This window comes from Acinetobacter sp. Ac8, assembly GCF_055392545.1.
In genome coordinates this window covers 980,417-1,033,941 of record NZ_AP043689.1, presented here as the reverse complement: position 1 = coordinate 1,033,941, position 53,525 = coordinate 980,417, and the positions used below count along the sequence as shown (strand labels likewise).

74 protein-coding genes (2 of these 74 running past the window's edge) are annotated in these 53,525 nt (G+C 37.7%); 22 read left to right on the top strand and 52 right to left on the bottom strand.

Translation table 11 applies throughout. The features are described 5' to 3' along the window. The 19 genes from ACZ5QH_RS04965 to ACZ5QH_RS04875 all read right to left on the bottom strand — a co-directional run. Positions 1-2,931 carry the 5' portion of a tape measure protein gene (locus tag ACZ5QH_RS04965; protein ID WP_303577895.1) on the bottom strand. Its footprint begins 1,347 nt before the window's first position, so 2,931 of the gene's 4,278 nt are visible here — the first part of the coding sequence; it begins with the start codon at positions 2,929-2,931; its stop codon lies off the left edge, out of view. A gap of 66 nt (positions 2,932-2,997) precedes the next feature. Continuing rightward, on the bottom strand, positions 2,998-3,441 hold the full coding sequence (locus tag ACZ5QH_RS04960; protein ID WP_180644721.1) for a hypothetical protein: 444 nt from the start codon (positions 3,439-3,441) through the stop codon (positions 2,998-3,000). Then, positions 3,438-3,974: a hypothetical protein gene (locus tag ACZ5QH_RS04955; protein ID WP_303577894.1), complete on the bottom strand. Its 537-nt coding sequence runs from the start codon at positions 3,972-3,974 to the stop codon at positions 3,438-3,440. The genes ACZ5QH_RS04960 and ACZ5QH_RS04955 overlap by 4 nt, the downstream gene beginning before the upstream one ends. 77 nt (positions 3,975-4,051) lie before the next feature. Next, positions 4,052-4,372, bottom strand: a complete 321-nt coding sequence (locus ACZ5QH_RS04950; protein ID WP_373996374.1) for a hypothetical protein — start codon at positions 4,370-4,372, stop codon at positions 4,052-4,054. Continuing rightward, on the bottom strand, positions 4,303-4,719 hold the full coding sequence (locus tag ACZ5QH_RS04945; RefSeq protein WP_180644723.1) for a hypothetical protein: 417 nt from the start codon (positions 4,717-4,719) through the stop codon (positions 4,303-4,305). Before ACZ5QH_RS04945 ends, ACZ5QH_RS04950 begins: the two co-directional genes overlap by 70 nt. Then, entirely contained in the window at positions 4,719-5,192 is a 474-nt protein-coding gene (locus ACZ5QH_RS04940; protein WP_180644724.1) for a phage tail tube protein, read from the bottom strand. Before ACZ5QH_RS04940 ends, ACZ5QH_RS04945 begins: the two co-directional genes overlap by 1 nt. A 76-nt stretch (positions 5,193-5,268) precedes the next feature. Continuing rightward, the gene (locus ACZ5QH_RS04935; protein ID WP_303577893.1) at positions 5,269-5,592 is read right to left on the bottom strand and encodes a hypothetical protein; all 324 of its coding nucleotides are present in this window, start codon (positions 5,590-5,592) and stop codon (positions 5,269-5,271) included. Between the two features lie 4 nt (positions 5,593-5,596). Continuing rightward, the gene (locus tag ACZ5QH_RS04930; RefSeq protein WP_180645086.1) at positions 5,597-6,154 is read right to left on the bottom strand and encodes a phage antirepressor N-terminal domain-containing protein; all 558 of its coding nucleotides are present in this window, start codon (positions 6,152-6,154) and stop codon (positions 5,597-5,599) included. 175 nt (positions 6,155-6,329) lie between these two features. Next, entirely contained in the window at positions 6,330-6,692 is a 363-nt protein-coding gene (locus tag ACZ5QH_RS04925; RefSeq protein WP_303577892.1) for a DUF3168 domain-containing protein, read from the bottom strand. Further along, complete coding sequence (locus ACZ5QH_RS04920) at positions 6,689-7,153, bottom strand: HK97-gp10 family putative phage morphogenesis protein (protein WP_303577891.1); 465 nt, start codon at positions 7,151-7,153, stop codon at positions 6,689-6,691. Before ACZ5QH_RS04920 ends, ACZ5QH_RS04925 begins: the two co-directional genes overlap by 4 nt. Before the next feature lie 2 nt (positions 7,154-7,155). Continuing rightward, positions 7,156-7,488 carry a phage head closure protein gene (locus tag ACZ5QH_RS04915; RefSeq protein ID WP_275059601.1) on the bottom strand — a complete coding sequence of 111 codons (333 nt, stop codon included), beginning with the start codon at positions 7,486-7,488 and terminating at the stop codon, positions 7,156-7,158. 209 nt (positions 7,489-7,697) lie between these two features. Next, positions 7,698-7,988 carry a head-tail connector protein gene (locus tag ACZ5QH_RS04910; protein ID WP_234622632.1) on the bottom strand — a complete coding sequence of 97 codons (291 nt, stop codon included), beginning with the start codon at positions 7,986-7,988 and terminating at the stop codon, positions 7,698-7,700. Continuing rightward, positions 7,985-9,415: a phage portal protein gene (locus ACZ5QH_RS04905; protein ID WP_303577890.1), complete on the bottom strand. Its 1,431-nt coding sequence runs from the start codon at positions 9,413-9,415 to the stop codon at positions 7,985-7,987. The genes ACZ5QH_RS04910 and ACZ5QH_RS04905 overlap by 4 nt, the downstream gene beginning before the upstream one ends. Before the next feature lie 11 nt (positions 9,416-9,426). Next, a complete protein-coding gene (locus ACZ5QH_RS04900; RefSeq protein WP_303577889.1) occupies positions 9,427-9,591 on the bottom strand; it encodes a hypothetical protein in 165 nt (54 codons plus the stop codon). An 85-nt stretch (positions 9,592-9,676) separates the two neighbouring features. Further along, positions 9,677-11,008, bottom strand: coding sequence for a phage major capsid protein (locus tag ACZ5QH_RS04895; RefSeq protein ID WP_234622629.1), 1,332 nt, complete (start codon positions 11,006-11,008; stop codon positions 9,677-9,679). Continuing rightward, positions 11,005-11,601: an HK97 family phage prohead protease gene (locus ACZ5QH_RS04890; protein WP_234622628.1), complete on the bottom strand. Its 597-nt coding sequence runs from the start codon at positions 11,599-11,601 to the stop codon at positions 11,005-11,007. The genes ACZ5QH_RS04895 and ACZ5QH_RS04890 overlap by 4 nt, the downstream gene beginning before the upstream one ends. 57 nt (positions 11,602-11,658) lie before the next feature. Then, complete coding sequence (locus ACZ5QH_RS04885) at positions 11,659-13,320, bottom strand: terminase large subunit (protein ID WP_303577888.1); 1,662 nt, start codon at positions 13,318-13,320, stop codon at positions 11,659-11,661. A gap of 7 nt (positions 13,321-13,327) precedes the next feature. Then, a complete protein-coding gene (locus ACZ5QH_RS04880) occupies positions 13,328-13,867 on the bottom strand; it encodes a terminase small subunit (RefSeq protein ID WP_303577887.1) in 540 nt (179 codons plus the stop codon). A gap of 149 nt (positions 13,868-14,016) precedes the next feature. After that, entirely contained in the window at positions 14,017-14,190 is a 174-nt protein-coding gene (locus ACZ5QH_RS04875; protein ID WP_303577914.1) for an HNH endonuclease, read from the bottom strand. A 90-nt stretch (positions 14,191-14,280) separates the two neighbouring features. Between ACZ5QH_RS04875 and ACZ5QH_RS04870 the strand changes: the two genes are divergently transcribed. Then, positions 14,281-15,446 (top strand): IS3-like element ISAba21 family transposase gene (locus ACZ5QH_RS04870; RefSeq protein WP_085947552.1). Its coding sequence is split into 2 segments (ribosomal slippage): positions 14,281-14,539 and positions 14,539-15,446, totalling 1,167 coding nucleotides; the frame shifts between segments, so codons are not numbered across the junction. Between the two features lie 109 nt (positions 15,447-15,555). Here ACZ5QH_RS04870 and ACZ5QH_RS04865 read toward each other — a convergent pair. The 23 genes from ACZ5QH_RS04865 to ACZ5QH_RS04755 all read right to left on the bottom strand — a co-directional run bounded on the left by ACZ5QH_RS04865 (position 15,556) and on the right by ACZ5QH_RS04755 (position 25,452). Beyond that, on the bottom strand, positions 15,556-15,828 hold the full coding sequence (locus ACZ5QH_RS04865) for a hypothetical protein (protein ID WP_303577144.1): 273 nt from the start codon (positions 15,826-15,828) through the stop codon (positions 15,556-15,558). 2 nt (positions 15,829-15,830) lie between these two features. After that, entirely contained in the window at positions 15,831-15,986 is a 156-nt protein-coding gene (locus ACZ5QH_RS04860) for a hypothetical protein (protein ID WP_303577143.1), read from the bottom strand. Between the two features lie 3 nt (positions 15,987-15,989). Then, entirely contained in the window at positions 15,990-16,145 is a 156-nt protein-coding gene (locus ACZ5QH_RS04855) for a hypothetical protein (RefSeq protein ID WP_464016777.1), read from the bottom strand. Positions 16,146-16,299: 154 nt separating this feature from the next. Next, entirely contained in the window at positions 16,300-16,524 is a 225-nt protein-coding gene (locus ACZ5QH_RS04850) for a hypothetical protein (RefSeq protein WP_004824747.1), read from the bottom strand. 55 nt (positions 16,525-16,579) lie between these two features. Next, on the bottom strand, positions 16,580-16,750 hold the full coding sequence (locus tag ACZ5QH_RS04845; RefSeq protein ID WP_303577141.1) for a hypothetical protein: 171 nt from the start codon (positions 16,748-16,750) through the stop codon (positions 16,580-16,582). Position 16,751: 1 nt separating this feature from the next. After that, positions 16,752-16,919 (bottom strand): hypothetical protein, encoded by a 168-nt coding sequence (locus ACZ5QH_RS04840; RefSeq protein ID WP_303577140.1) that lies wholly within the window; start codon positions 16,917-16,919, stop codon positions 16,752-16,754. Between the two features lie 61 nt (positions 16,920-16,980). Then, the gene (locus ACZ5QH_RS04835; RefSeq protein ID WP_303577139.1) at positions 16,981-17,196 is read right to left on the bottom strand and encodes a hypothetical protein; all 216 of its coding nucleotides are present in this window, start codon (positions 17,194-17,196) and stop codon (positions 16,981-16,983) included. A 60-nt stretch (positions 17,197-17,256) separates the two neighbouring features. Continuing rightward, positions 17,257-17,454 carry a hypothetical protein gene (locus ACZ5QH_RS04830; RefSeq protein ID WP_303577138.1) on the bottom strand — a complete coding sequence of 66 codons (198 nt, stop codon included), beginning with the start codon at positions 17,452-17,454 and terminating at the stop codon, positions 17,257-17,259. 174 nt (positions 17,455-17,628) lie between these two features. Next, positions 17,629-18,327, bottom strand: a complete 699-nt coding sequence (locus ACZ5QH_RS04825; RefSeq protein WP_303577137.1) for a hypothetical protein — start codon at positions 18,325-18,327, stop codon at positions 17,629-17,631. A 106-nt stretch (positions 18,328-18,433) separates the two neighbouring features. Continuing rightward, the gene (locus tag ACZ5QH_RS04820; RefSeq protein WP_303577136.1) at positions 18,434-18,766 is read right to left on the bottom strand and encodes a hypothetical protein; all 333 of its coding nucleotides are present in this window, start codon (positions 18,764-18,766) and stop codon (positions 18,434-18,436) included. Positions 18,767-18,876: 110 nt separating this feature from the next. Then, complete coding sequence (locus ACZ5QH_RS04815) at positions 18,877-19,311, bottom strand: hypothetical protein (protein ID WP_303577135.1); 435 nt, start codon at positions 19,309-19,311, stop codon at positions 18,877-18,879. A gap of 9 nt (positions 19,312-19,320) precedes the next feature. Continuing rightward, positions 19,321-19,716, bottom strand: a complete 396-nt coding sequence (locus ACZ5QH_RS04810; protein WP_010117779.1) for a hypothetical protein — start codon at positions 19,714-19,716, stop codon at positions 19,321-19,323. Further along, a complete protein-coding gene (locus ACZ5QH_RS04805) occupies positions 19,703-20,242 on the bottom strand; it encodes a hypothetical protein (protein WP_303577134.1) in 540 nt (179 codons plus the stop codon). Before ACZ5QH_RS04805 ends, ACZ5QH_RS04810 begins: the two co-directional genes overlap by 14 nt. Further along, on the bottom strand, positions 20,235-20,522 hold the full coding sequence (locus ACZ5QH_RS04800; protein ID WP_419361893.1) for a hypothetical protein: 288 nt from the start codon (positions 20,520-20,522) through the stop codon (positions 20,235-20,237). The genes ACZ5QH_RS04805 and ACZ5QH_RS04800 overlap by 8 nt, the downstream gene beginning before the upstream one ends. After that, positions 20,519-20,749: a hypothetical protein gene (locus ACZ5QH_RS04795; RefSeq protein ID WP_303577132.1), complete on the bottom strand. Its 231-nt coding sequence runs from the start codon at positions 20,747-20,749 to the stop codon at positions 20,519-20,521. The genes ACZ5QH_RS04800 and ACZ5QH_RS04795 overlap by 4 nt, the downstream gene beginning before the upstream one ends. 104 nt (positions 20,750-20,853) lie before the next feature. Beyond that, positions 20,854-21,528, bottom strand: a complete 675-nt coding sequence (locus tag ACZ5QH_RS04790; RefSeq protein WP_303577131.1) for a hypothetical protein — start codon at positions 21,526-21,528, stop codon at positions 20,854-20,856. After that, positions 21,525-22,271 carry a DNA-methyltransferase gene (locus tag ACZ5QH_RS04785; RefSeq protein ID WP_303577148.1) on the bottom strand — a complete coding sequence of 249 codons (747 nt, stop codon included), beginning with the start codon at positions 22,269-22,271 and terminating at the stop codon, positions 21,525-21,527. Before ACZ5QH_RS04785 ends, ACZ5QH_RS04790 begins: the two co-directional genes overlap by 4 nt. A 14-nt stretch (positions 22,272-22,285) precedes the next feature. Beyond that, positions 22,286-22,603 carry a hypothetical protein gene (locus ACZ5QH_RS04780; protein ID WP_303577130.1) on the bottom strand — a complete coding sequence of 106 codons (318 nt, stop codon included), beginning with the start codon at positions 22,601-22,603 and terminating at the stop codon, positions 22,286-22,288. After that, positions 22,600-23,964, bottom strand: coding sequence for a replicative DNA helicase (locus ACZ5QH_RS04775; RefSeq protein ID WP_303577129.1), 1,365 nt, complete (start codon positions 23,962-23,964; stop codon positions 22,600-22,602). Before ACZ5QH_RS04775 ends, ACZ5QH_RS04780 begins: the two co-directional genes overlap by 4 nt. Further along, complete coding sequence (locus ACZ5QH_RS04770) at positions 23,961-24,776, bottom strand: helix-turn-helix domain-containing protein (RefSeq protein ID WP_303577128.1); 816 nt, start codon at positions 24,774-24,776, stop codon at positions 23,961-23,963. The genes ACZ5QH_RS04775 and ACZ5QH_RS04770 overlap by 4 nt, the downstream gene beginning before the upstream one ends. Beyond that, entirely contained in the window at positions 24,773-24,931 is a 159-nt protein-coding gene (locus tag ACZ5QH_RS04765) for a hypothetical protein (protein WP_171478360.1), read from the bottom strand. Before ACZ5QH_RS04765 ends, ACZ5QH_RS04770 begins: the two co-directional genes overlap by 4 nt. A 46-nt stretch (positions 24,932-24,977) precedes the next feature. Next, positions 24,978-25,253: a hypothetical protein gene (locus ACZ5QH_RS04760; RefSeq protein ID WP_004817486.1), complete on the bottom strand. Its 276-nt coding sequence runs from the start codon at positions 25,251-25,253 to the stop codon at positions 24,978-24,980. 10 nt (positions 25,254-25,263) lie between these two features. Then, positions 25,264-25,452 carry a hypothetical protein gene (locus ACZ5QH_RS04755; RefSeq protein WP_151959295.1) on the bottom strand — a complete coding sequence of 63 codons (189 nt, stop codon included), beginning with the start codon at positions 25,450-25,452 and terminating at the stop codon, positions 25,264-25,266. Positions 25,453-25,559: 107 nt separating this feature from the next. On the opposite strand from ACZ5QH_RS04755, the gene ACZ5QH_RS04750 reads away from it, so the two are divergent. From ACZ5QH_RS04750 to ACZ5QH_RS04685, 14 genes are all read left to right on the top strand, one after another. After that, complete coding sequence (locus tag ACZ5QH_RS04750; RefSeq protein ID WP_303577127.1) at positions 25,560-26,279, top strand: LexA family transcriptional regulator; 720 nt, start codon at positions 25,560-25,562, stop codon at positions 26,277-26,279. A gap of 172 nt (positions 26,280-26,451) precedes the next feature. Then, positions 26,452-26,664, top strand: coding sequence for a hypothetical protein (locus tag ACZ5QH_RS04745; RefSeq protein WP_303577126.1), 213 nt, complete (start codon positions 26,452-26,454; stop codon positions 26,662-26,664). 64 nt (positions 26,665-26,728) lie between these two features. After that, complete coding sequence (locus tag ACZ5QH_RS04740; RefSeq protein WP_303577125.1) at positions 26,729-27,109, top strand: hypothetical protein; 381 nt, start codon at positions 26,729-26,731, stop codon at positions 27,107-27,109. A gap of 161 nt (positions 27,110-27,270) precedes the next feature. Then, positions 27,271-28,200, top strand: coding sequence for a hypothetical protein (locus tag ACZ5QH_RS04735; RefSeq protein WP_303577124.1), 930 nt, complete (start codon positions 27,271-27,273; stop codon positions 28,198-28,200). Next, positions 28,197-28,856, top strand: coding sequence for a hypothetical protein (locus ACZ5QH_RS04730; protein ID WP_303577123.1), 660 nt, complete (start codon positions 28,197-28,199; stop codon positions 28,854-28,856). The genes ACZ5QH_RS04735 and ACZ5QH_RS04730 overlap by 4 nt, the downstream gene beginning before the upstream one ends. A 49-nt stretch (positions 28,857-28,905) precedes the next feature. After that, on the top strand, positions 28,906-29,352 hold the full coding sequence (locus ACZ5QH_RS04725) for a hypothetical protein (RefSeq protein ID WP_303577122.1): 447 nt from the start codon (positions 28,906-28,908) through the stop codon (positions 29,350-29,352). After that, positions 29,352-29,621 (top strand): hypothetical protein, encoded by a 270-nt coding sequence (locus ACZ5QH_RS04720; RefSeq protein ID WP_303577121.1) that lies wholly within the window; start codon positions 29,352-29,354, stop codon positions 29,619-29,621. Before ACZ5QH_RS04725 ends, ACZ5QH_RS04720 begins: the two co-directional genes overlap by 1 nt. Then, entirely contained in the window at positions 29,621-29,947 is a 327-nt protein-coding gene (locus ACZ5QH_RS04715) for a hypothetical protein (protein ID WP_303577120.1), read from the top strand. The genes ACZ5QH_RS04720 and ACZ5QH_RS04715 overlap by 1 nt, the downstream gene beginning before the upstream one ends. Beyond that, a complete protein-coding gene (locus ACZ5QH_RS04710; RefSeq protein WP_303577119.1) occupies positions 29,947-30,258 on the top strand; it encodes a hypothetical protein in 312 nt (103 codons plus the stop codon). Before ACZ5QH_RS04715 ends, ACZ5QH_RS04710 begins: the two co-directional genes overlap by 1 nt. Beyond that, the gene (locus ACZ5QH_RS04705) at positions 30,251-30,547 is read left to right on the top strand and encodes a hypothetical protein (RefSeq protein WP_303577118.1); all 297 of its coding nucleotides are present in this window, start codon (positions 30,251-30,253) and stop codon (positions 30,545-30,547) included. The genes ACZ5QH_RS04710 and ACZ5QH_RS04705 overlap by 8 nt, the downstream gene beginning before the upstream one ends. Then, the gene (locus tag ACZ5QH_RS04700; protein ID WP_303577117.1) at positions 30,544-30,855 is read left to right on the top strand and encodes a DUF551 domain-containing protein; all 312 of its coding nucleotides are present in this window, start codon (positions 30,544-30,546) and stop codon (positions 30,853-30,855) included. Before ACZ5QH_RS04705 ends, ACZ5QH_RS04700 begins: the two co-directional genes overlap by 4 nt. Continuing rightward, a complete protein-coding gene (locus ACZ5QH_RS04695; protein WP_105713195.1) occupies positions 30,856-31,041 on the top strand; it encodes a helix-turn-helix transcriptional regulator in 186 nt (61 codons plus the stop codon). It begins immediately after the preceding gene. Between the two features lie 442 nt (positions 31,042-31,483). After that, entirely contained in the window at positions 31,484-32,602 is a 1,119-nt protein-coding gene (locus tag ACZ5QH_RS04690; RefSeq protein ID WP_303577116.1) for a Fic family protein, read from the top strand. Between the two features lie 521 nt (positions 32,603-33,123). Then, on the top strand, positions 33,124-34,632 hold the full coding sequence (locus ACZ5QH_RS04685) for a long-chain fatty acid transporter (protein ID WP_209826718.1): 1,509 nt from the start codon (positions 33,124-33,126) through the stop codon (positions 34,630-34,632). Between the two features lie 63 nt (positions 34,633-34,695). Here ACZ5QH_RS04685 and ACZ5QH_RS04680 read toward each other — a convergent pair whose 3' ends face one another. Then, positions 34,696-35,310, bottom strand: coding sequence for a carbonic anhydrase (locus ACZ5QH_RS04680; RefSeq protein WP_004722639.1), 615 nt, complete (start codon positions 35,308-35,310; stop codon positions 34,696-34,698). A 323-nt stretch (positions 35,311-35,633) separates the two neighbouring features. Here ACZ5QH_RS04680 and ACZ5QH_RS04675 point away from each other — a divergent pair, with 323 nt between their 5' ends. Further along, positions 35,634-36,683 carry an alpha/beta fold hydrolase gene (locus ACZ5QH_RS04675; RefSeq protein ID WP_303577115.1) on the top strand — a complete coding sequence of 350 codons (1,050 nt, stop codon included), beginning with the start codon at positions 35,634-35,636 and terminating at the stop codon, positions 36,681-36,683. Continuing rightward, positions 36,680-37,690, top strand: coding sequence for a hypothetical protein (locus ACZ5QH_RS04670; protein ID WP_303577114.1), 1,011 nt, complete (start codon positions 36,680-36,682; stop codon positions 37,688-37,690). Before ACZ5QH_RS04675 ends, ACZ5QH_RS04670 begins: the two co-directional genes overlap by 4 nt. Before the next feature lie 47 nt (positions 37,691-37,737). Here the strand turns inward: ACZ5QH_RS04670 and ACZ5QH_RS04665 are convergent, their stop codons facing one another. Continuing rightward, positions 37,738-39,771 (bottom strand): ligand-gated channel protein, encoded by a 2,034-nt coding sequence (locus ACZ5QH_RS04665; RefSeq protein ID WP_303577113.1) that lies wholly within the window; start codon positions 39,769-39,771, stop codon positions 37,738-37,740. A 298-nt stretch (positions 39,772-40,069) separates the two neighbouring features. Continuing rightward, positions 40,070-40,708: a Fe-S biogenesis protein NfuA gene (gene nfuA, locus ACZ5QH_RS04660; protein ID WP_004819478.1), complete on the bottom strand. Its 639-nt coding sequence runs from the start codon at positions 40,706-40,708 to the stop codon at positions 40,070-40,072. A gap of 408 nt (positions 40,709-41,116) precedes the next feature. Here nfuA and ACZ5QH_RS04655 point away from each other — a divergent pair, with 408 nt between their 5' ends. The 5 genes from ACZ5QH_RS04655 to ACZ5QH_RS04635 all read left to right on the top strand — a co-directional run bounded on the left by ACZ5QH_RS04655 (position 41,117) and on the right by ACZ5QH_RS04635 (position 45,995). After that, on the top strand, positions 41,117-42,667 hold the full coding sequence (locus ACZ5QH_RS04655) for a hypothetical protein (RefSeq protein WP_303577112.1): 1,551 nt from the start codon (positions 41,117-41,119) through the stop codon (positions 42,665-42,667). Between the two features lie 269 nt (positions 42,668-42,936). Next, complete coding sequence (locus tag ACZ5QH_RS04650; RefSeq protein WP_270382714.1) at positions 42,937-43,725, top strand: crotonase/enoyl-CoA hydratase family protein; 789 nt, start codon at positions 42,937-42,939, stop codon at positions 43,723-43,725. Between the two features lie 49 nt (positions 43,726-43,774). Further along, the gene (locus ACZ5QH_RS04645) at positions 43,775-44,683 is read left to right on the top strand and encodes an alpha/beta hydrolase family protein (protein ID WP_303577111.1); all 909 of its coding nucleotides are present in this window, start codon (positions 43,775-43,777) and stop codon (positions 44,681-44,683) included. Between the two features lie 29 nt (positions 44,684-44,712). Next, positions 44,713-45,273, top strand: coding sequence for a TetR/AcrR family transcriptional regulator (locus ACZ5QH_RS04640; protein ID WP_303577110.1), 561 nt, complete (start codon positions 44,713-44,715; stop codon positions 45,271-45,273). Between the two features lie 479 nt (positions 45,274-45,752). After that, a complete protein-coding gene (locus ACZ5QH_RS04635) occupies positions 45,753-45,995 on the top strand; it encodes a lysozyme inhibitor LprI family protein (protein WP_216076340.1) in 243 nt (80 codons plus the stop codon). Here the strand turns inward: ACZ5QH_RS04635 and ACZ5QH_RS04630 are convergent. The 7 genes from ACZ5QH_RS04630 to pgaB all read right to left on the bottom strand — a co-directional run. Further along, entirely contained in the window at positions 45,989-46,573 is a 585-nt protein-coding gene (locus ACZ5QH_RS04630; RefSeq protein WP_303577109.1) for a CBS domain-containing protein, read from the bottom strand. The two genes, ACZ5QH_RS04635 and ACZ5QH_RS04630, sit on opposite strands and share 7 nt — an antisense overlap. A 178-nt stretch (positions 46,574-46,751) precedes the next feature. Beyond that, entirely contained in the window at positions 46,752-47,378 is a 627-nt protein-coding gene (locus ACZ5QH_RS04625) for a hypothetical protein (RefSeq protein ID WP_303577108.1), read from the bottom strand. Between the two features lie 258 nt (positions 47,379-47,636). Further along, positions 47,637-48,554, bottom strand: coding sequence for an HARLDQ motif MBL-fold protein (locus ACZ5QH_RS04620; protein ID WP_303577107.1), 918 nt, complete (start codon positions 48,552-48,554; stop codon positions 47,637-47,639). 140 nt (positions 48,555-48,694) lie between these two features. Beyond that, positions 48,695-49,822 (bottom strand): acyltransferase family protein, encoded by a 1,128-nt coding sequence (locus ACZ5QH_RS04615; protein ID WP_303577106.1) that lies wholly within the window; start codon positions 49,820-49,822, stop codon positions 48,695-48,697. Between the two features lie 58 nt (positions 49,823-49,880). Continuing rightward, entirely contained in the window at positions 49,881-50,294 is a 414-nt protein-coding gene (gene pgaD / locus ACZ5QH_RS04610; protein ID WP_004819458.1) for a poly-beta-1,6-N-acetyl-D-glucosamine biosynthesis protein PgaD, read from the bottom strand. Positions 50,295-50,327: 33 nt separating this feature from the next. After that, entirely contained in the window at positions 50,328-51,593 is a 1,266-nt protein-coding gene (pgaC, locus tag ACZ5QH_RS04605) for a poly-beta-1,6-N-acetyl-D-glucosamine synthase (RefSeq protein ID WP_303577105.1), read from the bottom strand. A gap of 8 nt (positions 51,594-51,601) precedes the next feature. Then, positions 51,602-53,525: the 3' portion of a poly-beta-1,6-N-acetyl-D-glucosamine N-deacetylase PgaB gene (pgaB, locus tag ACZ5QH_RS04600; protein ID WP_004819455.1), read on the bottom strand. It continues 110 nt past the right edge of the window; 1,924 of the gene's 2,034 nt are visible here — the last part of the coding sequence; its start codon lies off the right edge, out of view; the stop codon is at positions 51,602-51,604.

Genomic DNA, 53,525 nt, shown 5'->3' with positions numbered 1-53,525 from the left:
ATTCCCAGCCTTACCATCGTAATAAGACTTACCAGTCACAGGACTGGCAACAGAAGCAAATTCTTTCGCTAAATCTAGATTTGCAGCATAAAGATTATCACTCTTACTCTTAATGTAATCTTCAATACTTCCACGGTCTTTCTTGGCAGTAAGCAGATACTGCTGAACTATACGCTCTTGAACATTTGCATTAAATTTTTCAGCAACAGATACAATACCAGCATCAATAGCACCTTGAAGTGTAGAGGGTATATTTTGATATTTTCCAGCTGCGAATATAGAACCATTTTTTTGCAATGCTCTAATTTGCCCAACAGTCATATCAACTAGATTTAATTTTGATCCAACGCTGTCGCCTGCCTTGCCCTTGTTGAAAGAGTTATAGTTCCCCTCTCCACGAGCAATCACAGAATCAATTGTTTTGGAGTTAATGGTTTTTTTGCGTAGTTCATTTTGCTTTTCAAGCTCTTTATTTTGAGCTTTAATCGCATCAGCTTTGGCATCCTCTGTATCTTTCATTTTTGCAGATATATCTGCAATCTTCTTCATCTCAATGCCAGTTTTGGAGTGTGCAAGGGTTGGATCAAAATTAAGTGCTTTTAGAACTGCCATTCGTTCTGCAATTTTATTTTCACTAAACCCCATTTTCTGCATTTGTGCTCTAGCAGCCATTTCCTTAATGTTCGATAAGGCGGTTTTACTATATTCAGCATAAGCCTTTTTAGTTCCTTCAATGGCGCTCTTTTCTCGCTCATGTGCTGCCGTTCGCTCATCTGTAGATTTCACTGAGTTTCCAGTTAATCCATTTAGTTCCTTAACCTTACCAGCAAGAAGATTCACTTCTACTTTAGACTTGTCTGTTTTGGTAGCATAGTTTTGCAAACTGCTCAGAATACTGTTTGGTAATTCAGCTATACCATTAAACCGCTTAACAGCATTTGTTGCTGAAATTTGGTTTAGTGAATAATCTTTAATTACTTTATTTAGGTTAGTAATTTGCTGTTCACTGCCACCATTTAATCTTACATATTCAACTTGAGCTTCAAGAGAATCAACAAGACCGTTTTTTAAGTCTAGAAAGTCTTTAGTTGCGATTTTAGTTAATTCAGATTGAGTTGCTATTTGTTGGTTTAACTTTTCATTAACAACAGTGTGAGCACCTGATGTCTGAGACAGTAAATCTAAAGCTGTTTTATTTTGATTGATATTTTTTCTTGCATCAGCTACAGCACCCGAATACTCAACAAGTTTATCAATCTGATCTTGAGAAAACCTCCCTGAAATTACCATTTTTTGCAAAATAGCACTTGCATCACCAGCACCAGTTTTAATGGATTCAATAGCCTGCTTATATTGAACATAATCATTACCAGAGATTTTAAAAAGTTCTTTTTGAAGATAAGCAAATCTAGTCATTGAGCTTGCTGCGTCATCAATTGAATCATTTTGACTATCAATCTCTTTGCGCAAACGAACACTTTCAACCTGAGCTTGTACAGAATTTAACTCTAGATATTTCTTGGTTAAATTTTCAACTGAGTCAGATTGAGTTGCTAAGGACTCTTTGACCTCTTCTGCACTACTGCTCAAATAATAAAAAGCCGCAGCAGTAGCGGCTATAGCAATACCCATTGGACTAAATAAGGCCATTAGTGCAGCTTTACCTAACGCTAATCTACTTGTAACTGCTGCTTGAGCTGTAAGTGCGGCAGATAATCTGGCAGAAGATGCCGTTTGTGCTGTTTCGGCAGCAGCGATTTCTAGCGCAACCTGTGCTTGTAATTGTCCAAGTTGAGCCATACGAGTCATGGTTGCCATGCGACCCTGATTCGTAATCTGCTGTGATAATCTAACTTTTTCAAGTTCGATTTCAGCCATGATTTGCGTATGCGTTGCCTTGGCGTTTATTAATGTGATTTCAGTGCTTCGAGCCTCTGCAGTTGCAGATGCTACTTCTGCCTGAGTTGCAGCAATGTTTGCTTGTCTTTCTGAAAGAGTCGCATCAATTTTCGCAAACAACGAGTATGTTGCATTAGTTGCGGACACTGTCGCGCCTACCATTGCTTTTGCTAAAACCCCAACTGCAATAGCCGCACCTGTGTTGGCAATCGGCTCAATATTATCAGCAACCATTTTTATAGATGATGCTAAAGTTTTTGCCGCCCCTGAGCCTGAACCAGCCTCACCAACAAATTTAGTGACAGAATCATTTAACTGTGTAAATGATTGAGCAATTGTAAAATCTGTTTTAGAAAATAGATTGTCTACAGATGTTTTGGCATTATTAAGGGCTTTGATTACAACATCACCAGTTAATTGGCCTTCGCCTGCCATTTTACGCAGTTCGCCAATGTTTACCCCTAAGCCTGTTGCGATTGCTTTTAATAATGCTGGGGCTTGTTCTGCGATACTGTTAAATTCTTCCCCACGCAATACACCTGAAGCTAAAGCCTGTCCGAACTGCATCAACGCTGCTTCTGCACTCGCTGCGCTCGCACCTGAAATTGAAATGGCTTTTGAAACCGTATCAGTCAATGAAGCTGTTTGCTGCATGGTGATACCAAGACGTGAAGAGTTTTCAGCAAAACGTTGATAAACTTGCGCAACCGAACCCCAAGATTGCGCTGTGGCTTGAGCGATATTAAAGGTATCTTGTGTTGCAGTACTTAACTCTTGCTGAGAATTAGTAACAAGCTTTAATCTGTTTTGTAAGTTTGTATAGCTATCTGTATAAGCAATAACTTGATGAATTGAGAATGATCCTAATGCTGCAACTGCTAACCCTTTTATTGCTTTAGTTGCGCCATTTGTGCTTTGCTCAATACGTCCTAATTCTCGACTAGCTGTATTGGAAGCGTCACGCATACCCTGAGTAAAATTGCCTGTACGACAAATCAAATCAAGTGTTAATGATCCTAGTTTTGTTGCCATTTACTTTTCCTCAGGCAATAAAAAACCACCTTTCGGTGGTTTTGGTTTATTTAAAATTAAATGGTATTAATATTTAAGCTTTAGCTTCACTTGATCTACATTTATCAACTTTAGGCAAATTGATTCTTTGTCAGCAACTTTTCTATTAATCCATTGATTATCAAACTTTAATTCTTTAAATGTTTTTTTTGAGAGTAGCTCACCAGTTGCATTTATAGTGTTTTGAAGAGTGGTTGCATATGCAATTTTATCCAACTTTATTAATGATGAATCTGAGCACGTTATTTTCTCATAATTTGTTTTTGGCGTTTTGCAGTTAGTTGGGGATTTTAATTTCCAAGCAGAATCATCATAAAAATAATCCCAATCCTTCGAACTATCCTTAGCTATTGTTTTGTCTAAAATTAAATTTTTATCAGCTTCTTTTAATAATGGCAAACACTCATTATCAAACGCAAAGGCAGTGCCACTTAACCCCACCAACAAACCTAAAAGAAGAATCTTTTTCATATCAAATCACTCACATTTTTAATAGCCAGTTTAACACCATATTGACCTTCATCAATATCATCATCCCAACCACCATTAATGACAGCATCTACAGTTCTATTTATTCTTTTTCCTGCAAGTTTTTGCGCATCACCACGAGATAAGTAACCAACTAACAAACCATTGATTTCCACTTTTACAGCATTCTTATCAAATTTATTGGTAGGTTCAGATGTTATTCTTGCAGTACATTCATGAAATTTTGATATTTCTTCTTTTGGTCCAGCAATTTTTTTTAAATTTTGCTGATAAGACCCTTCACCCACAATGTTAAAATTATAGGTTGTTGTTGATCTTGATTTTATTTTCGGACTATTAACCCTATTAATTACATTATCAGGCAGACGACTACCTGAGAATGCATCATCACCATCTATTTTTGTTAAGTCAGTAATACGAGAAGTGTCAAATTTTATTGGTTTAACTTTAGCTCCGTTAAAACCAATAAAAACCAAAACTGCAATAATAAAAACTACAAGAATGATTACCAACATACCCCACCCTAAATTAAAAATTTAGACCAAGATACTAATTATTGGGTTAAAAAGAAACCTCCCGAAGGAGGTTAGATTTACTCTGCACAAAGGCTTTCCATGTAATCCTCAAGCGTGACTTCATCTTTTTGCATTTTACTTTCTTCGTGAGGCATGAAATCAAAGGCATTAATACTAGTACCTTCTTTCACTTTAAATCTTGTGTAATGCGCTATCCAGTTGCCAAACGCTTGCTCAATCCGACGACCAAAAAATAGAGATCCATACTTTTTACGGTAGGATCTCCATAACATCAATTCAGGGTTTGAGATATTGGCTTTGGCTTCAGCTATTGTTCTTCCGCCGATGCCGTTGATGACAAGCTCACACCAGAATTCTTCTCCTTGGTTGAGATCCAATTCTTTCCCGAGAAGTTCACCACCGAATCAGCTGCTTCATACAAGGCGTCAATCACTTCTGATGAAACTAAACCTGTATCAGTAATTTTTGGGAAAAATTTAGTTTTTTCATCTTCATAAATGATTTGATGGAGTAAAGCTTTACGGTACTGATCAACAGTTAGCCCAGTACTATTTTTCACCTTCCACACATCGGTTGCAGTGGCCACTTCATCATGGGTGAGAATCTTTACAAGTACTTCCCCTGTAAATTCTTTGCCCTCTAAATCAAGAAATTTAATGGTTTTCTCAACAAAAGTACCAATGCCTACAGCCTTTTGAGTGGCTTGTAATGTCAACTTAGCCATTATGGTGTCACCTCACGACGAGTCATAGTTACTTTTGAAGTACGAACAATGGTGAAGTCATAGTTAATGACTGCATCAACTTCAATATCGTTTGGTGCAGTATCATTCATATAACCTTTAAATGACCACCAGTTACGATCTTCAGGGAGATTAATTCCACTTCCAACCGTGTAAGTTGGTGGTGTTTTTGAATGGCTTGAGCCAACATACCAGTCTTTAACTTCACCTGATTCAGCAATTTTCAACAATTCGATGTGACTTGCATTTTCATCATCTAAATTGATACCAATACCTGCCTCACCCGGATCACGAATCCCACGGACATATTGCTTACTTTCTGCATCAAGACAAGTAACATCAATCTTCCCGAAAGAATCTTGACCAAATTTAAAGTTTTTAGGGCAGACAAAACGAACAATCGCCCCGTTGACTACAGTGAATACTTGCGTACCCTGCGTTTTAGTTTCTGCCATGAGTAGATCTCCTCTTTAGGCATAAAAAAACCACCTTTCGGTGGCGGATAAAATAAAACCCTGACAATGCAGGGTTTTAAGATTGAATATATGTAAAAATCAGGGTGAACATAATTAAAAATAAGAGAAGATAGAATGATCTTTTCCAGTAAAGAGTTTTCGCAATAACCAAAGCAACATCATCTTCCCATTTTTGAATTTGATCTGCTGTATCATTTATAAATTTACGACTATCTTGCACTTCTTGTCGTAATTCTTTATTTTCATGCCAATTATCAACTAGCATTTGTCGCTGAGACTCAATCCGACTGATTACTTCCTTAACAAGTTCAGAGTGAGTCATAGCCTCAAGCTCTTGGCGAATATCAAAATATTCATCATCTTGATCAATATCGGGCATAGAATTAACCCCCTAAATCCAAAACACCGACATTCGCTCTCAGCCAATCATTCCGTCTTTTATCATTAATTTTCTTTTCTCGTTTTCTGGTATGCATACCCAAGCTAGAAATAGTACCCTTTGCCATGGATAACTTGTCATCAAATTCTATTTTATTGAATTCGTCGAATGCTCTTTGTCTTGCACTTTGTTTTCCAGTCCAGTAGTTCCAAAGAACATCGTCACACTCTTCTTGGTATTTGATGATAGTTTCTTTTAATTCGGGTTTTACTTTGTTCGGTTCAACAGAGTAAAGCCATGCGGGTAATTTTCTAAGTGGAAGCATAATAACTTCACGACTTTGGCTATCACCAAATAGCTGAATGGTCATTTTGACCATGCAGCTTTTAAACTTGTTGGTAATTTTACGATACTGACTCTTCCAGTCTAACCCCATACCTTCAACAATTGGCTTCATTGGGATATATGGCTGACCGTTATGTTCAATCATTGTGAGATTAGCATTGTTAAATGGCACAATCATTTGACTATGATCTTTATTGAAATTCGATTTTGCATTCATTGATACGCTCCGACCACTCATAAAGAAAAGAAAGCCAACAAGAAGATGCAATGAGTAGTCGAAACGACCATCTTCCTTTCAGGAGCTACCCTAGTCGGCTTGGATGCCATATTTCAGGCATTAAAAAACCCTGATCTAATTAAAGGTCAGGGTTAATTAATCTTTGTTGTGTGTTTTACCGATCAAACCACCAGTTCGCATCAAATCCACGACCAAAAATGTTGGTATCAGCAACACGTTCGACATGGTTTGGATGCAAGTTGGTGATTGTGCAAAGTGGGTCTAAAACAACACTGATTGCTTTTCTAATTTCAGATGCTCGTGCTCTCTCGATGTCATAAACAACAAGCTGATAAGTTAGATGATCAATCTTAGGTGGGCAATCCAAATTATGATTAGGTACACCGCCTACCAATGACCAGATAACATAAGGAAATTTTGTTCCATTTGGCGCAATATCTTCATAGATTCGATTGTTAACTAATGCAACAACATCAGGTGACGCTTGTAGTGTTTTGAAGATTGGTAAAATGTTCATGTAGGACTCGCTAAAGCTTTGTTGATTTCGTCATTCAACATTTGAACAAACTTATCTGTGACAGGCTGAATATTGTTGGCAAGTGCTGGGCGCATGAATGGTACGGCTGGATTATTTACAGATCCAAATTCAACCCAACGCCAATGCCTCGTATCACCACCACTTAAATTAGGTGGGTTTGGATTGGAGAATGACGCACCACCTCTCACACCTACTCGAATTTTAATATCACTTGGATTTCTTGTCTTTCCACCTTGAACAGAAATATTTTTCCAAATCTTCTCACGTGTTTCGGGATCATCAATTAGCTTTGCATTATTACGCGCTGCATCACGAACAATATTCGCTGCCTGTCTTAATGCCTTGCGAACCATTGATTTTACTTTACGCGGATTATTTAGGCGTTCAAGTTTGGATTGAAGTTGATCTAGTCCTTGGATATCGAATTGAATATCAGCCATATCTACCCCAATAATTTCAGCTCAAACGTCACATAAATTTCAGCGTTTTCGTTGTCAGGTTTTGGCGGTGAAACGATCTGAAAAGTTTGATCTTTCCATAACACGCGCATTTCCGTTGTGATATCGGTACGTTTGCGAATCTTTAAGCGCGCATTGGTTTCTGATCCAACTGCTTTGGCAGTTAAAGTATCTTTTACAGATAGAAACTCAACTTTAGACCAAAGTTTTTTGTATTCAGACCAAATTGGCTCAAGTTCATTGTTATATTCATCAGTTGGCGTGATTTTGTGTTGAATGGTTACTCGGTGGAGTAGTTCGCCTGCTCTTTGTCCCATACATCACCCATTTTTAAAATTACTAATAACAAAAATTAGAAACGTAAATATCAAAGCAACAACAACACGCCAAAATATTTTAAATACAAATCCCGTATACGCTGAATCACTTGGCCCTTCGATGATTATTGAAGGCGGTGCAACATACTTTGGAGCTGAACTATTTTTAACTCTACAGTTATCACAATGGTTGCAACACATAGATCACCTCAAATCGCTGTAGGTTTTCGATAATGGAACAATAAAGACTGCACAGGCATCGGAAGATAATTGCCATTCACTGGTGTTTCACTCTCAGCGTTACGGTGCTTATCCCAAAATCCACACAACAATAAAATGGCTTGATGAATTGCTTTTGGATATTCAGATTCAAACTCATCCGTGATGTAGTTTTTAACAACAGAATCCGCTGCGTCCAAATAACCCTGTAACATCAAGTCATTGTCATCATCGTCATAGCGCAAATGCTCTTTTAGGGTTTCTAAGCTAACAATACTCATTCATCACCCCATTTCTTTTGAGCCAATTTGAAGTTTTCATGATTAAATTCGCCTGAATGGGCCTTTTCACAATGCCAGAGTGAGCCATTCTTAGTGACGAAATCACCCACCTCATAACTTGATTTTTGACTAAAAACACCTTTATACAGAGATTTTGGTTCTGCTACTGGCTGATTTGAAGTGTTGGTTTTACTAAATGGATCATCTTTAGCATCTCGTTTGGATAATGCTTCCAGTGAGAAGTTTTGCTGCTGAATCATTGGTGAATCTCCACCAGTCACAGGCAAGTATCCTAATTTCTGTCTCGCTTCATTTGGCGAGAAAATACCAGCACTTATGCCATCTTTGAAATATGCAATCTTACTGGTTGAATCCATTCGAATAAGAACATCAAGATCAAGGAACGCTTCAACTTTATAGTCTTGCAGATTCAAACCCTCATCGAGTAGATTTTCCCGTGCTTCAATATATGACTGTAAGCAATCTGAATAGTAGATTTCATTCAAATCTGAAACTTTAGTTGCGCCCTGCACATCTGTTACACCAATCTTGAAAGGTGGAACATTGAAGGCGGTACAAACAATTCGAGCAGACATATTTAGCTGTTCAATAAGTTGGCTATCTGTTGCCTTCATGCCAATGCTGACATACTTGGCACCATCTGATAAAAGGCCAGTTTTACCAACATTAGCGCCACCGTAATTTGCATCCCATTTAGTCTTAACCTCTAAAGCTTTTGAAGCATCCAATGGTCCAGGTACTTCAATAACTCCTCCCGGTCTTGAGCCATTTGCAAAGAAATTTTTCGAGTTTCTGAGAATTGAAATACCCTGCTCAGATGCCAATGCACAAGCCATGATTGGGGTTAATCCAACTAATGGATGATAAAGCGCATTAATGCGGTCATGAATTATTTCAGATGCCGGAATAATCACATTGTCAGTCTGAGTTAGTCGATCATTACTGAGTTGATAATAAATCTCTCCATTATCATCGACCAGTGTAGTCACAAGATCTGGATTTAGAATAACTAACCGATACAGTTCACCAAAGGCATCGCGCACTTTAAAAACATAAGTGTTTCCACGTAATAATAAGCTTTGTGTCCATTGCTCATTGAACTGTTGCCAATTCTGATAATGATTTGGCTTTCTAAAAACACGAACTAACTCTTTTGGTGTTAAGGCATCAACTAAAACACCATCTTTTTTCTTTTTTAACAGTACTGGCATCTTGCCAATATCTTTAGAAATAAGACTGATACACGCAAATACAGCATAAAAGGCTGTCATATCTTCACGTGTAATTTCTTTATTTTCCTGCCATGCGCCTGAAAATGGCTCTTGAACAAAAAGACTATTCCAAGTGCCAGCATTACGGGCAGTTTGATAGCTCTTTTTGCCTCTAAACCAGTCAAAAATACCCATAATTAATGCCTTTATTCTTCGGTTTTAGATGGTTTTGCCTTTGGTGCTGGCTTCTTTTGCTCTTGATAAATCTCAGCAAAATTCAATTTAATAAGGACATTTGCTTGATGATCTTGAATTTCTTTCACATCACCCACTTTTGAGTCATGTGTATCTTTTAAATATTTAATTTTCATAGACTGTTCCCATAGCTAAACATTTTGATTGCTTAGATATGAAAACAGCCCCAATTAAGGAGCTGTTTTGTTTAATCATTATCGATTAAGGCGTGTAATCGATATAGGCTGCCGCAATTGCACGACGTTTAGCCCACGTGATGAACTTCTCTACACGAATGGCAAATTTGTTTTCTTGCCATAAGTTGTGAGTCGTAGATCCATCAACCAATGTTGCTTGATCACTGTAAGCCACATCAACACCGCCATCTTGAGCAACAAGCAATTCACTCATTTTCACAAGAATAACTTTGTCACCAATAGACTGTGAGGTGATGACTGGAATACCAAGAAGTGAACGTGCAGCACCAGCAAAGGTCATTCCGTTAAAATATGTATTCCCTAAAGGATCACGAAGCAAAGCATACTGCATTGCACGTGTTTCACTCATAAGGAAATATGCATTATCGGTGGTAAGATTCGCAGCAACGAACGTGGTGATAAGTTTTAGCAAATCAGCTTCAATTTGAGCGCCACTTGTGCCTGATGGTTCAATTGCAGTCACCCCATTCAAGATGCCTGCAGGTGTAACATCTGTTTGAGCTTGTGCACCAAGGAAAGTTGTATCAATTAGAACTTTGCTCGCTTCAATCAAATCATTTAACACAAGTTGGTCAATTGCAGGATCTGCACGACGAAGAAGCTCTTGCGTGTACACAGTGATTGCAGCAAGTTTATGCTCTTTGATTTCAATACTGCCAAATGTTGGATTGGTTAAAGGTTTTTTCTGACCTTCACCCACCCAAGATGCGGTGCCACCCGTTAATTGGCCATTAATTTTCACATTGAATGGAACAGAGCGAAAACCTTTCAATTTATCGAAAATTGTTGCATTGCGAAGCAATTCAAGGAAATCACCCTTATATGTATCTTGTTGGACTAAAGGCGCTGCAAATCCAGCATCAGTCGTTGTACCAAGTGTTGCTTTTTCAATGTACTGAATCGTGTCTTGGCTATAACCAAGTTGTTTGGCGGCTTCCACAACTGTAAGAATGTTGCCTTGCTTTTGTTCATGGCATGCAAGCATTTTTGCTCGGGCAAATTGAGCGAACGGAACGCCTTTTGGAAGATTTGACGAAACTTCAATTACAGCTTTTTTAGGATTTGGATTTCCGCCAGCAGAATTTGCTGCTTCTTCAGGATTGGCACCTGCCACTGGTGTAGCGGTTTGAGCAGCTTGTTCGGATTGCTTGATCATATCTTTTACACGATCAATGTTTTTCTGAATAGTCGCAATTTCAGCGTCTATCGCTTCAATTTGCTTTTCATCTTCTTCACCTGGTGTTGAACCACCATCCAACGCTTTAGTGACAATGTTCTGCTTTTCAAGATTCTTAGCAGCCAAAGCATCAAGAAGTTGTTTTAAATATTTATTCATACTAATTTTACTCCACCCTTTGTTGGGCTATTAAGTTTTACAATTACGTGTTTTTGCTCAGATGAATCGCCATCTGAAACGGTTTTCTGAGGTTGTTCGCCCAACGCGGCTTTGTATTCCTCGAAAGCTTTTGAATAATCTGTTGCACTCTCGCGATTGCATGGGATAGTCACAAGTGAAAGCTCGTACCACTCCCAATCGTTGAATTGGATGCCACCACCTTTGATGAATTCGGCTTGTTCCCAATCAGCCAAGAAGCCAACAGATAAACCTTTGACTAATCCATATTTAAGGCTTTGATAGGCTTCATCGACTCGGGCTTTTAAGTTGCCTTCTTCAGCAATTTCAGGAAGATGAATTTCAACTTCAATGCCTTTATCTGTGACTTTGGCATCAATTACCTGACCAATTGGTGCACTATGTTCATGATGAAAAAGTAATGGCAGTGGCAATTCAAACTTGGCACCACTTGGAACCATGATGTCTTTTGCTCGATCTGAATTAGGTGTGCTTGCTATACCTTTGAAGGTTCGCTTTTCATCATTTGTGCTTTTGATTTCAAAAGAGCCAAATGATTTTTTTAGAGCTGGCATCTGGCTCTCCTTAAAATGAAAAACCGCCAATTAAGGCGGTTATTGAGTTGGATTTATTTAAAAGAAAAAAACGTTATATTCTTTTTGGACTGGTTCAGGATTCATACTCATCAAAGCCACAGCATTAAATGTCGCAATCAAAGGGTCTATCTTTCCTACACCTGATTCTTGCTTTGTTATACGCATACCGTTTCCAATCATAACAACTCTAGCATTACCTACCGCCCAAGTCATAAGATCCTGTCCAGCGTGCCACAAATACCCCTCTGCAAGCTTTCTTTCGGTTGTGTGTATATACCCCATTAATCTATACCCTTGCGGCACAGCAACAAGATAATCTTCTGGTATTCCAGCTTCTAATAAGCCATCAACCAACCCACCCATACCCTCTTTGTCCAAGCCCATCTTGTAAAGTTTTCCACTATCGAAAACTTTTTTAGCAATCATGCCAAGTTGATCAATATCATCACCAATCTTGTCAACAATGGTTAAGCTGCCTTCATCCTCAAAATCTCTGTACTTTGGATTAATGCTTTTTCTTCGATCTAACGCGACTGTATTCGCCCATGCATGATTTCGTAACCACCAAATACGTGGATTGGATTTTAAGCGACCCAGCACAGCATAGCCCAATAAATCATCCAATCCACCGCCATCTACTCCGATGGTAATAACATCGGATTGATCTATAAGCTCATCTAAAGTGAATTTTTTAGATTGCTGTAACCAAAACTCAGCGCCTGCCCACCGATTTGCACGAAGGCTCATGCCTATTTCGACATTTAAACGCTTGGCTAGAAAATCTCGGAAATTTTCCTCATCTGAATCTTTAGATTGTTCAAAGTCATCTTTTAGCTGTTCTGGATCTACAGAAGAACCATAGTTCGGATTGGGAATATGAAAGTTTTCAGGATTTAGATGTTCTTCATCCTCAATCATTTTCTTTGGAAACTCATAAATCAAAGGTAGAAATTTTCTGTTCTCTTTGATTCCATCTCTTATATCACGCGCATAATCCAATTTTTGTTTGAATACACCACAAGGCACTTCACTTGATTGTGTTGTTAAGTAAATCACACAACCTTCAGGACGACTCGCTAAACCACCTGTTGCTTCACGAAACATAGCAGCAGCGCCTGAATTCTTTTGGAACAAATGAAGCTCATCAATTAGAATCCATGACGCCTTTTTACCACCAACTGTATTAGATTCAGCAGCTACGACTTTCAAGGTGGCATTGGTATTCCTGTGTGTAATTGTTTTTGTAAATTCTGAAATATTTAAGAGTGATTTTAATTCAGGATCAGCATTAATCGCTTCACGAATTGGCACATAACTATTGTCTGCAACTTCTTTGGTCGGTGCCAAAATAATGAGTTCTGCGGCTTGACGATCATTCATAATCAAGGCCGTAAGCATGATGAATGCTGCCAACGTTGATTTAGAGTTCTTCTTAGGGATAAGTAGGAAAAACTCAGTGATCAGTCTACGACTTTCATCCTCACTATAAGCACCAAAGATTGCAGATACGAATTCAAATACCCAAGGTCTTGTAATTTCACCCATTGTGGGCTGACCCATAACATCAGTGACAATCAAGCTTTTAAAAACATCTAAAGCCATTTCGGCTTCATCTTCAAACAGCGGCTTACATGGAATTAAGGATTGACCTTTGACAATCTTCTTTTCCCAATCTTTGCAAGAAGTTGTCCATTCCATAAATCACCTAACTATATCGTTTTCGTGCCGCCCTAGTTGCAAACTTACCTGCACCGCCAGCAATATCTCTTGCTTCATCTTTTTGAGATTCTTTTTTACCCTTGGTACCAACTTTTCCGTGCACATAAGGCATAGCCGCTTGCGCTGCTTTAAGTCTTAAATCTGGATCTTCATTTTTATCTGTCCAGATTGTTTTTAAGTACTCAAGCGGATCATCAATACCACCTATGGCAATATCATCTCGCCCAACAAATTGACCATTCGCCTGTTCAACTTCGGGTTCAATGCGCTCAACACTCACAACTTCAACAAAGTTTTCAGCTTTAACTTTTTCTTTCTCAGCTTTAACTTTTTGAGTGTCAGAAGTTAACTTTTTGTCAGCCTTTAACTTTTCGATATAGCTGATAATGTCGGGGTTTTTAGCAAGTTTTGCCCCTGCTTGTGCTGCTGTTTTTTCTGCATAACCTGCTGTAATTGCAGAATCTTTATTGCTTAGACCACTAACTACAGCCTGAGCAAATTTTCTCATTTTTGCAGTTAATGACATAATTCACCTTTAACTTTTGAGTTAACTTTTTGATTAACTTTTTTTGAAAACAGAATTTTTTTTGTAAATGAGATGGTGGGTGGTCTAGAAATTTTTAAACATTTCAAGATTTTACCTCCCCCCACAACATGAGAACACTTCTTATTAGGTTATTGATTTTCCTCAGATTGTTTCACTGAGCTGTGGCATGATGCACATAAGCTTTGATGGTTCGTGGTATCCCAAAACAATTGCTTATCACCCTTATGTGGCTTGATATGGTCCACTACAGTCGCTTCTGTAACCTGTCCAAGTCTTTCACAATAAATACAGAGAGGATTCAACTGTAAAAACTTCAAGCGATACTTTGATGTGTGCTGAGAAAACAGGAGGTTTTAACTTGGTAAACTATAGACACTCATCAGGAGTTTACCATGAGCAAGAAACAGAAGACTTACACCGCAGAATTTAAAGTTGAAGCAATAAAATTGATTGAAGCCAATCAAGGCAATGTATCGGAAACAGCCAGACAACTTGGCATTTCAATGCAAACTCTTTCAAATTGGAATAATAAAGCAAAGACTGGCACCTTAGCAGGCACTAAACAATATTCACCTGATCTAAATGCCTTACTCGAAGAAAATAAAAAGCTCAAACAACAGCTCAAAACAGCTGAAATGGAACGTGAATTTCTAAAAAAGGCAGCAGCGTACTTTGCGAAAGAAAGTCAGTAAGGTACGCCTATATGAAACAGCAAAGATATTTATTCCCGATTAGCTTTATGGCTAGATTACTTCACGTTTCAGTGTCACGATTTTATGATTGGCTAAAACGAGGCATGAATAAAAGATTGGTTCAGCGAAATCAACAGACAATTTTGGTCAAAATAGCTCATGAGGAAACTAAACAAAGCTATGGCTATATTCGATTAACTAAGCATTTACAAGCGCAAGGTATCAAAATCAGTACGTATGCTGTACGTCAAATAAAAAAGCTCAACCAGCTGTATTGTAAGCGTCATAAGCGTTTCAAAAGAACTACGAAGAGTGATCATAATCGAGCGATCTACGCAAATTTACTAGAGCAACAGTTTTCAATGACTAAGCCCAATCTTGCATGGTCAAGCGATATTACATACATTTGGACTGCTGAAGGTTGGTTATACTTGGCAGCAGTAAAAGACCTGTACACGAAACAAGTGGTTGGCTATAGCTTAAATGAGCGTATGACCGCACAACTTGTTTGCAATGCACTGACTATGGCGATTCGTAATCAAAAACCAACGAAAGGCTTAATTATTCATTCGGACAGAGGCAGCCAATATTGCAGCCATGAATATCGAAAGATACTGGAAAAATGTGATTTTCAAGGTTCAATGAGCAAACGTGGGGACTGTTACGATAATGCACCGATTGAAAGTTTCTGGGGCATACTCAAGAATGAATTAGTGCATCATTGCAACTATAAAACCAGAGATGAAGCTAAAGCAGATATTACAAAATACATTGTGTTATTTTATAATCAGCGAAGAATTCAAAAGAGTTTGGATTTTAAAACGCCAAATCAAATAGCAGAGAACTTTTATCGGTTAGCTGCCTAGCATATCCCAAGTGAAAGTCTCCTGCTAATTCAGCACATATCACTTTTGCCACTTATAACCATAGCCACGTTGAGTAGATGATTTACCATCACGCCATGAAGTTCTTAATTCATTCTTTAGTTTGGAATTGATTGTCTGTAGCTTGGTTTGGAGTCGTTGAAGCTTCATTATCACCAGCCAATTCAATTGTGATTTCACAGCGACCTTCATAACTATTGCCTGTTGAATGAAGATTACTGGTTATAAAAGTTCTATGTTTATATTCAGCATCACCAATATCGTGTTGCCTTAACACATACTCTAAGATTGCCTGCTTTGTTTCAGCATCACTTAGATGTGCATTGATTTGCTTTTGATGTACCTCTTTAACATGAATAGCCATAGTCACCCATCCAAATACTTACCAACCAAATCATCAATATTCGAAGCACGTTCTTTCAGTGCCTCTTTAGTGTCATATGGAATTCGTGGATCCAATCCCATACCGCGCATGAAATTAGCAACTGATTCAAGCGCCTCTAATAATTCATCGTTATTCATCTCTCACCCATCCAAATACCCAGAACTCTCACTCTCACCTTCCAAATCCAAATGCTCAAGCAAGTGATTAATCTGTGCTGCCTGTTCGTTGTTGATCTGAATGAGTTGATTGTTCTGTTCGATTAGTTTGTTGCTTTGTTGCATCACTTGATTGTTCATCTCTACCAGCTTGACCAGTAAGGCGCTGCAAGCACAACCGCATTCGTTCTTTTGCTCGTTCACTTTGCTTCCTTATCCATTCTCGACGTTGTTCACAGCCTTGGCATGTCATAATCTGCACCCAATAAAAAACCTCCCGAAGGAGGTTTAGTTATTAACCAACTAACTGCTTACGAAAGGATTTATGGATCATCTCTTTTATGTCATCTTCTAAGTTGGCTTCAAATATAAGAATAATACTTGCAGATTCAAATTCATAAGACGACTTATCATATTCTTGACCAGATAGATAAAGTTCTAGATTCCCGCTATTACTTATATCTGAGAATCCAAATTTATCTCCACAAATATTTAATAAGATATATTGTTTTGATTTCATTATTATCTCTATAATTAATTTAGAAACAATAAATTATCAACTTATCCAAGTAAGATCAATCACTCAACATACCTCTAATAGCTTTTGATCTATCTTTTAACTGACTAATCTTTCGATCGATAACAATCATTTCATCACGAGTCATAAGGCCACGAGATAAGCTTTGATATTTACTGATCTCTGATTCATATCGCTTGAGATTGCTTAGAGCTTCGGTTTTGTCCATTCTAGTAATCCTCCACAACCCAAGCCAAGGCACCACAAACATCAGCAAATAAAAAGCCACAAATAAGCATCTTTGCCACATCATAAGATTGAAGATGAATCATTCCTGCAATAATCAATGTCTGAATGATCAGTGTGATAAATACTAATGTTGATCTTTTAAAATTCATCCCACTTTCTCCAAGACAAAATAAAACCCCTTTCGGGGCAAAGGAAACGTAGCTAAAGGTCTTAATTTAATCGTTCAAATGGTTGATATGCTTCAATTTGATCTAACTCAAAAACTTGACCAATATCATCATTAGCAAGAACAAATGTATTGTCACCTTCCACACCAGATACATTAAAAATAGCTGTGTGATAATCGATAGATTCTTCATCTACACGAATTGCAATTACTGCCCAAGAATTTGGCACAGGTTTAATTGATTTGTCTTTGATCCACATCTACACTTTCCTCTAGGCATTAAAAAACCCCAACAGTGTGGGGCTTAATTACATAACTTATTAAACTTTTGCAGCTATTGCTAATTCTCTTAGTGTCACACCCTGATAAGCATCTTTCATCTTCGCTTCCCAGTATCTTTGTGTGAACCATTTATCTAATTCAAAACAGTAAACGTCATCAATGCCAATAGCCTTTTGAGTGGCTTCAATAACCTTATCTCTACCGCCAAATCTAGAAACAATATCTTGATTATCCATAGTTCTAACCAGTTTTTTATTTGATCTGATTATACCACATCAACCACCTTCCCACACTTCCGACACTCTCTCACTGTAAAGAAATCTGAATATTCCCAAACGTGACGGCAGAAGATTTGTTTTATTCGGAGCATAGATTCCTCCAATAAAAACCACCATTGAAGTAGTTGGTATTTAATCACTTGTAATTAAATCTATATAAAAATCAAGATATAATCCAGTTCTCTCATAGATTGTTTGTGGTTTAAGACTTCCACTGTAATCATTTACCATCTCTTTAGGCTTAGTGCTAACAAATCCAATTTTTTGAAATATATAACTTTTTGGCGCACCTATGGATATAAACTGTGCAATACTTGCTTGACTATCCATAGTTGGCAATCCATAAAGCCCATAAGTTTGGTTCACTTTGTATAATTCTAGATCATTTTCAATCTCAAAAATTATATGGCTATCTAATTGCTTAATCAGATGGAAATATTCATTTAATTTAAGTTCATTAATTTTCTCTTTTACATACAATTTAAATGCTTTGGCAATATATACTGCTTGCTTTTCTTGTATAGTTGATTCAAGTATTTTGAAAACTTCAAGACCTAAACGCATATTGTTTGGATTTTTATTTAGGAAGTCATTAACTTCATCGCTATCTAAATCTGCAGTTTCCAGAAATGTTTTTATTTGAAAATAATATAATGCATCTTGAGCTTGTTTAGCTTGCTCTTTAATTTCTGAGTAAGTATTCAATATGCCACTAGCAATATTTCCTACAGCTAATGATCCTCCTGAGATCATAAAATCAGTAGTTATACTATCAGCGACAGTTTTGGTTGCATTTGTTGTAATAATCTTCAATAGATCAATTTTTTTCATTTTTTAGGGTAGATGTAAAATTTATTGTATTTTTAAAAAATTAAATGCATAAATGCAAGAATTTATTTAAAAAAAGACGCCTAAGCGCCTTTAATTTTTGAGTTAATTACGGGTGTTCAGCCAAACATGTTGCTAATATTGTCGCATAGCCATATGTCATGTTAGATGTGTACCCAGAAATATCCTGATCTTTGATTTTAAAGTAATCATTATTATAGGTATCTTCAACCATTTCAGTAAATTCTTTGGTTTGGTTTTTCCCCGACTCTAAATCTGAATATAAGACTTCTAACCCTTTAACTCTTTCTAATGCAACTTCTTTAGGAATACCATCAATTTTCCAAAATGCCGAAAGCACATGAAATTGAGCAATATTTTCACAATAATTTGCATGAGCAAAAGCAGGGATAAGCATTAAAAGGAAGATTATTATTTTCATATTCTTTTTACTCAAAACAAAACCCCGCAATGCGAGGTTTATCTAGTGGATTACCATAACTTCGTCCACTATAACAGAAATATGCCATATTGCGGTCGACCAGTCAATATCTATCCAATCTTCATGCGGTTATCACGAGAATGAATGGAAAACTTCGCACAGCTGATCATTGTGTGAGTCATTTGTTTAGATTGATTGGTAATCTCGGCCACTGCACTTAGACTACGATTCTCAACCTTGTGCTTGATTAAGCACATCACTGCATACTTAACCTGATAATCCACTGAATCACTCTTAAAAATACCTCTCAGCAACGCCTGTACCTGCTCTGCCTCATAGTCACTAATTTCACAACGGATATAACACTTCGAGTTACGTGGCGTTTTATCAGCTTCACGAATCAACCAATAGATCTGGTTGACATGTAGACCATCAGGCAATTCACCACCTTTCAAACGAGCGGTTTCACACCAAGCGCCAAATTGCTCAAGCCATCCATCAATTGTGTATTTAGACCAATCCATAATTCTCACCGCTGCGTTCATAATTGCCCCTTAAACTTTTAACTTCTTAATCGCTTCTTCGATCCAACCAACTACAATCCCTTTCTTGACTTGCTCTGTAGTACCTCGAATCACTACCCAACCAAGAATTGCCGCTGCACTGTATTTCTCACAATCTGCTGAATATCCTTTACCACGAGTATGACGACCACCTGAGAACACGCCTCCCTCTACTTCAACTAAGATCGGATAGCCCTCAATGCGAAAATCAGCTTTCCACTTCCGCTCAGGATGAAATTTAAACTCTTGCACATATTCGATTTTTAAAGCGTCTAGGTGACGACATAAGAGCCGTTCACCTAGTGATGGTTCATGTTTTTGTCTAGGCTTGAGGACTGACCTAGCCACTGGCTTGCTCTGCGTTTGCCACCCTTTAGGAATTTGCATTGTTGTCACCTAAATCAATTTGATGATTAGTAAGTCGAGCGCCTTTATTTATTTGTTGTTCTGCTTTAGTTCGATGTTCTGTATATTGATCTTTACCACGTAGGGCTTCCCATACATCATCAACCAAATCCCATACTTCTGGATTATCTAGCGATCTTTTATGTATTTCATTTAGAAGAGCTACTGCCTTTCTAATCCGCCCTTTTTTCTCTTCAAGCTGTTCACTCAAGAATTTATTCGTAACATCGGAATCTTCAAGGAATTTAGATTTTATGCTCAGTGTTTTAGTGAGTTGATCAACCTTATCTTTCAAAGGTTTTGCCGCTTCTTGAAAATATGCACCTAACTTAATGGCTTCTAACCATTCCTTTGTGCGTTCGTCTAGAACCTCGTTGAGGCGATCTAGCTCAGCTTGTTGGGATTGTTGACCTGCTTCATAAGAAATTTTGCAACAATTCGCATGACGCAATCCTTCAAAGCCTTGAAGTGAAGAATGCCATTCGTTATATGATTTTGGCTTATCCATGACGTTCTGCCTCCAAAATGGCTTCAGGTATATTTTGTTTTAATTCATAGGTCCCTAAATACTCACCTTCACCAAGCGATCTCTGAGCCATTGCATGTTCAGGCGAAACACCTTCAACTTCATAAAATTCAATCTCACCGCGATCTTTATTTGAATCATCTTCGATCAAGAAGTAAGTGACAGTTCTTTGATTAATTACTTTCATAAACCCACCATCTTTGTTTTCCTTTAAAGGCGCTAGAAGCGCTAGAGCGTAATTAGCAGCACTAGCATCCATCATCCTTTCACCTCCGCTGTCCAATCCTCACCACCTGCTAAATCCCAAACAACTGTTCGTGGCGAGATGTGATTACGAATGTCTGTGACGTGGTCTGTGGTGTCATGCTCTGCAATGGCGGTGCGGAGTTCATTAACTGAAACCGTTTTGAACTCAAACTGACCTAAATTTGTTTCTTCGAGCAACTTCCACTCACCATCTACAAAGTAGCGATTTGCATAGCCAGTCATTATCCATACGCCATTTGTTATGTTGTAATGCATAGGCATATCCGTATCAGGCGCACCCTCTACAATCTCTCTCATCTGCTCAATAGTCAGGTTGTTTATAGTTGTCATAGTGCCACCACTCCACAATACTTTTCTGTTATCTGTTTAAGCTTGGCTCTCTGAACCTTTTGCCATTCAGCCCTATAAGCTTTTCGATATGCTTTTTGATCCAATTCATTGATTTCTTTCTTCAATCTTCCTTTGATTGCGCTTTCATTGATTGAATAATCAAAACTCAGCAAATGCTTTTTAACTCCATCCCATCGATCTTTTTTCATCACAGTTTCACCATACATGGTTGACTTCAATGTGGTTGCTGAAACACCTGTCAACCTTGCAAGCAATGCGATATCGCCATGTGATGCCTTGGAATGAAACTCTTTGAATATTGATATTTGCTCTGCGCTTAAATCAGCTTTAGCCTTTCTTTTTGCAGCCTGTGATTGAGCGTCTTTGATTCGTTTACGCTCCTTATCACTCTGTCTTTTTGCTTCAATCTCAGCTTCAGTTTTAGTTCGCTTAGGTTTTAATTCTTTCTTGGATTTAGCCTCTGCGATTGCTGCGCCCATTATTTGTTTCATATGCGTTTGAGCATTTGATTTATTGAACTCTTGCTTAACCTCATTTGAAATACCATAAGGCACATGTTCGATCTGACCACCACTGCTTAAGAATTCTGACAAATCCCAAGCTGAACGATCTTTGATGTAAAGTGATTCGCTGTTGGTTCCTGTTCTCATACCGCCACCTCGAATAAGTCAGGCTGTCTTTCTTTCTCAATTCCAGCCGATGCAATACGCTCTTTAGCAATTTCGAAATACTTTTCTTCTTTCTCAATTCCAATAAAGTGACGACCAGTATTTACGCAAGCTACGCCAGTGGTACCGCTCCCCATTGTGTTGTCTAAAACAGTCTCACCGTCATTTGTGTATGTGCGAATTAAGAATTCACAAAGGGCAACTGGCTTTTGTGTTGGATGAAAGTTTGATTTCTGCTTATTACTGCTAAAAACTTGTACTGAACGTGGGTACCGCTCAGTAGAATCATATGATTTGATATTTAATTGCTTACCATAATGTTCTGAACCAATATCCTTTCTTTTTGCTGTTTTTCGCTCATGACCATAAGTTTTTTGAGCGTTATACGTTGGTTGTGATTTATAAAAAACCAATGCATTTTCATGCGCTCGAAGTGGTTGCAACTTAGCATTCAAGAAACCTGTCGCAGCTGGCTTTTCCCAAATCCATTCATACTTAAACAATTTAAGATTTGAGCAAGCAAGTACTGCTGTGAATGGTTGAGCGCCAAATAGAACAATTGCCCCATTCGGTTTGATTACTCTCTCATATTCAGCCCACAGCGGTTCAAATGGGATAACAGCATCCCAACTGCAGCACGTTGTTCCGTATGGCAAGTCACATAGAATCATGTCTACAGTACCACTCTCGATTTCTTTCATTCGCTCGAGACAATCACCAAGCATTAGATTGAAGTCTTTCACACCCCACCCCCTACGCTTTCCACGTCACGAATGGCTTGTTTCAATCTATCTGATTCCTTTTCCATTGAGCTGCGCCATGGAACTTGATTGATTGCCTCACACATATCATTAGATTTTTTTATTGCAGCCTTTAAGCCACCGCAACTCTCAACAATTCTTATGCTTTCAATAAGAAAAATAAGTTCTGATTTCTCAAAATTATAAGTTTTTCCAAGCTCGTTATCAGGAATCTCAACTACGCTGGTTGGAATCAACTCAAGCACGAGTTTTGCATTTTCCCAACCCTGATCTTTCACAAACTCAACCGCATTCATACCAACTCCCCTTGCATCATTGCGTAATATTCAGGACTTAAATCTGCAAATGTTGAGCGAGCTAAGTCAGTTGCTAATTTCACCGTTCCAGTTGACCCGTTACGTGCTTTACCAATGATGATTTCAGCTGTTCCAACTTCTTTAGATTCCTTGTTGTAAACCTCATCTCGGTAGATAAACATGATGATGTCCGCATCCTGCTCTAAATCACCTGACTCTTTTAAATCAGCGTTTACGGGACGTTTATTTGGTCTGTTTTCAAGGTTTCGATTTAATTGAGCCAAAGCAAATACTGGACATTCAAAATCACGAGCAATCTTTTTCAATTCCCCTGAAATCTCGCCAATATCTTTGTCAGAGCGACCATAATTATTTTTAGTGAGTGGAGTTACACGCTGGATATAATCAACAAATATCGCACCAACTTTCCCATATTCAGCTTGTACTTTTCGTGCTGATCTACGGATCGTTGAAGTCGTTGAACGAGCATTATCATCAATCATCAAAGGTGCTTTTTCTAAGATCATTGCAGCAGTATTAATCTTTCCACAGTCCTCAATTTGAGCCTTACCACTTAAAACTTTCCGCAATTCAATCTGACCAATTCCACTAATCATCCGCTGTGCAATCTGCTTGCCTGACATCTCGATTGAAACAAACAAAACTGGTAAACCTTGATTGACCATCATGTCAGCTGCAAAGTTCTGAGCGAGTGTGGTTTTACCCATGCTTGGGCGTGCACCGATGATGACTAAATCACCTTTGCCAACTTCACCGAGCTTGTTATCAAGCTCAAAAAATCCAGTACGAATACCGCCATCAAATGCCGTGTTGTTATGCAAAGCTGTATGTCGCTCTAAAAACTCCTTAATTGCGTCCTTAGAGAACTCATGAGCATGTTTGAGGCGATTGTCTACCGAACCTGTTTCTAAGCCACTGACGAGAGCCTGTGCGCGATTTAAAGCGGTTTCTGATGTGTACGAAACCATATCCAACGCCAAAGTGCCGATTTGCTTACTTACATCCTGAATTTTTCTGCGTGTCGCAAAATCTTTAAGTTTTTTAAGGTGCGTTGGTAAAAGCGAATGAGGACAGTAACACCCCATCAGATTGAGTATGAATTTCTCATCAACCGCTTTGACTTCAATCGCATTAGCACGAATCAACTCCCAAATCATCACCTGGTCATACGCTTCACCTTTCACGAACTGCGATTTCACATGAGACCAAATAATTTGGTGTTGAGCTGCGTAGAAATCACTTGAATCAATTTGCTCGATGTATTCGTCCATGCCTTGCTCAGTACCAATCACTGTAGACAAAATCGCTTGTTCAACAGGAATAGAAAATAATTCAATCATTGGTCCATCCCCTTGAATGATTTGCGTACACCTTTGAAGTCTGTAGGAATTGTTTGTGCTGGCTGTTCAGGTTGAGAAACTTCGATGTACTCAGGATGTAATTTCACGTGACGTTCAAACTTGTCAGAAATCCAATTTGCAAACTTGTAGAGTTTTTTTGCATCAGACAAAACTTGACCATCGAAATGAGCATTGAATGCTCCAAGCTCAAATTCAAAACTTGGTAATCCAAAAATGAATTTTAAATTTTGACCATGGCCCTTTTGCTGAAGAACTCCGATCAATTGATTTTGATTTGGAATCCACTCGTGTTGACAAGAGAGATTCATTGGGAGATTCCCTGAGAGATTCTGTGTACCGTTTTTGGTACTGCAAAATGGGAAATTTGGTACTGGTTGTTGGGAAATTTGGTACTGGTTACCCTCTTCACCTATCCCGTTTTTGGTACTGGTTGGTTGGTCTGGTGTACCGTTTTTGGCACTGTTAGAATCATCTTCACCTATCCCGTTTTTGGTATCGCTTGGGATGTTTTGCGGTTCATCATGACGACCATAAACACCGACCAATTGATAAACTTTTACACCTTTTCCACGCACTTCACCTGTGTGAAAAATGAATCCTAGTTTTTGTAAATCATCCAAAGCCTTCATCACGGTTTTGCGATCAAGACAGGTATCTTTAGATAATCTTGAGATGCTCGGGAAGCACTTATGATCATCCCCAGCACGATCAGCAAGGCTTAGCAGAACAACACGACGAGGAGAAGTTTTAACATCAGCACGCCATGCCCAATTCGTTGCATCAATGCTCATGCGCTTGCCCCTTGTATAAATGCCCATAGTTCAGCCTTTGCAACTGCCACAGACTGAGCAGTCGGAAGTGAGCGCTTTTCAGCGTGTTCTTCGACTGCCTTTTGAAATAAATAAATCTTTCGCTGTAGCTCAATGTCTGTTAGAATTTTATGCATATTCATTTCCATCTCGTTTTGAATATATGAAGCCTGACCTAAACCATCAGGCTTTTTTAATGTCTAAATCCCCATGAATCCCTTCGGATCCCTCTCGAAATTCGACCTCTGTACTTAAATCCCTTAACAAAGCTGATACTCCCAAGCGCTCGAACGATTTAGCTTGTAAATTAAGTACATGCCACTCACCTGCAATTTCTTTTTCAAGCAGGTAGGCCATATATTGAGCAAGGTCTTTACCTTTAATTTCAGCTAAAACCTTTGCTCGTTCGTGATTCTCAGGAGATAAGCGCACATGCGTAGATTTTTTTTCAAGGCTCATTGGTTTATCCCTATGCAGCAGTGTTTTGTTGAATATTTAGGTTTAAGAAAAGATGTGGATATTGGAGTTTCACTTTTGATGGAATCCCTCTTTTCATCCAGTTTTGAACCCTTTGTTTGTCTTTATAACCAAGCAGCTCAGCCACTCTGGTTGATCCACCAAGCTTCAAAAGGATTTCTTTGTCAGCTTCGATTGACATAGTCGCCTCTTAATAAACATTTGTTTAGTTGATAGTAAACGGTGTGTTTACTATTGTCAATTCATTTGTTTAACACAAAATGTTTACTTTTAGAGATAATGAGAAAAATGGAAAATTTGGTTTTAGAGATGAAGCAAGAGACAGGCACACATCCTTCTGTAGTAAGGCTTTTAGAGGCTAGTGGGCTCAATCAAGAAGAAACAGCTAAGTTGCTTGATGAATCACCGCAAACAATAACTAATTGGAAAAAGCGTGGTATTTCTAAGGCTGGTGCTTTAAAAGCAGCAGGTAAATTTAACGTTTCTGCTAATTGGATTTTAAAGGGTGAAGGCACTAAATCTGACTACTCAATTAGTAAAGTTGAAGAGTGGGATTCAAGCACACCAGTAGATGACGATGAAGTTGAAATACCATTTTATAAAGATGTTTTAATTTCTTGTGGATCTGGTTCATTAACTGAAATATTAGGCAACGAAACTCGCAAGTTACGTCTAAGTAAGTCAACTTTAAGACAATATGGTGTTGAAAGTTCAAATGCTTATGCTTTGACAGCTTTTGGTTATTCAATGACACCTATCATTAACCATGGTGCTACTGTTTATGTTGACATTGGAAGAACAAGCATTGTTGATGGGAAGATTTATGCAATCACACATGGTGGTCTTTTTAAATTTAAGTATCTTTACCGAATGCCAAAGGGCGGTGTGAGAATAGTTAGCGCCAATAAAGAAGAATATCCAGAAGAAATATTATCAATGGAAGATATTTTTGAACAAGAATTCGAGGTTATTGCTTACGCTTTTAATGTTCAAAACCCATTACCATAAATAATAAACATATTGTTTTCTAAAGACTGCATTTGCAGTCTTTTTTTTATTCTATTGTTTAGTAAGAAGAAAACAAAATAATAAACATTTGTTTATAAAAACTCTTGACTACAGTAAACACTGTGTTTACTATTTACCTCATACACAAACAAACCTCCTCAGTGAGACAAAAATGGAAATTCAAAATTTACGCTTACAACTCCTTCAGCTTTCAGGCGGTCAAGTTGAACACGCTCAAGCAATGGAGAAATACGTTTTGGAAGGTACTAGCTTAAATCAGCAAATGGGTGAAGCGGTAAAAACTGCAGAAGTTGGTGAAGATCCAGTGGATGAAAAGTGCGGATGCTTTATCTGCTTAATCAATCAATTTCAAAAAGCTTTTTAATTTTAAATAAAAAAGCCCTCACGACTCGACATCAAAGGGCTTTTACTCAAAGAGTGAGATAAGTATGAATGCAAAGCTAAACGAGATCAAGTCAAACATGCTAGTAGGCACAGGGGCTATCGCCTTATTAGTCTCAGCTTTTGTTTTAGATCCAACGCAACCAAAACAACAAGTCATTACTGCCCCTTTCGTTGTTGATGAAATCTCAGAATCAAATGCTGTTGTTCATACAGCAAACCATGAGTTCACTTTAGAAATCGAATTTGATGCACGTTATTTCAAAGATGGCAACGGATTCATTTCAGGTCGTGATGCTGAATTAAATCAAATCAAAGAAATCACTGTGTTTAACGAAGATGGTCAAACTGAAAATTATTATTTAGATCAATCGGATGTAAGCATCTTAGCCAATCAACTTGAATCAGAATTACGTGATCGCCTTTAAGCGGTCACTAGGAGTGCATCATGGTTCTATATGTCGATTACATCATTTGTGAAGGCTGCGGAAAATCAGTCAGTAAGAAGAAAGATTCATTACTAAATGATGGTGTGTTTTTCCTTTGTACATGCGGTTGTTTCAAGAAAATTGGGAATTAGGAGAAGAAGATGAATGCACCAGTAAATACAAATCCGTTTCTGCCTACAGCACCACAAAACAGCTCTGTATCAACGGTTCAATCAGATGTTCAGCGCTCTGTAGCGGAAGTTCAAGCAGCATTAGTAATTGCTAAACAATTTCCACGTAACCCAATTGAAGCTTATGACCGTGTAATGAACGCATGTCAAAGACCGGGTTTAGCTCAATCAGCAGTTTATTCATATGCCCGTGGTGGATCTTCAATTTCAGGCCCTTCAATTCGCCTTGCTGAAATGTTGGCTCAAAATTGGGGAAATATTCAATACGGCATTCGTGAGTTATCTTCTGAAAATGGTGAATCAACAGTCGAGGCTTTTGCTTGGGATGTTGAGACAAATACACGACAAACTAAAGTTTTCCAAGTGCCTCATAAACGCTATACGCGAAATGGATCTAAAAAATTAGAAGACCCACGCGATATTTATGAACTTGTTGCAAACAATGGCGCTCGTCGTTTACGTGCTTGCATCCTTGGGGTGATACCGGGTGATGTTGTAGATGCAGCAGTTGATCAATGCGAAAAAACCATTCACGCCTCAGCAGACACATCACCAGAAGGTGTTCAAAAATTAGTTGTTGCTTTTGAGCAGTTTAATGTCACTAAGGCAGACATTGAGGGATTTATTCAACGTCGAGTTGATGCCATCACCCCTGCTAACGTTGTTTCCTTACGTAAAATTTTCACAAGTTTGCGCGATGGTATTAGCTCACCAAAAGACTGGTTCAAGAATGCAAGTGCTGAAAAATCAGAACAGTCAGTAGCAAAGCCTAAACTTGATGACAAGGCTTTTGACGATGCTTTAGAGCAGTTAGCTTTAAACGCGATCGAAAAATCATACCTTTTAGATGGTTTTGATTTAACAGATGCTCAAAAATTCGCTGTGGAGGATCAAGGATGAAACTATTCCGTGCTTCAGGCCTTCACAAGCTAATCGGTGAACCTAAAAAGAAAGGTGAAAACCTTTCTGATACAGCTAAAACTGAAATCCGATCGATTGTTAAAGAGGATTTATTCACTTTTAAATCGTTTACAGGCAACCAATACACGGAAAAAGGCAATTGGCTTGAAGAAATGGCAATTGAGTTGTCAGGAAAGATGCGGTTTCGTGCTTATCAAAAACATGTTGGTCGAGTCGATAATGACTTGATCACTGGTGAATGTGATGTGCTTGATATTAAGGATAAATTGATTATAGACACAAAATGTTCGTGGGATATTGGTACTCACCCATTCTTTCAAGATGAAGCCCAAGACAAAGTAATCAAAGCTGGTTATGACATTCAGATGCAAGCCTACATGTGGCTTTACGAGTGTGAGCGTGCAGATATTGATTTCTGGTTGTTACCTTGCCCTGAAGAATTATTGAAACCTTATGAAGATCAAGAACAATTAATAAATTTGGTTGCTGAAATTGATATTCGTGAACGCTTAACAACTGTAGTCATTGAGCGTGATGAATCAATAATTCAGAAGTTCAAAAACAAAATTCCCTTCTGCCAAGCTTATTACGAAAAGCTTTATGCAGAACGCAAACGAGGGAGATTAACAGCATGACCCTCCTAAAACTTTACTTTCAACTTTGGCAAATGGCGTGGTGGTTGTGATGGAAAAATACAAAGTTACTTTCGGTATCGGCGGTTATAGAAGCATAGTTTATGAAGCAAATAATGAAGATCATGCGGTTGAATTATTTGAAGAAGATTATCCAGGTGAAAATGGTTGCCATGACTGCTTCAAGTCGGTTGAGCATGAATTGTTTAAAAAGCACCTTCTGATTGATATGCCAGATGGCCTTACATACGGTATTCCAATTGAAATCATTGCTCGTAACCGTGCTGAGAATTACAAAGATGAATTCAATAATGATGTGACAGAAAGTCTTCTTCAGGACACTCTGCCATTGTTTGATGATTACTCTGAAATACGTGATTGGGCTGCAAATAATATGAATTGGAAAGATGTAAAAATTCATGCAATCACACTTAAGAAAAAAACTCTTGATGATGAATTTGAAGACGCTTGGTGCAATGGCGAATGGAAGGTGGCGTGATGGAAAAACAAATCAAAATTCAAGACATTGATATCGACACAACACCGGGTGTGATTGCTCAAAATGTATTTTTACATGCTGTTTCACCGGTTGTCGAAGTCTTAGAAAAACAAGGTCGTGAATCAGTAAAAGAGTTCACCTTCTGTTCAATGTGGCTGGCAATGGGTTTGTATACAAATAATTTAAGCACTTCGGACGCAGAGAAAGCATTAAATCATGCAACCTCAAACGTGATTAAAGAGCTTAAGAAAATGCGAGGTGAAGTTTGATGGAAGTGCAAGAAGTTCGTACTCACCACATTCCTGCTAGCAATGGTGTAGACCCAATTGATGTATTCATAGTCTGGTATGGGAAGCAGGCATTTCAAGTAACGATACGTTGTTGGGATTGCGCCTGGACTGGGTACCGTGGCAGTTGTGGGTTTGATCGTATAGAAGACTATTTTATTGATCTTTGGATTGAGCGCGGTTGTCTTGAGCACTTGGTTCAAGTTTTTACAGCCACATCAAGGCATACAACTCAACGTGAAGAAAAATGGCTTTTTAAAATTATCCAAAATGTATGCAAGCATTTTAAAGATATGAAGGTGGCGTGATGGAAATTAATAAAGAAAGAGAAGAGTTTGAAAAAGAAGCGTTCAAGCAATCTGGAGGCTGGGCTACATTCCATAAGGCTTATGGTGTTGTTTATGAAAATAATCAACTTAACTTTGCATGGAAAGTGTGGCTGGCTGCCAAAAAACAAGCCATCCCTGAAGGGTTTGTATTAATGCCAATTAAACCAACTGAAACAATGGTTATGGCTGTGGCAAAAGAACATGAAGGTGATGCTTTTTTACCATATAGCCTTTACGACGCTTTTGTTAAGCAAGCAATGATCGAGGCACAGGAGCAAAGTCATGACTGAAATTGAAAAACTAGAACAAGAGATTAAGTTCCTAAATACAACAATTGATCGAATTCTTTCAAGAAATTCTGCTCAGGAAGTTATTGAACAAAGATTGCAACGTCATGAGCAGACAATGAAAGAAATCATGGATGATAATCCTAATTACACTGAAGATCATTCAACTATCAAGTTTATGCTTGGTGCTATATCTGCATATAAGGAAATTTCAGAATATCTAAAAAACCATGCTTCTGTAGTAGTCAATCTACCTGAAACTGTGGTTAAGAGTTTGGGAGAAGTGGCGTGAATTGGATAAGTGTTAAAGATCAAATGCCAGAACCTTTAAGAAATGTTTTGGTTTTAATTGATGAAAACCCTGTAAAAAACCAAAATCAAATGGTGGCTAACTTTATCCCACAATTTAGTGAAGAACATCATGGTGATGATGATTGGTATGACTATGACGAAGATAGAAATTGCGGATATGTAAAAGAAGGTTGGTACGCAAATACTGCTTACATTGGTGATGAGTATTCAAGTTACTTCATTGATGAAAAGGTAACTCACTGGATGCCACTACCGAAGCCACCGAAAGAAGAAAAGGAGGAAGGTTGAATGACAATACGGCTTTTAGATATTAAACAAGTTGAACAAAAAACCAGTTTGTCTAAGCCAACTATATATAACTGGATTAAGTCAGGCTACTTCCCTGCTTCTAAATTGTTTGGACAAGGTAAAAGACAGTTAGCGCGGTGGAAAGAAGAAGAAATTGACGACTGGATTAAACAACATTACACTTAATTAAAAGCCTCTATATAGAGGCTTAAGTTTTATTGGCACTTTATATTTTAGCGGTATATATAACGGTATTATATTTATGCGCAATTATTATAATTATATAAATCAATGTATTAATATATATCTTCGATTCCCGCAGGGCGCACAATTGAAGAAGAATAAAAAGTGAATTTCTCTTTACCAAAATTAAAACAATAAAAAGTAAGTCTTACAAAATTTTAAAAGTTTTCGAACGGTAATTTTAATCATGTCTAATACTGATGATTAAAGCTAAAAATTAGGCAACTTGCACTCATGTATTAGAAAAAACCAAGTATATAAAATTATAGTTATGGATCTAGATCGATATAAGCAAGCTAATTAAACAGCTTATTCAACTCATACAGTGAGCCGAATATATGCTATATTTAGCTCATCTTGGAAAAGTTCTAAGTGGAGGTTTAAGATGCAAGAGTGGATTTGGCAAACCAACAACTGGACAAACTTCACATGGGAAGATGAAATCATCTTACCCAAAACCAGACAGATTCATCAAAAAATTGGAATTCTACTTGGACAAAGTCAACATGATTTAGCCAAACAACAATTCACATTAGACACTCTACTTGCCAATCTTATTGCATCCTCAGCAATCGAAAATGAGACCTTAAATGTGTACTCATTACGTTCCTCACTTGCACGTCGTTTGGGCGTTACGCTTAACCAACCTTATCCAAGTTCGGACAAATCTGAAGGTTTGGCCAATATCATTCTAGATGCACTAAACAATGTGGAGCAACCACTTACTGTTGAACGCCTTATGCAATGGCACCAATGGCTTTTTAATGAGCCTGATTGGACGATGCAGCGCTTACGCATTGGTCAACTCAGAGGCTTAGAACCGATGCAGGTTGTTTCTGGTCGATTGGATTATCCAACAGTTCATTTTGAAGCACCACCTAGAGATGGACTAGAAGAACGTTTAGACGCCTTTATAACTTGGTTTAATAATAGCTTAGCCAATACTTTGCTTGATCCCCTACTCCGTGCGGGTATTGCTCACTTATGGTTTATCACACTGCATCCTTTTGATGATGGTAACGGGCGTATTACCCGTACACTAACAGACCTGGCCCTAGCACAAATGGATAAGCAGAGTATTCGCTTGTATGCGATGTCCCCTGCTATTTTAAACAAACGCAAAAGTTACTATGAAATCTTAGAACAAAGCCAAAAAAATGATTCCAATATCACAGATTGGCTTGTTTGGTTTTTAGATACCTTAAATGACAGCCTTGAAACAACATTAAAGCAAATCAATCGAACGGTATTTAAGCGTCAGTTTTGGTATAAATATTCAAATTTAGATCTTCATGAAGGACAACGCAAGATATTGAATCGCTTATTAGATGGTGGTGAAAATGGCTTTGAACATGGTATCAGTGCCTCGCAATATCAAAAGGTTGCTAAAGTCAGTAAAGCAACAGCTACTCGACATTTATCTGACCTGTTAGAAAAAGGATGTATAATCAAATTGGAAGGTGGTGGACGCAATACTCGCTATCAAATCAATATCCTATTATAAAAACAGTACCTTTATTTTTAAGATTTAATTTGCACTACAATCAATTTAAAATACAAATATTTTCATTATTTTTCAAACATATAAATCAATAATTCAAGTCACACAGGGCGCACAATTGAACAAGAATAAAAATTGAATTTCTCTCTTTACAAAGATGTAATATTGAGCCACTTCTATTGCCGAATAAACTCAGCTTTGTTTTGACCATCTGGTTATATTTTTACGCAGCCCATCAAGTCCCAAAATATCTATATATTATTATTTTCAGTTTAACTTTTTTCAATATCTCTATAAATAATCTCATCTTTATATTTTTTTCTACATTCTCTCTCTGCAAACTAAACTACATAGTTCATTTTTTTTTCACTAATTCACACCCTAGAGTATTTACTCTTATTTTTTATATGTTATTTTGTAAATAGAAGTAACTTTGAGTTGTATATTTAAGTATCAAAATTATTTCTCATTCAAAACTTAAGTACTTCAAAGTATTCATTTTATTATATTAGGGAAAAATTAAAATGAAATTAAAACATTTATCAATCGCGATAATTGCTGCAAGTTTGCCAATGACTGGTGTTTTTGCCGCAGCAATGGATCGCTCAGGCCAATCTATTTCGGCATTCCTTCAACCTAATAATTATTTTGAAGCTGGTATTTCAGTTTTAGACCCAACTGTTGAAGGTCGAGAAGCGGGAGATACGCCTAAACCATATCGTGAAATCAATGATATGGGAGATGATTATTACTTTCCATCAGCAGCGATTAAATTACAACTAACAGATCAAGTTTCATTTGGTCTTTTATATGACAAACCATTTGGTGCAGATGCTGCATATTCTGGTGAAAATGCTTTCGTTTCATCTGATCACGATACTGTATTGCCTCTAGATCGATTAACCGCTCTGCGCAACAGTACGATTGACTCCACATTTAATGCAATGACTGCACAACAACGCGTTGGTGGATTCCTGCAAGCTCAAGGTGTTGACTTAACCACGGCAAATGGTCAACAGGCACTTCGAGACTCATTGACTAGATATGGTACTGACGCTACATATAAAGCAGGTATTGATGCTGCGGTAAAAAATGTTGTTACAGGCAGAATTGATCAAGGTATTGCAGGAGCGAATAGTACACTCGGTAAGGGCAACACCAAAGTTAAAGTAGATACCCAAAATATTTCAATGATTTTTGGTTTTCAACCTATTGCTAACTTAAACTTCTATGGTGGTGGTGTTTACCAAACCATTAAAGGGAATGTGAGCCTGCGTGGTCAAGCATATAGCTTATATAATGGCTATGATGCAAATATCAAAGAAACTGGCGGCGTGGGTTGGTTAGCGGGTGCTGCATATCAGATTCCAGATATTGCATTAAAAGCATCGGTAACTTATCGTTCTGAAATTGATCATGATGTAAATATCAATGAATCGATTCCTACACTTGGTGCATTAGCATTACTTGGTGATACTGGTACTGCTGCGGCAAAAGCAATTGCTGCTGCCAACGGTAAAACGACAATTACAACGCCACAGTCTGTTAACATCGATTTACAAACGGGGATCATGGCAAATACCATTGCTTTTGCAAACTTACGTTGGGTAAATTGGAAAGACTTCTCAATCCAACCGTTAAAATTTGGTAAAGTTTCTCAAGCAATCGGTGGTCTAGTTAACCGTCCAAATGGTTTTAACTTAGTTGAATATTCTGATGATCAATATACAGTGACGGCGGGTGTTGGTCGTAAAATCAATGACCTATGGTCAGGAACTGTTGCAGTAGGCTGGGACTCTGGTGCGGGTAACCCTGTTTCAACTTTAGGCCCTACAGAAGGTTATTGGAATGTGGGCTTAGGTGTTCAATATAGCCCTACGCCTGCAACATTCATCGCTGGTGGTGTTAAATACTTCTGGTTGGGTGATGCAAAAGCACAAACAGGTGCTCAATCAGGTGGCGATACTTATGTTGCAGAGTTTAAAGATAACAATGCAATCGCTTATGGTTTAAAAATTGGTTATAGATTCTAAGAGTCTATACCAATAAAAAAATCCCACTTTAAGTGGGATTTTTTATGATGACAATTTCAAACATTAAAAATCATAAAAAGAAACTTCGCCCGTTTCCAAAGAATATTCAGCACCAACAACTTTTAATTTACCTTTGGCAATTAAGTTTTCTAATACGGCTGAACCATGGCGTAATTGATTAACTGAAGCAAAAACATTTGATTTTACTGCATGCATTGATAGCTTTTCTAAGTCATCTTTCAACTCAGTTTGCATTAAAATTTCAACTGAAGGACGAACACGGTTTACAATTGACATAAGATTTGCAGAAGGTGGTGTATTCGGGTTCTTCAACGCTTCAATCGTTGAATGAATCGCACCACAATGGCTATGCCCTAAAACGACAACCAAGGGACAGCCAAAACTATCTGCGGCAAATTCCACACTGCCCACTTGCGACGGCGCAACAATATTACCTGCAACACGAATCACAAATAAATCACCGAAACCTTGGTCAAAAACCATTTCTGCTGGAACACGAGAGTCTGAACAACCTAAAATAATGGCAAATGGCTCTTGGCTGTCCATCATTTCAGATCGTTGCTGATGCGTCAAAAATTTAGTCAGATTGGTTTCACCATGTGCAAAACGTTCATTACCCTGTTTTAATCGTTCTAAAGCTTCTTGAGCAGTTAGCATGTCCTTTGTTCCATTGTGTGGAGAGTGTGATTATTTTAATGCCGCAAAATGTGAAAGTCACTGACTAAAAATAAACTCTGTTACAATTTTTGTTATGGAGCGGTTAAGGGCCTAATTTTTAAAAATACATAGATATAATTCACAGTTTAATTAAAATTGTTTAACTAAAATACAAAATAATCTCTATATTAGTTGAGTTGAACCCTGAAACTATGGCAAAAAACTTACAAATAAGACTTTATCGGCAAATGTTGAAAAAATTATGATCATGAATAATATTTTTACTTTATATAATGCCTAGTCTTTTACTCGGAACCCTCTGCATGTCTGAACTGGCCCATAAAAAAATTCTTCATTTTTTAAACAGCATATTGTTAAGTTTGACTGCGATCGGTGTATTGTTTTTAGGTAGTCTTAACAATACAACTGCTGCCACACCAGAATATGTGGATTATTTAAAAATTGTACAAGAAGAACGTGCTTGGGCAGGATTAACGTCTAAAACATTGCGTGTGGGTGATGTTATTTGGTCTTATAGTGAAGGTGGCTCTAAAGATAAGCCAACTGTTTTACTGATTCATGGTTTAGCCAGCAGCCGTGATACATGGAATGATATTGCGCAGTCATTGACCCCATATTACCATGTGATTATTCCAGACTTGCCTTCAGCAGGAAGTACCCAGGTTCCAGCCAATTTTGATTTATCTGTACCCAATGTAACTGAACAACTTAGACGCTTTATTGAAGCTGCACATATCCAAGATAATTTAAATATTGCAGGGCATTCATTGGGTGGAACCATCGCAATGTTTTATGCCTCACAATATCCATTTGATACGAAAAGCTTATTTCTAATGAGCACTGGGGGTATTTTTAAATCAACAAATACCAATTACTTAAGAAATCCGATCTATCTCAAACAATTATTAATCACACAAAAAGGTGATTTAGATTTTGTGATGAAAAAGGTGATGTTTAATCCGCCTTTTACTGCCCGTGTGATTAAAGATGAACAAGAAAAATTATTCATTGCTAAATCTCAAGACACAGCCAAAATCATCAATCAAATTGATGCACTCAATCGACTCTATACCCCTTCAACTTTTACCACGATGTTAAAAAACATTGAAGCACCCACCCTGATCCTTTGGGGAGAACAAGATCAGATTGTAAATGCGGATGTTGCAAATGAATTAAAATCGGTATTAAAACGCCCTGAAACACCAATTATTCTACAACGTGTTGGGCACATGCCATTACTTGAAGCACCTGAACGAGTTGCGGATTACTATTTAAGCTTTTTAAACAAAGTACAACCTTTGCAAAACCCATTGTCTGATCAAACACATGGACAAATTGAGTTCAAAAAATGAAAAATCAACTTATTGAACAATTGATCGAAGCCCAACTTGGCTTTTTAGATCAAGAATTTTCACAGGCTGATACGATTAAAGTTGAGTTTACTGAATTTTATCACTGGTTTAGAAAACAGCCGTTAAAACAAATTTGGTCTTTTGCACAAATTCATGATTTATTGTCAAAGCAAATTTTAGCAACACCTGCAAACAACTTTCTCATTGAGCAAATCGCTGAACATATTCGTTTTGCTTTAATTCATCCAAGTAATGATGAAACGTTAATTGAAGATATTATTCCAGTTACCACGATTGATAAAATCGCCCAATATGTCGCAAGTAAATCGGGTCATCGTCAAGCTTTGATCAAACGTGTTGTCAATAATCCAGCCTTTTCAAGCATGTTAACCCAATTGATCCATCACTCTATTCAAGACTATATTGATAATTCGGTCATGAATAAAAAAGTCCCCGGTGTGGGACGTTTTATGAAAATGGGAAAATCAGTTTTAGAATCGGTTACCGACACGAATTTAGATGATACAGTTAAGCATTATCTGCAAAAAAATATTATTAAAATTAGTCAATTGAGTGAACAAGTCATTAACCAACAGTTTGATGACAATAAGCTTTATCATTTTCAAGCCAATTTATGGCATAAAATTAAAAAAATACCGATTGCTGTGTTGCATAATTATGTTGAAATTAACGACCTACCTAAAACTGTAGGTATGGGTCATGAAATATGGGAACATATTCGCCAAACAGATTATTTAAAGAAACAAGTACATGATGGTGTACTGACTTGGTATGTGCGTAATGAAGAACGCCCTTTTGATTTAATTTTAAGTGATATCAATATTGATGAAGCATTGATTCAAAATGAATTACAACAGTTACTTGAACCTGTTATTCAACAAATGGTTGCTTCTCAACACTTAAAAAACCGTGCACGGATTTATCTGGAAAAATTTTATTATTCAGATGACACTTTAAAGATTCTCAATATTGAAAAAGGCGCATAAAGCGCCTTTTTCATGACTAAACAGATTTAATGCAATTTAATTAAGTTTTAGAACTTATAAATTAAACCCAAATTGTAACGGCGGCCATCCAATACATAATTATAAGTCGCTGTATCTATACTTTTATCAAATAAGTTATAAATACCAGCATTGAACTGTAACACATTGGAAGGTTTATAGTTTAGACCAACATCAATCATTGCATACGCTGGTCTTCCTTTCCCCATCGACGTACGGCTTAAATAGTCAGAAGTTTTACTTCTTACATTTAAACGGCTCCACATTCCAACTTGATCATTTGTTTGCCAATCGAATGTGGTATTAAACATATGTTTCGGCATTTCATTTAATGGCTTACCTTTAAATGCACCGCTCTTTTGTTCAGTATCCGTAAATGTATAATTTGTTGCCCAACGAACATCTGGTGTGATTGCCCAACCCAGAGTCGCCTCTATACCACGCATATTTGCTTTATCGACATTGATACGTTGACTGACAAAATCAAAATTTTGACCTAACCAAGGACATTCAGCACTTCCAGAAGGCTTCTGACAGGTGCGAATTTCAGTAATTTTATCTTTAAACTCACTATTAAATACGGTAAAACCAGCATCTAAATTGTCATTATTATCCCAGTTAATCGATGCTTCATAATTGATACTTGTTTCGGGTTTTAAATCTGGATTACCGACAATCATACCATTTGACTGGCCACCACCTGTTGCCTGTCCCCACCCTGCAACAGTGGCACGTAATGCCGGAGTTTTATAACCTGTTGATACCCCACCTTTAACAATCCAGTTATCATTCAAGGTCCAAACGCCATAGACTTTCGGGCTAAAATGATCACCAAATTTTTCATCTTTGTCATAGCGTAATGAAGCCGTTACCGTGAATGGCTCTACAATATTCCACGCATCCTCAGCAAATAATGCCCAGCTATAGCGATCTAAGTTGGTTAATTTTGAGCCACCAACAACTAACTGATTGCCAAAATCCTCAAGCTCTTCTTTTAAATAACTTCCCCCGAAGCTCAAAGCATGAGAACCCAAATTGATTTGGTTTAAAGTATTAAACGTTGTATTAATTGCTTCCATACTACGGGATGGATTTTCATTTTCCTCACGTTGAATATAAGAATGTGTCTTTAAATCGCCAATTTCACCACGATGAGTCAAACTATATTCGGTACGATAATAATCTGTATATGAGTCTGTTGGGAGCTTACCATTGCGCCCTGGTACATTGGCGATTGTTTTACCTACCGTTTGATCACGGTTTTGAATAGATCGCTGATATTCTAAATCAATGGTATGTTCAGAACTTGGCGTCAAGCTCAGTGTTGCGCCACCTGCACGTATACGTTGCTTATTATAGCCACCAATAATGTCATCTTCATTGCGTTGCGAGAATGTTCCATTCGCCTTTAAGCCAAGTAAATTACGGATTAAAGGCCCAGAAACATATAAGTTTGCTTGATGGATATCCCCAGAATCTCTATTTTCTTGTAGTGTCGTATCCAATTTAACCGAGCTTGTCCAAGTATCTGCAACTTTTTTAGTAATAATATTAATCACACCGCCCATGGCATCTGAACCATATAAGCCTGACATCGGACCACGGATCACTTCGATGCGTTCAATACTTTCAATACTTGGCATCCAACCTTGCTCAATACCCGAGTTATCACTATTTGGTCGAACTGAACGTGTATTCACCTTCTTGCCATCAATCAAAAAAACTGTATAAGCACTTCCCATACCACGGATACTAATATCACTTGAACTTCCACCACCTGTGACGACGACACCAGGAACATCTTTAAGTGCATCCGTTATATCTCTATATGCTTTTTTATTAATGTCTTCTTGCGTTAAAACTGAAATAGATGCTGCTGCTTGTTTCACCTCTTGCTCAAAGCCACTTGCAGTGACAACAATCGTCTCTAATTTGGTTGACTCTGTAGACTGTGGATTGGTTTTATTCGAGTTTTCTGGTGATTCTGCGGCATAGGCAGTTCCCATCATAACGGTGATAATGGAGAGAGATAACGCAGATTGGATGATACGGTTAGTTGACATAAGGTATTCCAAAGAGGCTAAGAATGAATAGACAATGAAGATTTAGATACAATGTGTAATAAAAACACCACAGCATTATAAACAATATTAAGAATTATTCTCATTTTTATTAACCATTCGTTTAATATTTAGTCATTTTTAGGCCTATCTTTAAGTTTTTATTCTATTTTTTAAGCTTCACTTAAGTTTATTAAGATTTAAAATATAAAATTTACGTTTAGCTATACGATATCCATAAAAAAACCTCCGAAATTCGGAGGTTTTAAAGAACAGTCAAATATCTACATTGATATACAGATTATTTGAAGTAAGCACCTTCTGCTTGACTATGGTCAGTCTGATCGACCACGCGTCCGAGTTCAGGAATATGCTCTTTAAGTGTAGTTTCTACACCTTGTTTTAACGTTACATCAATTGCAGAACAGCCTTGACAACCACCACCGAATTTTAATACCGCAGTTAAACCATGTTCTTCATCTTCGACCACTTCTACCAGTGCACAGTTTCCGCCATGCCCTGCCAATCCAGGATTGATCTCTGCCTGAAGAATATAAGTAATTCGTTCTTCCATAGACGCATCTGGACCAACACGTGGTACTTTCGAGTTAGGTGCACGGAAAGTAAGCTGTCCACCAAAACGGTCTTTGTTGTAATCAATTACAGCATCTTTCAAATATGGAATCGACGGTGTATCAATAAATGCTGGAAAATCAGGATAATCTTGTTTGTAATCTGTTGGAGCAATTTCATCAGGTGCACTGTATGCCATACAACATTCAGCACGTGGAGTACCTGGATTTTCAACAAATACACGAACGCCAATTCCTGGAGTATTTTGCTTCTCCAAAAGATCTTTTAAATACTCTTGCGCATTGGGAGTAATCAATAAATTTGGAATTTCTTCTGCAACCGCAGTATTGGTGTTCTCAGTCGACATAACTCTATCCTCAAGCTGAAGTCGGTATTTTAACTGAAGATGAGGCTGAATGAGTGAAAATCAACTAAAATTGTCGGAATTAACTTAAAAAGATGTAAAAAATATAATCTACGCAAATTTCAACATAAAATATTCGCGTAATAAATGAATATAAATCATACACAAATTGATATTTACTGCATTTTAGCCTATCAACAAATCGCGCTTTAAAACGCACAAAATGACACCAATGAAACTTTTTATAAATGAAATACTAAGCTTAATTTAAGACATTTTTAGCACTAATTTATTCAATTTATACGACCAATTTATCTAAATTTTGTCAGAAAATGCCACCCAAATATTGAATATGGCATGGATAATGTATACATCTGTATATTAATGATGAAATAAAACGAGATATTTTGCATGTCCAGTTCAATTGACGGTTTACAGTTTCCAGTTCATCCAAAGACTCAAAAAAGTAGCAGCTCGCAAGTCGGTAAAGAAATCATTGCGGAAGCACTTTCCTTGGTGGATCATCTCAGCGCACAGCAAGCTTTAGATGAAAAAAACTGGCGTAAAAATTATCCAGTTTATTTTAAGGCATTGGTCGAACATGGGATTCGTTCAAGTCATAACGCCATCACTATTGCCAAACAAGGCTTGCACAAAGCCCAACACAGCTTTGATTTCTTTAGAGATGGGCAACGCTATTCTTTAAAAGATATTGGTACAGTTCCAGTACTAGACAAGATTCAAAGTGTTAGTTTTAAAGGTCATTCAAATGATGACGTTGAATGGTTTGTACCCTATCACGGGCAAAAACTACAAGGCGAAGCGCTATATCAGCAAATTCAAAAGTGGCAAGATACTGGCATTATTGAAGCCAGCCATGCAGATGCGCTCAGAGAAGTGATTGCTCATCCCGAATGGTTTGATTTATCGGATCGTACCTTAGTTTTATTTGGCGCAGCTTCAGAGGCAGGCCCATTAACATGGTTATCGAAATGGAAAGCCAATATTGTTGCCGTTGATCTACCCAATGAACGCGTTTGGGAGAGAATTCTTAAAGTCATTGAAAATGGCAATGCCACATTGTATGCACCTAGTTTTCAAAAAATCCTCAACACCCATGATATTGACGAATTAAAAAGCAAACTTGGTGCAAATTTACTGACCCAAATTCCAGAAATTACACAATGGCTTTGTGATAATCCACACAAGTTAGATTTGGCCTCAATTGCTTATTTGGATGGTGAAAAACATGTGCGTGTGTCGATGGCAATGGACACGATCATGAGCCATGTTAGTGAACACAAGAATGATTCATCACTGATGTATATGTGTACGCCTACAGATGTTTATGCAGTACCTGAAGAAGTGATTGAAGGTTCAAACACAAAGTTCAAACATAGATCAAAATTTGAAACTGTACTCAGCAAAGGGATTGCAACCCTTTCCTTAAAGCAATTCTTTAAGCACCATGATCAACAATTGATTCGCTCTGACAATGGTAAATTCTATGGGATTGCTGATTGTCTGGTGGTTGAACAAGGCCCTAATTATGCATTGGCAAAACGTATCCAACAGTGGCGTGCAACTTTAGCACGACATCAAGGGCAACATGTCAGTATCAATATTGCACCATCCACGACGACACATTCGGTCACCAAGAATCCGTTGCTTAAAGCTGCGTTTAACGGTGCAAGTTTATTTGATGTAGAAGCATTCCGCCCTGAAACCACCAATTCAATTATGGCAGCGCTTTGGATTCATGACTTAAGAAATCCGAAGTCTGTTGCAAATCCAGAAACTGAGATGGGTCATCCATTAGAATTAATGATGGAAGGCGCAAATCATGGTGGTTTATGGCGTGTCGCCTATCTTGCTCGCACAGCCTTACCTTTTGCTGCAATTTATGGATATGCCAGTGATAAATTACCGATGCAAAAGCTTTTAACCAAGTTTAAAAAGTAATTCTTCAGGTTTAAATCTCTTTAAATTAAATGCCCAGTGATAAATTTAGCTGGGCATTTAAGTGTACGAGCACATTTTTAAATCTTATTAAATTCATAATAAAAAGCATAAGCGTTCCCCCATGGCGCCAAATAACATACACAATGCAGCGATCCTTTAATGCCTTAAATATGCTATACCAATGTAAACGGTTCAGTCATTCTAAAATGATTGACAGTTTTCTAACGATCGTTTAAAAACCTATAAAACAACCAATGAGAGAACAACAAATGTCAAATCTACAAGGAAAAGTCAGTCGTGAAATTCGTGGTCATATTTTTTTAATTGGCTTAGATCGTGCAGATAAACGCAATGCTTTTGATAGTCATATGATTCACGACCTATCACTGGCTTTAACTGAATATGAAAATAATCCAGAACTACGCTGTGCGGTGGTCTTTGCACATGGCGATCATTTTACCGCAGGATTGGACTTGGTTGAGTTACAACCAAAATTAGCCGATGGTGTTTTTAATTTTAGCGATGATATTGTGAATCCTTGGGGAACTATTGGACGTCAAAGAACTAAACCATTGGTAACCGCAGTACAAGGCTATTGTTATACCGCTGGTATTGAATTGATGTTGAATTCTGACATCGTTGTCGCCAATGAAAATACTCAATTTACCCAAATTGAAGTACAGCGCGGTATCTTACCGTTTGGTGGTGCAACAGTACGTTTCGTCCAAGCCGCTGGCTGGGCAAAAGCCATGAAATATGTGTTAACTGGTGATTTATTTTATGCACAAACAGCCTATGAAATGAACTTAGTCACTGAGGTTGTTGAGGATAACCAACAGTTAACACGTGCCATAGAGCTGGCTGAACGTATTGCCAATGCTGCACCACTTGCCGTCCAAGCGGCACTGCATTCGGCACATCAAGCCTTTTTACAAAGTCCTGAAGTCGCATTTGCAAATCTACAAAATCTACTTAGCCCTTTACTTGCCTCAGAAGATGCGCAAGAAGGTGTAAGAGCAATGATTGAACGTCGAGCACCACAGTTTAAAGGCAAGTAAACCAATCATAGTGATATACGGCGATAATCTAATAACTGTGGGAACAATCATGCAAAATTTAAAGTACTCAACTGAAGTCCAACACTTGAATGGCAATAGTTTTACCAGCCAAGCCATCAGCTTTAAGGCACGGGATGGTTATGTATTGGCTGGCGTACTTTACACGCCAGTCAATACATTCAAAGCAACTATAGTTGTCTCCAGTGCAACAGGTGTCCCACAAGCATTTTATCGCCGCTTCTCTGAATATACCGCACAATTGGGTTATCAAGTACTCACTTTTGATTATCGTGGCGTGGCCAAATCTGCGCCACGGCAATTAAAAGGTTTTAAAATGTCATATCTGGATTGGGGAACATTAGATTTAGCAGGTGCAATTGACTACAGTTTTAAACAAGATATGCCCCTATTTTTAGTTGGACATTCTTACGGCGGACAAGCTTTAGGCTTGACACCGAATCACGACAAGGTAAGTGCAATGTATTGTTTTGGCACAGGTGCTGGCTGGCATGGCTATATGCCATTGAAAGAAAAAATTAAAGTTCAGGTAATTTGGAACTTTATCTTTCCACCTATGGTGGCGATTACAGGTTACTTACCTTGGAGTAAACTCAATATGGGTGCAGATTTACCTAAAGGGGTTTACCAACAATGGCGTAGATGGTGCAAAAATCCCACTTACTTTTTTGCAGATCCTGAGCAACAAAATTTGCATGAACAATATGCCCAAATTAAAACGCCGATTTATGCAGTGGCCGCTTTAGATGATGATTGGGCATTGCCAAATTCTCGTTATGCTTTTATGCAACATTATAAAAATGCGCCCATGCACTTTATCAACATATCCGCAGATGAATTTGGTTTAAAACAGATTGGACATATGGGCTATTTTCGTCAAGGTTCGGAGCCAATTTGGGATAAAATGTTAAATACTTTCGAGACATTCATCCACGATTAATTTTAACTCCATAAGCAGCAAGGTCATCTATGCGCCCACAAAAACTTAGGCCTGAACACATGTTAAATACCTGTGCTTTGCAATTTAAAGCACATGGTTATGCAGGGACAAGTATGGAGATGTTGGCAAAAGCATGTGGACTCAGTAAAGCATCGTTTTATTATTATTATCCCAACAAACAAGCCTTATTGATGCAGATCTTAGCGCACACTCATCTTTATTTAAATCAATCCTTGTTTAAACTCGAAGATTTTGCTGTCGTGGATGCAAGTCAACAATTTCAAATCATCCATGATAAAGCTGTTCATTTTTTTAGTTATGAAATAAAAGGCTGTTTAGTTGGGATACTGTCCTTAGAGGCAAGCCATATTTCTTTAGAAGTCTTGGAAAAAATCCGTGAAATTTTCCAAGATTGGCAAAATGCCTTGTATCAATTATTTCAACAAAAAATGGATCAAGCCGATGCACAAATTTTGGCAAAAATAAGTGTGGCCGATTATGAGGGTGCGATTTTAATGTATCGACTGAATAATGACCTGTTCTATTTAAATCAAGTCAAAGCGCGAATTTCTCAACAACTCGCCCTATAATACTTGACTGATTTGCAATTTCTTGGTGAACATTAAATGATAAAAAAGATCAAATATAGTTTTTTAGCTTTGCTTTTTGTGAGTCTATTCAATACCGCTTATGCACAATGCAATCAACAAGATCAACGACAAGCTTATCAATGTATGCAACAGCAATTAAAAACAGATAAAGCGAAAATAATAGGGTCTGTTGACAATTCGTCTACGTTTACGACTACGTGTGTTTTTTAGGCGGCACTAGGCACGAAATATGAAATTTAGTCATTCTAAATGAATAGTTCGTAACGACGTAGCGGCAAAAAACACGCTAGTCCCCCGCTGCGCCTTGCGCTGCAAACAAAGCAGTGCTTTGTTCTTGCTCAGGGTTGTGGCTAAAATTATCTCAGCCTCCGTTATGAAACTTGAAAATAGTCTCGCTATTCTCTTCGTTTCATGCCTTGCCTGCTCAATTTTAACCTACAACGCAAGCCGTTTATGAAATGCCAACAGACCCTGAGCTATATCAACGCATTTATCTGCAATACGATGATAACAACAAGTTATTACTAGAAAAATCACAAAAAGCTTGGCTTAATTATCGTGATGCTCAATGTAATGAACTCATGGGAAGTCTTACTTATGGTGCTTTGGGATTGGCATCAGGATTTGCACATTTAGATTGTGAAATCAATTCCACAACATTTCGACTAAAAGAGTTAAGCAGTCTAATTGAAAATCAATAACGATCTTTAAATTCGGCTTTATGTTCTATGCCTTGATGATCAACATGCGCATAGAACACCCCATAACGTCCGACATAGTATTCAAGTGATTGTTCATGATAGCTCCAAAAAATAGACCATTCGCCAAAATCAAAAGAACCGATCTGACTTTGGGTATTCATTGGCATTTTACTAAGTACATCATGTTGAATATGCCCTGCTTGAGAAAAATCTTTGGTCTGTAAAGCTTGTTCAAAAAACAGTTGCGCCGCTGCATCAAATAAACGTTGGTCTTCATCAGTGACCGGCTTGGCGGGGCTATGTTGCTCCTCAAGTACGGTCGGCTGCTTTACTTGAACTGTAGTGCTTATTGCCTCTTTTACTGGGGCTGAACCCGCCTTTTGTCGCTCTTCTGCAATCATCTGTTTAATCAGCTTAGTTTTTTCGGGCAGTTCATGCTCTTCTTGAGGATTTTGAACCAATTGAGATAATGCTTGTCGTTGTTCTTCAAAAGCTGCATTAATTTTTTGTTTAGCAACCCATCGCCATAGCACATATAGCGTGATCAAAAATAATAGCACCAGAATAAATTTCAACATAGCGTAATCTCAAGCATATAATACGCCCCAGTTCAGACTCATGAGCTAAGTTTAAAGCTGAGTATTTTGATTGTTTTTTTAATAGTTTACCCAGTAAATTGTATAACTATCTCACTAGAGATACCCAGCTTAAACGTAACAATTGTTTTCTTTATATAGATCAACCAGATCTCTTATTTTAATTTTGTAATGCTTTTAGATCACCTGAAGCAAATACGATCCCTTTGCCTAGCACCTTTTTGAGTATTACGGGTTTTCCTATATTTATATATATCGGTTGATCATCTTTAAGCGCTTTTAAAGCAATTTTCTGAATAAAAATCTGATCATTTTTACGATACAGCTTTACCCCACCTTCATCTGAAGCCATATAATGAACTTTCACATGATAGATTTGTTGTAAATCTGGCATCCACACAATCACTAAATCACCGCCACGTTCATACATACTGTCAAATACAATGGTATCTGCATCCACTTGCTCAGATTTAACACCAACATAACCACTTGCATCCACCTGTTGATCGACTAAATATAATGATTTTTTAGCGCTCAATTGTATCCCATAGGCCGAATAATATTGTTCTCGATCTTGCTTTTTACTGGTACAGGAATAAGTTTTTAATACGACTTTTGTCGAGCGCAATTGATAAGTTTGAGGTGAAAATATGTCTTCATCATCTTGATGGCATTGTTTTGCAAGCTGCGTTTGAATATTGAGTTGTTGAAATTCTTGTGCATATATAGATGACGTGATCACGACACTACAAATGAATAATAACTGTTTGATATATTGTATTTTCATTTCAATTTTCTATATTTTAGGATAAGCCGTTATCTGTTATATATCATTTAAAAATAAATGATCAGTTTTATCTGAATTCTACTAGGGTCTGTTGAAAATTCGTCTACGTTTGCGACTACGTGTGTTTTTTAGGCGATACTAGGCAGGAAATATGAAATTTAGTCATTCTAAATAATGAGAAACATCGTTTCGCAAGGTAACACGTAGCGGCAAAAAACACGCTATATAACGCATATAGCATGTTTTATTTTAAATTTATTATTGCAATGTTTTAAACTGCGCTAAGCGTTGTTGCTGCTGTAATTGTTGTTCAAATTCAACTCTCCCCTTCGCTACATAATTTTGTAAACCCGTCTGATCAATAAATGCTTTTTTATCACCTGCATTCAATTTGGCTAATTTCTGCTTCATATGGAAACGATCCGCTTTATTGGCAAGAAAAATATCTGCATGGATTGCATCCAAAGTTTTAAATGTGTGACGTATGTCTGAAACTAGATTTGGATAATTGTTATTGTTTAACAAATAATAACCGCCCGTAAATAAACTGTCGGCATAGATGACTTTATAATTTTTAAAGTGATAACGGATATCTGTTGTCCAAGAGGTTGCACCTGGTAAATGGCCTGGCGTTGCATGTGCTGTAAAGATTTGACGACCGAGCTTTAATTGTTGCCCATCTTTGATAATGATATCTACAGCTACAGATGGAAAAGGCAATTGCTTACCTAAAGCGAAATCAGTCACGCCGCCATTTTCTAGCATTTCGGCATTGGCAGCACTTGCGACCAATTGAGCACCACTCCATTGTTTTAATTTGGCAAACCCACCAGCTTGATCTAAACGGGCATGACTATTAAGTAGATATTTTACATCTGTGATTTTAAACCCCAATTTTTCAATATTGGCTTTAATCTGCACTGCCGACTGATCAATCCCACTATCAATTAAAACCAAACCATCACCCGTATCAAACAGTACCGAAGATAAATTTTCAGTACCGACATAATAGACATGATTAAAAATTTTAAAGGGCTCAATGGGTGTATTCCACGATTCAAACAAACTCATTGGCGGTGCATCGGTCAATGCTTGCTGAGCATTTAATGGGGCTGCTTGAGTAAATTGAAAGCTCATTGTGATCAATGAAATAACAATGGATTTGAACAGATGCATATAAGCGATCCATGCTAAAAATGAGTCGCCCATACTTGATTAAATCACGATATTTATCAATTTTTTAATGCCTAAAAAACAACTCAATACATCTTAAATTGTAAATAATATTTGCAAATTGTATGCGAGTTTTTAAAGGACTAATTTAAAACCTTGTCGGCAATTTTATTACTGACCTTAATAGCCAACTGATCGACATAATCACTATAAAAATTTGCAGCAATCAAAGTGACTGCAATCGCAGTTAACCCTGAGCAGATTACCGCAAGAGAATAACTCCAATGCCAACTTAAAAATAAGTTAAATAGTGGAATACAGATTAAATACAGCATCATTAGATGTAATAGATAAATAGAAAAAGATAACTTTCCTAACCAGACTAAAATCGGGTGATCTAAGCCTTTAGACAGTAATGGACTCATCAATACACTATAAACAATTAAAATCCCAGCGATGAAATTACTATAATCATAAGTATTCTCTCCTAAAATATGATGAACCCAGCTATAGGCTGCACTGGTATTATGTGCACCCGCCAAATATAGGCCAATCAATAGCATAGGAATAGCTACAACATTTGGGAGTGGCTTGGCATATAAATAAATATAGATACCAATAATAAAACTGGAAATCCCAAAACTAAAGCCTTGCCCTCGCCAAAGAAATGCAAGACAAGGAATTAAAAGTGAGCCTAGCCAAAAAGCAATATGTTTATAATGATACAAATAGAGCAGAAAAAATAATGCAAATGAGCCCATAAGCTCAATCGTCATCGTCCATAACACCCAGTTTATATCACTTTCCGAGAATAAAAATGCGCCTATAGTTCCTTCATATACTGCATGTTTAAAACTAAAATCTTGTATCGCAAACGCATGCAGCCAAGCCCCCACATGACTACTATCAATATGGATGACTTTAAGGACCAACCAAATGATGACACATGAAGTCAGTGCTGGAATCATTAAACGTGGATAGCGTTTAATCATCATATTGTTAATTTTTGCATGGAATTGTTGAGGGCTTTTTAAAATCGCATAACTGAGCACAAAGCCACTTAAGACAAAAAATACAAAAACAGCTGCATCACCTGAGTAGAGAAAACCAAAAGGCAAATGATGTATGGCATACACCCAAGCCAAATCTGTTTTCTCATTAGGATCAAAATGATGTAAAAATGGAAAAAAACTCATTGCAAGATGAGAAAATACGACAGCTAAACAAGCTAAACCTCGAATACTTTCTGCCGAGTTTATTTTTGCGGACATCTATGTTTCCCTGTGAAAACAAAAGCCCCAACCTGTGGGACTTTTGCTGACTAAGCCATTAGTCAATATATGTGATGCGACCATCAGCATCATGATGAACTGTAGCGATTTTTTGCTGACGAGAATGTATAAGATCATCCACATTCAGATTGAAATGCTCGGCATATTCTTGTGTAGATTTAGCTTCTGCTTCTTTTTTGGTCTTCGCTGGAACAAAGTTACTCCATAACCACAAAGAAATCGCACAAGCAATCAACGCAAATAATCCGCTTTCTAATGCTTTTGCAAAAGCATTAAAGAAATAATGTACCAGTTGTGGTTTCTCAAGTGAAAGATATCCTACTAAGATGACAATAGGTCTCCAAAGCAGTAACCAAAATGCCCACAGCATAGCCGTCATTGTCGTGGAGAAATAACGACGATGCCACGGTAACTGCTTACGTACATCAATAATTAAAGAGTTTGTTTTCATATTCGTATCTCAAAACTTATTCTGACTAAAATGTTAGTCATCATGTCGCATACCACGATCTGGGCTAACCCAACGTGCTCTTTTACTTTCTCCACGTAAAAGAACTTTTGGAAATGCAACAATACTTGCCGTTACTGTAATCAACCAAAATACAAAGGGATACCAAATCATCCAATAGTAGTTTTTCACTAAACTCGATTCGTAACGACTATCCATCCACTTACTGATTGCGAACTGCAGTAAACAAGTTGTACCGAGTAAAATACCTGTTCCCATCGGTAATAATGGAGAACTCATTGCAGGGAATCCTGCATACGGTAGCAGCAAATGCAAAATCCAGAAAATCACCATAATCAGCATTAAATATGACCAGACTAAGGTGAGGATCAGCTCAATAATCAAAGGCCATAGAAAATTCAGCTTCGGTTTAAATAATACATCAAAATTCTTAATTAAAACTTGAGCGCCACCCATGGCCCAACGTAAGCGTTGTTTCCATAGACCATCAAAGGTTTCTGGCATTAAAATCCAAACCAAGGCATTCGGTTCAAACTTTACTTCCCAACCCGCGCGATGCAATTTCCAAGTAATATCGATATCTTCTGTCAACATGTTTGGTGACCAATAGCCCACCTCATGTACAGCACTTTTACGAAATGCAGTGATCACACCAGAAACTGTAAATAAACGACCAAAAGTACGTTGTGCACGTTTAATCATACCGACAATTGAAGAAAATTCGCCAACTTGAATCCGTCCAAGCAAAGTCGAACGGGTACGAATACGTGGATTACCTGTCACCGCTGCAACGGTAGGATTATTGAGAAAATGACGAATCATCCACTGTGCAGCATATGGATCAAGTAACGCATCACCGTCAATACCAATTAAAAACTCAGCATCGGTAAGCAAACTGCCCGCTTGTAAAGCCATGGCTTTACCTTGGTTTTCAGCCAAATGTACAACGCGAAGCTTGTCATACTTCAATGCCAACGCATTTAAGATTTCTGCAGTATTGTCAGAACTCCCATCATTAATCGCAATGACTTCAAAGTTTGGATAATTCAACTTCAATGCATGACTAATGGTCTCATCCGCATTGTCTTGTTCGTTAAAACACGGCACAAGCACAGCAACTAAAGGATATTCTTCCAATGTTGGCGGTTGAGTATATGGCGGCTCTTTACGTTCTTTCCAATAGAAAATTAAAGCGCCTATCATCCATAGATACGACATAAATAATGGATAATAGAAGATAAAGTTTAATACGGATTGCCACTGGTGTTGAAATGCACTCATATCAGACCTTAAGGAACCAATCGTTGTGGTTTAGAATCAAATACTTTACGCATTTCAGCAGTATTTGGATGATCTTCTATTGGATCATCTGGGTAGTAGCCCACATGCATCACACCTTGTTGATACAAAGACTGAATCGTTTGAGCAATTTCCGAGGTTGGAATCTTTTGATTATTACGCCAGTTCACTGCTTGTAACTCAAAAATCGTCTTTTTAATCCCATTCGGTTGTTTCTTCACGTTTTGTACTAAATCTTTATAAAACTTAGTTGCATCTGGCGCCTGTTCCATATACGGCATTGCCATAATTGCAGTAAAGTCATAATTTTTAATCGATTGTTCTAAAGACTGGGCATACCAGTTTTCCGAATATGCTGAAAGTGCAACTTGAGCATATAAGTTACGTGCAGTCAGTAAGAATGGTTGGTAATAACGTGCTTTTTGCGCCAAATCCATTGCAAAGTTATCAATGGTCTTGGTTTTAAAATCAGTCCATTTTTGCAATTTTGCATCATCATTACGAATTTCTTCTAAATCGGCTGGTAAACCAATTTTTTGATAGGCTTTAATCGCTTCTGGACTAGCATCTTCATAATCTGAAAGTGTTGCATCATCATGGAACAAGATACCATCAAACGTCGTCGATTTTGCTAAATCCTGATATAGGCCTTCAATTACTTTACGTGCTTCTGGTGAATATGGGCTTAAACGATGATATCCCATATTTAAATGATCGCTGTCTTTGGCTTGCTGGGTCACCACCACATCTTTAGATGCAGGATTTGAAGCAGGTAAGTCCCAAGCCAACAAAGGCATCCACGCATATAAACGACTCACATGAGTACGCGTTTGAATCTGCCATGCAACACGGTTAAACAAATCTGCACGCATTGGCAGATAACGATTTGGGAAATACACCATATCGGCTGACCCATTCGCATCTGGATCAGCGAACGCCTGTAAGAATACCGTGGTGACATTCATTTCACGAATACGGTCTAACAGATGACCTAAGTTTTTCTCTTGCTGTGCTTCATCTGGATCATAGATATAGTCTAAATCCACATGCATGACTTTTTGTGGGCGGTTATTGTCAGTAAAGTTCATCTGACGGCTTTGAATTTCTTGTGCCAAAGAATCCGTGGTCATATTGCCTTCGACAAGAATACGGTTCAAATGACCTAAGGATTTTTCAATATGGTCTGGACCATCATCTAAGCTAATAGTAATCGGCATACCGACTTTTTTAGCCAAAGCAACTGCTTCCATATTATAACGACCATATGGCCACACCATCACACGTGGTGCTTTCAAACCATGCGATTGTAATAATTTATTATTTTTTTTCAAATCACTAAAAATACGATCTGCATAGACTTTGTCAGATTCATAGGTTTTACTTTTTGGATCGTATTCGCGTGTGACAGCGGCAGGCTCAGAGTTGCCCTGAGGATTGCCTAAAATACCACGATGTAAATTATAACTGTGGCTACCAATTTCTACATAGCCACTCTTTTGCATGGTTTTAAGTTCATCCCAAGTCAAAAGTTTTTTACGTGCTAATTTTTCATCTCCAAATTGAACCATTTCGTTGGCTTTAGGTTCTAACCATGAGCCAACGACAGCGAGTACAACAGGAATTTTACGTTGTTTAATGACCGGATATGCATATTGATAAAAAGATTGATAACCATCATCTACAGTCAACAATACAGGTTTGGTGGGTAGTTTATATTTACCTTCGTTGGCTTTAATAATCTGGTCTACATTGACAAAATTATAGCCATTTTTTTGTAGCCAATCTAAATGCAGCTCAAACTGTTTCGTGGTCACAGCATAGTCTGGAATCACAGCATCATGGTTCGGCGTAATTTCATGATAACCAATAATCGTCAGCGTATTTAAATCAATTTTAGGTAATTCATGCTCGATT

What these genes read in the sequence shown, in the direction of transcription:
- ACZ5QH_RS04960 (WP_180644721.1), bottom strand. Translation starts at nt 3,441, where the DNA reads ATGAAAAAGATTCTTCTTTTAGGTTTGTTGGTGGGGTTAAGTGGCACT.
- ACZ5QH_RS04740 (WP_303577125.1), top strand. Translation starts at nt 26,729, where the DNA reads ATGAATGCAAAGCTAAACGAGATCAAGTCAAACATGCTAGTAGGCACA.
- ACZ5QH_RS04860 (WP_303577143.1), bottom strand. Translation starts at nt 15,986, where the DNA reads ATGAATAACGATGAATTATTAGAGGCGCTTGAATCAGTTGCTAATTTC.
- ACZ5QH_RS04630 (WP_303577109.1), bottom strand. Translation starts at nt 46,573, where the DNA reads ATGTTGAAATTTATTCTGGTGCTATTATTTTTGATCACGCTATATGTG.
- ACZ5QH_RS04805 (WP_303577134.1), bottom strand. Translation starts at nt 20,242, where the DNA reads ATGGATAAGCCAAAATCATATAACGAATGGCATTCTTCACTTCAAGGC.
- ACZ5QH_RS04695 (WP_105713195.1), top strand. Translation starts at nt 30,856, where the DNA reads ATGACAATACGGCTTTTAGATATTAAACAAGTTGAACAAAAAACCAGT.
- ACZ5QH_RS04800 (WP_419361893.1), bottom strand. Translation starts at nt 20,522, where the DNA reads ATGATGGATGCTAGTGCTGCTAATTACGCTCTAGCGCTTCTAGCGCCT.
- pgaD (WP_004819458.1), bottom strand. Translation starts at nt 50,294, where the DNA reads ATGAAAACAAACTCTTTAATTATTGATGTACGTAAGCAGTTACCGTGG.
- ACZ5QH_RS04930 (WP_180645086.1), bottom strand. Translation starts at nt 6,154, where the DNA reads ATGAATGCAAAATCGAATTTCAATAAAGATCATAGTCAAATGATTGTG.
- ACZ5QH_RS04620 (WP_303577107.1), bottom strand. Translation starts at nt 48,554, where the DNA reads ATGCATCTGTTCAAATCCATTGTTATTTCATTGATCACAATGAGCTTT.
- ACZ5QH_RS04790 (WP_303577131.1), bottom strand. Translation starts at nt 21,528, where the DNA reads ATGAGAACAGGAACCAACAGCGAATCACTTTACATCAAAGATCGTTCA.
- ACZ5QH_RS04720 (WP_303577121.1), top strand. Translation starts at nt 29,352, where the DNA reads ATGGAAAAACAAATCAAAATTCAAGACATTGATATCGACACAACACCG.
- ACZ5QH_RS04680 (WP_004722639.1), bottom strand. Translation starts at nt 35,310, where the DNA reads ATGCTAACTGCTCAAGAAGCTTTAGAACGATTAAAACAGGGTAATGAA.
- ACZ5QH_RS04715 (WP_303577120.1), top strand. Translation starts at nt 29,621, where the DNA reads ATGGAAGTGCAAGAAGTTCGTACTCACCACATTCCTGCTAGCAATGGT.
- ACZ5QH_RS04925 (WP_303577892.1), bottom strand. Translation starts at nt 6,692, where the DNA reads ATGAACATTTTACCAATCTTCAAAACACTACAAGCGTCACCTGATGTT.
- ACZ5QH_RS04775 (WP_303577129.1), bottom strand. Translation starts at nt 23,964, where the DNA reads ATGATTGAATTATTTTCTATTCCTGTTGAACAAGCGATTTTGTCTACA.
- ACZ5QH_RS04710 (WP_303577119.1), top strand. Translation starts at nt 29,947, where the DNA reads ATGGAAATTAATAAAGAAAGAGAAGAGTTTGAAAAAGAAGCGTTCAAG.
- ACZ5QH_RS04690 (WP_303577116.1), top strand. Translation starts at nt 31,484, where the DNA reads ATGCAAGAGTGGATTTGGCAAACCAACAACTGGACAAACTTCACATGG.
- ACZ5QH_RS04945 (WP_180644723.1), bottom strand. Translation starts at nt 4,719, where the DNA reads ATGGCTAAGTTGACATTACAAGCCACTCAAAAGGCTGTAGGCATTGGT.
- ACZ5QH_RS04920 (WP_303577891.1), bottom strand. Translation starts at nt 7,153, where the DNA reads ATGGCTGATATTCAATTCGATATCCAAGGACTAGATCAACTTCAATCC.
- ACZ5QH_RS04750 (WP_303577127.1), top strand. Translation starts at nt 25,560, where the DNA reads ATGGAAAATTTGGTTTTAGAGATGAAGCAAGAGACAGGCACACATCCT.
- ACZ5QH_RS04890 (WP_234622628.1), bottom strand. Translation starts at nt 11,601, where the DNA reads ATGCCAGCTCTAAAAAAATCATTTGGCTCTTTTGAAATCAAAAGCACA.
- ACZ5QH_RS04615 (WP_303577106.1), bottom strand. Translation starts at nt 49,822, where the DNA reads ATGTCCGCAAAAATAAACTCGGCAGAAAGTATTCGAGGTTTAGCTTGT.
- ACZ5QH_RS04895 (WP_234622629.1), bottom strand. Translation starts at nt 11,008, where the DNA reads ATGAATAAATATTTAAAACAACTTCTTGATGCTTTGGCTGCTAAGAAT.
- ACZ5QH_RS04835 (WP_303577139.1), bottom strand. Translation starts at nt 17,196, where the DNA reads ATGTGGATCAAAGACAAATCAATTAAACCTGTGCCAAATTCTTGGGCA.
- pgaC (WP_303577105.1), bottom strand. Translation starts at nt 51,593, where the DNA reads ATGAGTGCATTTCAACACCAGTGGCAATCCGTATTAAACTTTATCTTC.
- ACZ5QH_RS04735 (WP_303577124.1), top strand. Translation starts at nt 27,271, where the DNA reads ATGAATGCACCAGTAAATACAAATCCGTTTCTGCCTACAGCACCACAA.
- ACZ5QH_RS04825 (WP_303577137.1), bottom strand. Translation starts at nt 18,327, where the DNA reads ATGAAAAAAATTGATCTATTGAAGATTATTACAACAAATGCAACCAAA.
- ACZ5QH_RS04705 (WP_303577118.1), top strand. Translation starts at nt 30,251, where the DNA reads ATGACTGAAATTGAAAAACTAGAACAAGAGATTAAGTTCCTAAATACA.
- ACZ5QH_RS04820 (WP_303577136.1), bottom strand. Translation starts at nt 18,766, where the DNA reads ATGAAAATAATAATCTTCCTTTTAATGCTTATCCCTGCTTTTGCTCAT.
- ACZ5QH_RS04840 (WP_303577140.1), bottom strand. Translation starts at nt 16,919, where the DNA reads ATGAATTTTAAAAGATCAACATTAGTATTTATCACACTGATCATTCAG.
- ACZ5QH_RS04675 (WP_303577115.1), top strand. Translation starts at nt 35,634, where the DNA reads ATGTCTGAACTGGCCCATAAAAAAATTCTTCATTTTTTAAACAGCATA.
- ACZ5QH_RS04765 (WP_171478360.1), bottom strand. Translation starts at nt 24,931, where the DNA reads ATGCATAAAATTCTAACAGACATTGAGCTACAGCGAAAGATTTATTTA.
- ACZ5QH_RS04650 (WP_270382714.1), top strand. Translation starts at nt 42,937, where the DNA reads ATGTCAAATCTACAAGGAAAAGTCAGTCGTGAAATTCGTGGTCATATT.
- ACZ5QH_RS04955 (WP_303577894.1), bottom strand. Translation starts at nt 3,974, where the DNA reads ATGTTGGTAATCATTCTTGTAGTTTTTATTATTGCAGTTTTGGTTTTT.
- ACZ5QH_RS04760 (WP_004817486.1), bottom strand. Translation starts at nt 25,253, where the DNA reads ATGAGCCTTGAAAAAAAATCTACGCATGTGCGCTTATCTCCTGAGAAT.
- ACZ5QH_RS04865 (WP_303577144.1), bottom strand. Translation starts at nt 15,828, where the DNA reads ATGGCTATTCATGTTAAAGAGGTACATCAAAAGCAAATCAATGCACAT.
- ACZ5QH_RS04655 (WP_303577112.1), top strand. Translation starts at nt 41,117, where the DNA reads ATGTCCAGTTCAATTGACGGTTTACAGTTTCCAGTTCATCCAAAGACT.
- ACZ5QH_RS04670 (WP_303577114.1), top strand. Translation starts at nt 36,680, where the DNA reads ATGAAAAATCAACTTATTGAACAATTGATCGAAGCCCAACTTGGCTTT.
- ACZ5QH_RS04645 (WP_303577111.1), top strand. Translation starts at nt 43,775, where the DNA reads ATGCAAAATTTAAAGTACTCAACTGAAGTCCAACACTTGAATGGCAAT.
- ACZ5QH_RS04730 (WP_303577123.1), top strand. Translation starts at nt 28,197, where the DNA reads ATGAAACTATTCCGTGCTTCAGGCCTTCACAAGCTAATCGGTGAACCT.
- ACZ5QH_RS04880 (WP_303577887.1), bottom strand. Translation starts at nt 13,867, where the DNA reads ATGTCATTAACTGCAAAAATGAGAAAATTTGCTCAGGCTGTAGTTAGT.
- ACZ5QH_RS04785 (WP_303577148.1), bottom strand. Translation starts at nt 22,271, where the DNA reads ATGCTTGGTGATTGTCTCGAGCGAATGAAAGAAATCGAGAGTGGTACT.
- nfuA (WP_004819478.1), bottom strand. Translation starts at nt 40,708, where the DNA reads ATGTCGACTGAGAACACCAATACTGCGGTTGCAGAAGAAATTCCAAAT.
- ACZ5QH_RS04905 (WP_303577890.1), bottom strand. Translation starts at nt 9,415, where the DNA reads ATGGGTATTTTTGACTGGTTTAGAGGCAAAAAGAGCTATCAAACTGCC.
- ACZ5QH_RS04855 (WP_464016777.1), bottom strand. Translation starts at nt 16,145, where the DNA reads ATGAACAATCAAGTGATGCAACAAAGCAACAAACTAATCGAACAGAAC.
- ACZ5QH_RS04910 (WP_234622632.1), bottom strand. Translation starts at nt 7,988, where the DNA reads ATGAGTATTGTTAGCTTAGAAACCCTAAAAGAGCATTTGCGCTATGAC.
- ACZ5QH_RS04915 (WP_275059601.1), bottom strand. Translation starts at nt 7,488, where the DNA reads ATGGGACAAAGAGCAGGCGAACTACTCCACCGAGTAACCATTCAACAC.
- ACZ5QH_RS04900 (WP_303577889.1), bottom strand. Translation starts at nt 9,591, where the DNA reads ATGAAAATTAAATATTTAAAAGATACACATGACTCAAAAGTGGGTGAT.
- ACZ5QH_RS04780 (WP_303577130.1), bottom strand. Translation starts at nt 22,603, where the DNA reads ATGAATGCGGTTGAGTTTGTGAAAGATCAGGGTTGGGAAAATGCAAAA.
- ACZ5QH_RS04665 (WP_303577113.1), bottom strand. Translation starts at nt 39,771, where the DNA reads ATGTCAACTAACCGTATCATCCAATCTGCGTTATCTCTCTCCATTATC.
- ACZ5QH_RS04640 (WP_303577110.1), top strand. Translation starts at nt 44,713, where the DNA reads ATGCGCCCACAAAAACTTAGGCCTGAACACATGTTAAATACCTGTGCT.
- ACZ5QH_RS04810 (WP_010117779.1), bottom strand. Translation starts at nt 19,716, where the DNA reads ATGCAAATTCCTAAAGGGTGGCAAACGCAGAGCAAGCCAGTGGCTAGG.
- ACZ5QH_RS04850 (WP_004824747.1), bottom strand. Translation starts at nt 16,524, where the DNA reads ATGAAATCAAAACAATATATCTTATTAAATATTTGTGGAGATAAATTT.
- ACZ5QH_RS04940 (WP_180644724.1), bottom strand. Translation starts at nt 5,192, where the DNA reads ATGGCAGAAACTAAAACGCAGGGTACGCAAGTATTCACTGTAGTCAAC.
- ACZ5QH_RS04815 (WP_303577135.1), bottom strand. Translation starts at nt 19,311, where the DNA reads ATGAACGCAGCGGTGAGAATTATGGATTGGTCTAAATACACAATTGAT.
- ACZ5QH_RS04770 (WP_303577128.1), bottom strand. Translation starts at nt 24,776, where the DNA reads ATGAGCATTGATGCAACGAATTGGGCATGGCGTGCTGATGTTAAAACT.
- ACZ5QH_RS04625 (WP_303577108.1), bottom strand. Translation starts at nt 47,378, where the DNA reads ATGAAAATACAATATATCAAACAGTTATTATTCATTTGTAGTGTCGTG.
- ACZ5QH_RS04830 (WP_303577138.1), bottom strand. Translation starts at nt 17,454, where the DNA reads ATGGATAATCAAGATATTGTTTCTAGATTTGGCGGTAGAGATAAGGTT.
- ACZ5QH_RS04745 (WP_303577126.1), top strand. Translation starts at nt 26,452, where the DNA reads ATGGAAATTCAAAATTTACGCTTACAACTCCTTCAGCTTTCAGGCGGT.
- ACZ5QH_RS04685 (WP_209826718.1), top strand. Translation starts at nt 33,124, where the DNA reads ATGAAATTAAAACATTTATCAATCGCGATAATTGCTGCAAGTTTGCCA.
- ACZ5QH_RS04795 (WP_303577132.1), bottom strand. Translation starts at nt 20,749, where the DNA reads ATGACTGGCTATGCAAATCGCTACTTTGTAGATGGTGAGTGGAAGTTG.
- ACZ5QH_RS04845 (WP_303577141.1), bottom strand. Translation starts at nt 16,750, where the DNA reads ATGGACAAAACCGAAGCTCTAAGCAATCTCAAGCGATATGAATCAGAG.
- ACZ5QH_RS04755 (WP_151959295.1), bottom strand. Translation starts at nt 25,452, where the DNA reads ATGTCAATCGAAGCTGACAAAGAAATCCTTTTGAAGCTTGGTGGATCA.
- ACZ5QH_RS04635 (WP_216076340.1), top strand. Translation starts at nt 45,753, where the DNA reads ATGCCAACAGACCCTGAGCTATATCAACGCATTTATCTGCAATACGAT.
- ACZ5QH_RS04725 (WP_303577122.1), top strand. Translation starts at nt 28,906, where the DNA reads ATGGAAAAATACAAAGTTACTTTCGGTATCGGCGGTTATAGAAGCATA.
- ACZ5QH_RS04885 (WP_303577888.1), bottom strand. Translation starts at nt 13,320, where the DNA reads ATGGAATGGACAACTTCTTGCAAAGATTGGGAAAAGAAGATTGTCAAA.
- ACZ5QH_RS04935 (WP_303577893.1), bottom strand. Translation starts at nt 5,592, where the DNA reads ATGCCCGATATTGATCAAGATGATGAATATTTTGATATTCGCCAAGAG.